General features: G+C 59.1%; 47 protein-coding genes. 13 read left to right on the top strand and 34 right to left on the bottom strand.

Going from position 1 to position 55,183, the window contains the following annotated elements; translation table 11 throughout:
• Positions 1-222 precede the first annotated feature (222 nt).
• Together AC1Q6I_RS29005 and purL are read right to left on the bottom strand one after the other, a co-directional pair.
• Entirely contained in the window at positions 223-534 is a 312-nt protein-coding gene (locus AC1Q6I_RS29005; RefSeq protein WP_102624587.1) for a YqfO family protein, read from the bottom strand.
• Between the two features lie 4 nt (positions 535-538).
• A complete protein-coding gene (purL, locus tag AC1Q6I_RS29000; RefSeq protein ID WP_024077254.1) occupies positions 539-4,435 on the bottom strand; it encodes a phosphoribosylformylglycinamidine synthase in 3,897 nt (1,298 codons plus the stop codon).
• A gap of 287 nt (positions 4,436-4,722) precedes the next feature.
• Here purL and mltF point away from each other — a divergent pair, with 287 nt between their 5' ends.
• On the top strand, positions 4,723-6,183 hold the full coding sequence (mltF, locus tag AC1Q6I_RS28995) for a membrane-bound lytic murein transglycosylase MltF (protein ID WP_069076947.1): 1,461 nt from the start codon (positions 4,723-4,725) through the stop codon (positions 6,181-6,183).
• Between the two features lie 115 nt (positions 6,184-6,298).
• Here mltF and AC1Q6I_RS28990 read toward each other — a convergent pair whose 3' ends face one another.
• The 5 genes from AC1Q6I_RS28990 to treP form a co-directional block, all read right to left on the bottom strand.
• On the bottom strand, positions 6,299-6,586 hold the full coding sequence (locus tag AC1Q6I_RS28990) for a PTS sugar transporter subunit IIB (protein ID WP_102624586.1): 288 nt from the start codon (positions 6,584-6,586) through the stop codon (positions 6,299-6,301).
• 2 nt (positions 6,587-6,588) lie between these two features.
• Positions 6,589-9,105 (bottom strand): phosphoenolpyruvate--protein phosphotransferase, encoded by a 2,517-nt coding sequence (gene ptsP / locus AC1Q6I_RS28985; RefSeq protein ID WP_102624585.1) that lies wholly within the window; start codon positions 9,103-9,105, stop codon positions 6,589-6,591.
• A gap of 147 nt (positions 9,106-9,252) precedes the next feature.
• Positions 9,253-10,473, bottom strand: a complete 1,221-nt coding sequence (locus AC1Q6I_RS28980; protein WP_102624584.1) for a maltoporin — start codon at positions 10,471-10,473, stop codon at positions 9,253-9,255.
• 70 nt (positions 10,474-10,543) lie between these two features.
• A complete protein-coding gene (gene treC / locus AC1Q6I_RS28975; RefSeq protein WP_102624583.1) occupies positions 10,544-12,190 on the bottom strand; it encodes an alpha,alpha-phosphotrehalase in 1,647 nt (548 codons plus the stop codon).
• A gap of 107 nt (positions 12,191-12,297) precedes the next feature.
• Positions 12,298-13,740 (bottom strand): PTS system trehalose-specific EIIBC component, encoded by a 1,443-nt coding sequence (treP, locus tag AC1Q6I_RS28970; protein WP_102624582.1) that lies wholly within the window; start codon positions 13,738-13,740, stop codon positions 12,298-12,300.
• A 239-nt stretch (positions 13,741-13,979) separates the two neighbouring features.
• On the opposite strand from treP, the gene treR reads away from it, so the two are divergent.
• Both treR and AC1Q6I_RS28960 read left to right on the top strand, forming a co-directional pair.
• Positions 13,980-14,684: a trehalose operon repressor gene (treR, locus tag AC1Q6I_RS28965; protein ID WP_024077261.1), complete on the top strand. Its 705-nt coding sequence runs from the start codon at positions 13,980-13,982 to the stop codon at positions 14,682-14,684.
• Positions 14,685-15,129: 445 nt separating this feature from the next.
• Complete coding sequence (locus tag AC1Q6I_RS28960) at positions 15,130-16,434, top strand: helix-turn-helix domain-containing protein (protein WP_102624581.1); 1,305 nt, start codon at positions 15,130-15,132, stop codon at positions 16,432-16,434.
• A 380-nt stretch (positions 16,435-16,814) separates the two neighbouring features.
• Here the strand turns inward: AC1Q6I_RS28960 and AC1Q6I_RS28955 are convergent, their stop codons facing one another.
• Positions 16,815-17,447, bottom strand: a complete 633-nt coding sequence (locus AC1Q6I_RS28955) for an NAD(P)H-dependent oxidoreductase (RefSeq protein WP_102624580.1) — start codon at positions 17,445-17,447, stop codon at positions 16,815-16,817.
• Between the two features lie 81 nt (positions 17,448-17,528).
• Entirely contained in the window at positions 17,529-18,509 is a 981-nt protein-coding gene (locus AC1Q6I_RS28950; RefSeq protein WP_024077264.1) for a sterol desaturase family protein, read from the bottom strand.
• A gap of 957 nt (positions 18,510-19,466) precedes the next feature.
• Here AC1Q6I_RS28950 and AC1Q6I_RS28945 point away from each other — a divergent pair.
• The 6 genes from AC1Q6I_RS28945 to AC1Q6I_RS28920 all read left to right on the top strand — a co-directional run bounded on the left by AC1Q6I_RS28945 (position 19,467) and on the right by AC1Q6I_RS28920 (position 24,649).
• On the top strand, positions 19,467-21,065 hold the full coding sequence (locus AC1Q6I_RS28945; protein WP_102624579.1) for a VPA1262 family N-terminal domain-containing protein: 1,599 nt from the start codon (positions 19,467-19,469) through the stop codon (positions 21,063-21,065).
• Positions 21,047-22,522: a hypothetical protein gene (locus AC1Q6I_RS28940; RefSeq protein ID WP_024077266.1), complete on the top strand. Its 1,476-nt coding sequence runs from the start codon at positions 21,047-21,049 to the stop codon at positions 22,520-22,522. The genes AC1Q6I_RS28945 and AC1Q6I_RS28940 overlap by 19 nt, the downstream gene beginning before the upstream one ends.
• Positions 22,523-23,064: 542 nt before the next feature.
• Entirely contained in the window at positions 23,065-23,376 is a 312-nt protein-coding gene (locus AC1Q6I_RS28935) for a hypothetical protein (protein WP_024077267.1), read from the top strand.
• Between the two features lie 40 nt (positions 23,377-23,416).
• A complete protein-coding gene (locus AC1Q6I_RS28930; RefSeq protein ID WP_024077268.1) occupies positions 23,417-23,728 on the top strand; it encodes a hypothetical protein in 312 nt (103 codons plus the stop codon).
• Between the two features lie 24 nt (positions 23,729-23,752).
• Positions 23,753-24,079, top strand: coding sequence for a hypothetical protein (locus AC1Q6I_RS28925; protein ID WP_024077269.1), 327 nt, complete (start codon positions 23,753-23,755; stop codon positions 24,077-24,079).
• Positions 24,080-24,103: 24 nt separating this feature from the next.
• Positions 24,104-24,649, top strand: coding sequence for a hypothetical protein (locus AC1Q6I_RS28920; RefSeq protein ID WP_024077270.1), 546 nt, complete (start codon positions 24,104-24,106; stop codon positions 24,647-24,649).
• A gap of 93 nt (positions 24,650-24,742) precedes the next feature.
• Here the strand turns inward: AC1Q6I_RS28920 and AC1Q6I_RS28915 are convergent, their stop codons facing one another.
• The 6 genes from AC1Q6I_RS28915 to AC1Q6I_RS28890 all read right to left on the bottom strand — a co-directional run bounded on the left by AC1Q6I_RS28915 (position 24,743) and on the right by AC1Q6I_RS28890 (position 32,265).
• Positions 24,743-25,294, bottom strand: a complete 552-nt coding sequence (locus AC1Q6I_RS28915; protein WP_041161015.1) for a hypothetical protein — start codon at positions 25,292-25,294, stop codon at positions 24,743-24,745.
• A gap of 730 nt (positions 25,295-26,024) precedes the next feature.
• Positions 26,025-27,245, bottom strand: coding sequence for a tyrosine-type recombinase/integrase (locus AC1Q6I_RS28910; RefSeq protein ID WP_102624578.1), 1,221 nt, complete (start codon positions 27,243-27,245; stop codon positions 26,025-26,027).
• A gap of 308 nt (positions 27,246-27,553) precedes the next feature.
• The gene (gene guaA / locus AC1Q6I_RS28905; protein WP_024077274.1) at positions 27,554-29,131 is read right to left on the bottom strand and encodes a glutamine-hydrolyzing GMP synthase; all 1,578 of its coding nucleotides are present in this window, start codon (positions 29,129-29,131) and stop codon (positions 27,554-27,556) included.
• Positions 29,132-29,213: 82 nt separating this feature from the next.
• Positions 29,214-30,683 (bottom strand): IMP dehydrogenase, encoded by a 1,470-nt coding sequence (gene guaB / locus AC1Q6I_RS28900; protein WP_102624577.1) that lies wholly within the window; start codon positions 30,681-30,683, stop codon positions 29,214-29,216.
• Positions 30,684-30,787: 104 nt separating this feature from the next.
• Entirely contained in the window at positions 30,788-31,336 is a 549-nt protein-coding gene (locus AC1Q6I_RS28895; protein ID WP_024077275.1) for a hypothetical protein, read from the bottom strand.
• 161 nt (positions 31,337-31,497) lie between these two features.
• Positions 31,498-32,265 (bottom strand): sulfite exporter TauE/SafE family protein, encoded by a 768-nt coding sequence (locus AC1Q6I_RS28890; RefSeq protein WP_024077276.1) that lies wholly within the window; start codon positions 32,263-32,265, stop codon positions 31,498-31,500.
• Positions 32,266-32,364: 99 nt separating this feature from the next.
• Between AC1Q6I_RS28890 and AC1Q6I_RS28885 the strand changes: the two genes are divergently transcribed.
• The 4 genes from AC1Q6I_RS28885 to leuA all read left to right on the top strand — a co-directional run bounded on the left by AC1Q6I_RS28885 (position 32,365) and on the right by leuA (position 37,474).
• Entirely contained in the window at positions 32,365-33,255 is an 891-nt protein-coding gene (locus AC1Q6I_RS28885) for a LysR family transcriptional regulator (protein WP_024077277.1), read from the top strand.
• 10 nt (positions 33,256-33,265) lie between these two features.
• Positions 33,266-34,645 carry an exodeoxyribonuclease VII large subunit gene (gene xseA, locus AC1Q6I_RS28880; protein WP_069076966.1) on the top strand — a complete coding sequence of 460 codons (1,380 nt, stop codon included), beginning with the start codon at positions 33,266-33,268 and terminating at the stop codon, positions 34,643-34,645.
• A gap of 3 nt (positions 34,646-34,648) precedes the next feature.
• Complete coding sequence (locus AC1Q6I_RS28875) at positions 34,649-35,470, top strand: M23 family metallopeptidase (RefSeq protein ID WP_069076967.1); 822 nt, start codon at positions 34,649-34,651, stop codon at positions 35,468-35,470.
• A gap of 324 nt (positions 35,471-35,794) precedes the next feature.
• Positions 35,795-37,474 (top strand): 2-isopropylmalate synthase, encoded by a 1,680-nt coding sequence (gene leuA, locus AC1Q6I_RS28870; protein WP_024077281.1) that lies wholly within the window; start codon positions 35,795-35,797, stop codon positions 37,472-37,474.
• A gap of 285 nt (positions 37,475-37,759) precedes the next feature.
• Here leuA and AC1Q6I_RS28865 read toward each other — a convergent pair whose 3' ends face one another.
• The 19 genes from AC1Q6I_RS28865 to iscR all read right to left on the bottom strand — a co-directional run bounded on the left by AC1Q6I_RS28865 (position 37,760) and on the right by iscR (position 54,869).
• Positions 37,760-38,551, bottom strand: coding sequence for an amidohydrolase (locus AC1Q6I_RS28865; protein WP_024077282.1), 792 nt, complete (start codon positions 38,549-38,551; stop codon positions 37,760-37,762).
• Entirely contained in the window at positions 38,539-39,687 is a 1,149-nt protein-coding gene (locus AC1Q6I_RS28860) for a pyridoxal phosphate-dependent aminotransferase (protein ID WP_102624576.1), read from the bottom strand. The genes AC1Q6I_RS28865 and AC1Q6I_RS28860 overlap by 13 nt, the downstream gene beginning before the upstream one ends.
• Positions 39,688-39,801: 114 nt before the next feature.
• On the bottom strand, positions 39,802-41,271 hold the full coding sequence (der, locus tag AC1Q6I_RS28855) for a ribosome biogenesis GTPase Der (RefSeq protein ID WP_041161016.1): 1,470 nt from the start codon (positions 41,269-41,271) through the stop codon (positions 39,802-39,804).
• A gap of 260 nt (positions 41,272-41,531) precedes the next feature.
• Positions 41,532-42,683: an outer membrane protein assembly factor BamB gene (gene bamB, locus AC1Q6I_RS28850; RefSeq protein ID WP_024077286.1), complete on the bottom strand. Its 1,152-nt coding sequence runs from the start codon at positions 42,681-42,683 to the stop codon at positions 41,532-41,534.
• The gene (locus AC1Q6I_RS28845) at positions 42,676-43,317 is read right to left on the bottom strand and encodes a YfgM family protein (protein WP_024077287.1); all 642 of its coding nucleotides are present in this window, start codon (positions 43,315-43,317) and stop codon (positions 42,676-42,678) included. Before AC1Q6I_RS28845 ends, bamB begins: the two co-directional genes overlap by 8 nt.
• A 41-nt stretch (positions 43,318-43,358) precedes the next feature.
• Positions 43,359-44,648 (bottom strand): histidine--tRNA ligase, encoded by a 1,290-nt coding sequence (gene hisS / locus AC1Q6I_RS28840; protein ID WP_024077288.1) that lies wholly within the window; start codon positions 44,646-44,648, stop codon positions 43,359-43,361.
• A gap of 23 nt (positions 44,649-44,671) precedes the next feature.
• Positions 44,672-45,781 (bottom strand): flavodoxin-dependent (E)-4-hydroxy-3-methylbut-2-enyl-diphosphate synthase, encoded by a 1,110-nt coding sequence (ispG, locus tag AC1Q6I_RS28835; protein WP_024077289.1) that lies wholly within the window; start codon positions 45,779-45,781, stop codon positions 44,672-44,674.
• A 2-nt stretch (positions 45,782-45,783) separates the two neighbouring features.
• Positions 45,784-46,806 carry a RodZ domain-containing protein gene (locus AC1Q6I_RS28830; RefSeq protein WP_024077290.1) on the bottom strand — a complete coding sequence of 341 codons (1,023 nt, stop codon included), beginning with the start codon at positions 46,804-46,806 and terminating at the stop codon, positions 45,784-45,786.
• Positions 46,806-47,564 (bottom strand): type IV pilus biogenesis/stability protein PilW, encoded by a 759-nt coding sequence (pilW, locus tag AC1Q6I_RS28825; RefSeq protein WP_024077291.1) that lies wholly within the window; start codon positions 47,562-47,564, stop codon positions 46,806-46,808. The genes AC1Q6I_RS28830 and pilW overlap by 1 nt, the downstream gene beginning before the upstream one ends.
• A gap of 12 nt (positions 47,565-47,576) precedes the next feature.
• Positions 47,577-48,725, bottom strand: coding sequence for a dual-specificity RNA methyltransferase RlmN (rlmN, locus tag AC1Q6I_RS28820; protein WP_102624575.1), 1,149 nt, complete (start codon positions 48,723-48,725; stop codon positions 47,577-47,579).
• A gap of 28 nt (positions 48,726-48,753) precedes the next feature.
• Positions 48,754-49,179, bottom strand: a complete 426-nt coding sequence (gene ndk, locus AC1Q6I_RS28815) for a nucleoside-diphosphate kinase (protein WP_017846179.1) — start codon at positions 49,177-49,179, stop codon at positions 48,754-48,756.
• Between the two features lie 91 nt (positions 49,180-49,270).
• Positions 49,271-49,471, bottom strand: a complete 201-nt coding sequence (iscX, locus tag AC1Q6I_RS28810; RefSeq protein WP_017846180.1) for a Fe-S cluster assembly protein IscX — start codon at positions 49,469-49,471, stop codon at positions 49,271-49,273.
• Positions 49,472-49,485: 14 nt separating this feature from the next.
• A complete protein-coding gene (fdx, locus tag AC1Q6I_RS28805) occupies positions 49,486-49,827 on the bottom strand; it encodes an ISC system 2Fe-2S type ferredoxin (RefSeq protein WP_003175958.1) in 342 nt (113 codons plus the stop codon).
• A 3-nt stretch (positions 49,828-49,830) separates the two neighbouring features.
• Positions 49,831-51,693 carry a Fe-S protein assembly chaperone HscA gene (gene hscA, locus AC1Q6I_RS28800; protein WP_024077293.1) on the bottom strand — a complete coding sequence of 621 codons (1,863 nt, stop codon included), beginning with the start codon at positions 51,691-51,693 and terminating at the stop codon, positions 49,831-49,833.
• Between the two features lie 51 nt (positions 51,694-51,744).
• Complete coding sequence (gene hscB / locus AC1Q6I_RS28795) at positions 51,745-52,266, bottom strand: co-chaperone HscB (RefSeq protein ID WP_024077294.1); 522 nt, start codon at positions 52,264-52,266, stop codon at positions 51,745-51,747.
• Positions 52,267-52,274: 8 nt separating this feature from the next.
• Positions 52,275-52,598 (bottom strand): iron-sulfur cluster assembly protein IscA, encoded by a 324-nt coding sequence (gene iscA, locus AC1Q6I_RS28790; protein ID WP_024077295.1) that lies wholly within the window; start codon positions 52,596-52,598, stop codon positions 52,275-52,277.
• 28 nt (positions 52,599-52,626) lie between these two features.
• Complete coding sequence (iscU, locus tag AC1Q6I_RS28785; RefSeq protein ID WP_003209682.1) at positions 52,627-53,013, bottom strand: Fe-S cluster assembly scaffold IscU; 387 nt, start codon at positions 53,011-53,013, stop codon at positions 52,627-52,629.
• Between the two features lie 99 nt (positions 53,014-53,112).
• Complete coding sequence (locus tag AC1Q6I_RS28780; protein WP_024077296.1) at positions 53,113-54,327, bottom strand: IscS subfamily cysteine desulfurase; 1,215 nt, start codon at positions 54,325-54,327, stop codon at positions 53,113-53,115.
• 50 nt (positions 54,328-54,377) lie between these two features.
• Positions 54,378-54,869 carry a Fe-S cluster assembly transcriptional regulator IscR gene (gene iscR / locus AC1Q6I_RS28775; protein ID WP_003238451.1) on the bottom strand — a complete coding sequence of 164 codons (492 nt, stop codon included), beginning with the start codon at positions 54,867-54,869 and terminating at the stop codon, positions 54,378-54,380.
• Positions 54,870-55,183: the final 314 nt, after the last annotated feature.

Raw genomic sequence — 55,183 nt, 5'->3', positions numbered from 1 at the left:
CCCAACGCGGGGCAAGCCCGCTCGCCACAGGGAGAGTTCTCAAGGTCTGAAAGTTGCGTAGATACCCATGCTCATCGCAGGCAAGCCAGCTCCCACAGTTTGAATGTATTCGCAGATCAACAATGTGGGAGCCGGGCTTGCCCGCGATAGGGCCTGTTCAGGCAACAAAAAACCCGCTGACCAAACTGGCCCAGCGGGTTTCTTGTTTTTACAGCCAGCGAATCAAAAATCCGCCAACTGCCACACCTCATACGCCGGTGTTTCATACGGATGGCTGAGCTTCAACGCCGCCACAGCAGCCGCAATCGACTCATCGGCCACCACCAGCTCAACTTTCCACTCTTCAACCACTTCAACCTGGCCCACCTGCCCGATAAACGGCTGGCTGCCGTCCAACGCACGGAATTGGCCCTGGCCCAGCACTTGCCAGGCGCAGCTGTCGTAGTCGCCGATGCGCCCGCCACCGGCTGCGAAGACGGCGGTCTTCACCGTCTCCACATGGCTGTCGGGCACAAAGAAGCTGAGCTTGTACACCGCCTTAGTTCACCCACACGCGAGCGTTGCGGAACATGCGCATCCAGGCGCCGTCTTCGTTCCACTCTTCCGGGCGCCACGAGTTCTGCACCGCGCGGAATACACGCTCCGGGTGCGGCATCATGATGGTGACGCGGCCGTCGCGGCTGGTGAGGCCGGTGATCCCGCGCGGCGAGCCGTTCGGGTTGGCCGGGTAGTTTTCGGTGACCTTGCCGTGGTTGTCGACGAAACGCATGGCCACGCAACCGGACAGGTCGGCTTCCAGCAGGGCTTCTTCGCTTTCGAACTCGGCATGGCCTTCACCGTGGGCGATGGCGATCGGCATGCGCGAACCAGCCATGCCTTGCAGGAAGATCGAGTTGGACTCCTGCACCTGCACCATGGCGACACGGGCTTCGAACTGCTCGGAACGGTTACGCACAAAGTGCGGCCAGAACTCGCTGCCCGGGATCAGCTCATGCAGGTTGGACATCATCTGGCAACCGTTGCACACACCCAGCGTGAAGCTGTCGTTGCGCTCGAAGAAGCCTTGGAACGCGTCGCGGGCACGGCTGTTGAACAGAGCCGACTTGGCCCAGCCTTCACCGGCACCCAGGACGTCGCCGTAGGAGAAGCCACCGCAGGCCACCAGGCCCTTGAACTCGTTGAGGTCAACGCGACCGGCGAGGATATCGCTCATGTGCACGTCGATCGCGTTGAAGCCGGCGCGGTCGAACGCGGCCGCCATTTCGACCTGGCCGTTGACGCCCTGCTCACGCAGTACGGCGACTTGTGGACGAATGCCTTTCTTGATGTACGGCGCGGCGATGTCCTGGTTGACGTCGAAGCTGAGCTTGGTGCTCAGGCCCGGATTGTCTTCTTCCAGGATCAGGTCGAACTCCTGCTCGGCGCAGTCGGCGTTGTCGCGCAGGCGCTGGATCTGGTAGCTGGTTTCCGCCCATTGGCGTTGCAGCAGACGGCGCTGGCCTTCGAAAACGGTGTCGCCATTGAAGACAATGTCGATCTGGCCGTTGTTGATCGGCTGGCCGATCACTGCCACGCAATCGCCCAGGCCGGCGGCGCTGAACTGTGCAAGTACGTCCGGGGTCGCGTCCTGGCGCACCTGGATCACGGCGCCCAGCTCTTCGTTGAACAGGATGCCGTTGATTTCAGAAGCATCCTCGGCAACGCTGTCGAGTACCAGGTTCAAGCCGCAGTGACCGGCAAACGCCATCTCTACAACGCTGGTCAGCAGGCCACCGTCGGAACGGTCGTGGTAGGCCAGCAGGTGGCCGTCGGCGTTGAGGCCCTGGATCACGGCGAAGAAGGCCTTGAGGTCTTCGGCATCATCGACGTCCGGCGCGTGCTTGCCGAGCTTGCCATGGGTTTGCGCGAGGATCGAGGCGCCCATGCGGTTCTGGCCACGGCCCAGGTCGATCAGGATCAGGTCGGTGGTGCCCTTGTCCATGCGCAGTTGCGGGGTCAGGGTCTGGCGGATGTCGGTGACCGGTGCGAAACCGGTGACGATCAGCGACAGCGGCGAAGTGACGCTCTTGTCGGTGCCGTCTTCGTTCCAACGGGTGGCCATGGACATGGAGTCCTTGCCCACCGGAATGGTGATCCCCAGTTCCGGGCACAGCTCCATGCCGACCGCCTTGACGGTGTCGTACAGGCGCGCGTCTTCACCGGGGTGGCCGGCAGCGGACATCCAGTTGGCCGACAACTTTATGTCGGACAGTTTGCCGATGCGCGACGCCGCGATGTTGGTGAGGGTTTCACCAATGGCCATGCGTCCCGACGCCGGAGCATCCAGCAGGGCCAGCGGCGTGCGCTCGCCCATGGCCATGGCTTCACCGGTGTAGACGTCGAAGCTGGTGGCGGTGACGGCAACGTCAGCCACCGGCACTTGCCACGGGCCGACCATCTGGTCACGGGCCACCAGGCCAGTGATGGTGCGGTCGCCAATGGTGATCAGGAAGCTTTTGCTCGCCACGGCCGGGTGGTGCAGCACACGTTCGATGCTGTCGGCCAGGTCCAGCGTGCTCGGGTCGAAATCATCGCCCAGCTCGGCTTCACGTACGGCCGAACGGTGCATGCGCGGGGCCTTGCCCAGCAGCACTTCGAGCGGCATGTCCACCGGGCTGTTGCCGAAGTGGCTGTCGGTGACCGTCAGTTGCGGCTCGGCAGTGGCTTCGCCGACCACGGCAAACGGGCAGCGCTCGCGTTCGCAGATGGCCTGGAAGCGCGCAAAGTCTTCAGGGCCGACGGCCAGTACGTAGCGTTCCTGGGACTCGTTGCTCCAGATTTCGTGCGGGGCCATGCCCGGCTCGTCGTTTGGAATGTTGCGCAGTTCGAAACGGCCGCCGCGGTCGCCATCGTTGACCAGTTCCGGGAAGGCGTTGGACAAGCCACCGGCGCCGACGTCGTGGATGAAGCTGATCGGGTTCTTGTCACCCAACTGCCAGCAACGGTCGATGACTTCCTGGCAGCGACGCTCCATCTCTGGGTTTTCGCGCTGTACGGAAGCGAAGTCGAGGTCCGCCGAGCTGGTGCCGGTGGCCATGGAGGAGGCAGCACCGCCCCCCAGGCCGATCAGCATCGCCGGGCCGCCGAGGACGATCAGCTTGGAGCCGACCAGGATCTCGCCTTTCTTGACATGTTCTTCACGGATGTTGCCCATGCCGCCGGCCAACATGATCGGCTTGTGGTAGCCGCGCACTTCATCGCCACGCGGGGTGGTGATGGATTGCTCGAAGGTCCGGAAGTAGCCGGTCAGTGCCGGGCGCCCGAACTCGTTGTTGAACGCGGCGCCGCCCAGCGGGCCTTCGATCATGATGTCCAGCGCGGTAACGATGCGCTCCGGCTTGCCGTATGGCACTTCCCACGGCTGTTCGAAGCCCGGGATCTGCAGGTTGGACACGGTAAAACCGGTGAGGCCGGCCTTTGGCTTGGCGCCACGGCCGGTGGCACCTTCGTCGCGGATCTCGCCGCCGGAACCGGTGGCTGCGCCCGGGAACGGGGCAATCGCGGTCGGGTGGTTGTGAGTCTCGACTTTCATCAGGATGTGCACCGGCTCCTGCACCGCGCCGTACTGGCGGGTCTCGGGGTCCGGGAAGAAACGGCCGGCGACGCTGCCGACGATGACCGAGGCGTTGTCCTTATAAGCCGACAGAACGCCTTCGCTGTGCATCACGTAGGTGTTCTTGATCATGCCGAACAGGCTTTTTTCCTGGCTTTCGCCGTCGATGTCCCAACTGGCGTTGAAGATCTTGTGACGGCAGTGCTCGGAGTTGGCCTGGGCGAACATCATCAGTTCGATGTCGTGCGGGTTGCGCTTCAAGCCGTTGAAAGCGTTGACCAGATAGTCGATCTCGTCTTCGGCCAGGGCCAGGCCCAGTTCGGTGTTGGCCTTCTCGAGGGCGGCGCGACCGCCGCCAAGCACGTCAATCGCGGTCAGCGGCTTGGGCTCGGCGTGGCTGAACAGGCCGGCAGCCTGTTCCAGCTGGCTGACGATGATCTGGGTCATGCGGTCGTGCAGGCTGCTGGCGATAAGCTCGGCTTCGGTCTCGCTGAACTGCCCGGCGACATAGAAGGCAATCCCGCGTTCCAGGCGCTGGATGCTCGTAAGGCCGCAGTTGCGGGCGATATCACTGGCCTTGCTCGACCAGGGCGAGATGGTGCCGAACCGTGGCAGAACCAGGAACAAGCGGCCGGTCGGCTCTTGAACGGGAACGCTTGGGCCGTACTTCAGAAGGCGTGCCAGCACCTGCTGTTCGTCGGCGGTCAAGACGCCGGTAACGTCGGCGAAGTGAGCAAATTCAGCATACAGGCCTGTAACAGCTGGAACCTTCTGGCTCAGTTGCTCAAGGAGTTTGCTGTGGCGAAAGGCAGAAAGGGCAGGAGCGCCGCGCAGGATCAACATCTTCGGGACAGCCTCGGGAAGGGGGTGTGCTTTGAGGCCGTGCATTCTAGCGTAAACCGCCGCCAACGGCACCCGAAACGCTACTGGTGGCTGCTGCCGAACGTCAGTTGGCACCGATTGCACGCTATCCGCGCGCTATCCGTGGCATTCCGCGCAGTTATTTTAACCGTCACAATCACTCGCCAAGCCACGTTTCTGCGGGTTGCAGCACAGTTTTGCCGGCGCTAGCAGACAAGTCCCACGCTGTCGAGATATGGCGCCGTGGGCCGTTTGCGTATACTGCGCAGATGTTCTCCCCTACTGCTTTGCGCCCGCGGTGCGCCAAATGGCTCATCGCAACCGGACTCTTCCTGATGCTCAGCGCCTGTGTTGATAAACCCAGCACGCTCGAGCGAATCAAGGAGGATGGCGTATTGCGGGTGATTACCCGAAACAGCCCGGCCACGTATTTCCAGGACCGCAACGGTGAAACCGGTTTCGAATACGAGCTGGTCAAACGCTTTGCCGACGACCTGGGGGTGAAGCTGGAAATCGAAACCGCTGACAACCTCGACGACCTGTTCGGCCAGCTGGGTAAACCCAACGGCCCGGTCCTGGCTGCCGCCGGCCTGGTCAGCAGCGAGCAGCGCCTGAAGCAGGTTCGCTTTTCCCACCCGTACCTGGAAGTGACCCCGCAGATCATCTATCGCAACGGCCAATCGCGCCCCACCAACGCGGCGGACCTGGTGGGCAAGAAGATCATGGTGCTCAAGGGCAGCACCCACGCCGAACAACTGGCGGAGTTGAAAAAACAGAATCCTGCCATCGAATACGAAGAGTCCGACGCCGTTGAAGTAGTCGACCTGCTGCGCATGGTCGACGAAGGCCAGATCGACCTGACCCTGGTGGACTCCAACGAAGTGGCGATGAACCAGGTGTACTTCCCCAACGTGCGCGTGGCGTTCGACCTCGGCGATGCCAGCCACCAGAGCTGGGCCGTGGCCGCCGGCGAAGACAACAGCCTGCTCAACGAGGTCAACAGCTACCTCGACAAGGTCGGCAAGAACGGCACCTTGCAGCGCCTGAAAGATCGCTACTACGGGCACGTCGATGTGCTCGGCTACATGGGCGCCTATACGTTTGCCCAGCACTTGCAGCAGCGCTTGCCCAAGTACGAGAAACACTTCAAGGCCTACGCCAAGGAAGAAAAGGTCGACTGGCGCCTGTTGGCGGCCATCGGCTATCAAGAGTCACTCTGGCAACCGGCGGTCACCTCCAAGACCGGCGTGCGCGGGCTGATGATGCTGACCCAGAACACCGCCCAGGCCATGGGCGTGTCCAACCGCCTGGACGCCAAGCAAAGCATCATGGGCGGCGCCAAATACCTGGCCAAGATCAAGGATGAGCTTGACGATGATATCGCCGAGCCGGACCGTACCTGGTTTGCCCTGGCCGCTTACAACGTGGGCACCGGGCATCTGGACGACGCGCGCAAGCTGGCGCAGAAGGACGGCCTGAACCCGAACAAGTGGCTGGACGTGAAGAAGATGCTGCCGCGCCTGTCGCAGAAGCAGTGGTACAGCAAGACCCGCTACGGCTATGCCCGTGGCGGCGAGCCGGTGCATTTCGTGGCGAACATCCGGCGCTACTACGACATCCTCACCTGGGTGACTCAGCCACAGCTGGAAGGTAATCAGGTGGTCGAAGGCAACCTGCATGTACCTGGGGTGAACAAGACCAAGCCGCCGGAAGAGAACCCGCAGCTGTAAACCCGATCATCCAGCCCCCCAACCCCATGTGGGAGGGAGCTTGCTCCCGATGAGGCTCGATCAGCCACAGACAAACTGACCGCCCCCTGCTACCGGCACTCCCACCGCTCGTTCGCTACTGGCCCTGGAGGCCGGTGAGCAGATGTACCGTGCCTCCCGCCAACACCATCACGCCCGGCACTCCAGCCGCCTTTAACGCCGCCACATCCACCCGCGCCGCGTCCTGCAGTTGCACGCGCACTCGCGTCAACGCCACGCGCTGTTGCGACTTGAGATTATCCGCACCACCGAGCGCATCCAGCACATCGGCCGACAACAGACTCGGTGTCGACGGCGCTACCGTCTCGGCAATCAAATCCGGGGTCAGGGCTTTCCAGAACGCCCGCTGCAATTTCTCGAACATGCTCAGTGCTCCACGACAGGTGAGGTTTCAACGGTGGCCGCGTGATACAGGCGCAAGGCCTCGCGCACTTGGGCGGCTTCTTCCAGGCCCAGTACCTGGCGGGCGATGATCTGGCAGTCCGCCAGGTCCAGCTCGCGTACGGTGGCCTTGATGGTCGGGATCAGCGGCACGCTGACAGACAACTCATCCACCCCCAGCCCGATCAATACCGGCACAGCCAAGGCTTCGGACGCCAACGCCCCGCACACGCCCACCCACTTGCCGTGGGCATGGGCGGCCTTGACGGTGGTCGCGATCAGGCGCAACACAGCCGGGTGAAAGCTGTCGGCCTGGCCGGCCAGCCGCGGGTGGTCGCGGTCCATGGCCAGGGTGTATTGGGTCAGGTCATTGGTGCCGATCGAAAAGAAATCCACATGGGGCGCAAACACATCCGCCATCAACGCCGCAGACGGCACCTCGATCATGATGCCCAGCTTCGGTAGCTCGGTGAGCCCCAGGGCCAGAGCTTCTTCTTCGAGCATCTTGCGCGCCAGGTGCAACTCGGAGAGCAGGCTGACCATCGGCAGCATGATATGCAGGCGTGCAAAACCGGCACTGGCGAGGATCGCACGGAACTGTTCGCGCAGCAGCTCGGGACGCTCCAGGCACAGGCGAATACCGCGCAACCCGAGGAACGGGTTGGTTTCGGCGTCCATCGGCACATAAGCCAAGGGTTTGTCGCCACCGACGTCCAAGGTGCGCACCACCAGGTTGCGCTCGGCGCCCAGGGCACGGGCGATGGCCGTGTAGGTGGCTGCTTGTTCGTCAGGGCCCGGCGCACGGTTGCGGTCCAGGTAGAGGAACTCCGAACGCAACAGGCCGACGCCTTCGCCGCCAAGGGTCAGGGATTGCTCCACTTCCTGCAACGAGGCCACGTTGGCGGTGACTTCGACGTGATGACCGTCTCGGGTGGTGGCGGGCAAAGACGCCTGCGCCACATCGCGTTGATGGCGAAGCACCTGCTGCTTGCGGGCGGCTTCCAATTGTTCGATTTCGGCCAGATCCGGGTCCAAGTGCAGTTCGCCTTTGTCGGCGTCGAGCAACACCTGCTTGCCGTTGGCCAACCCCAGTACCTGGGCCGAAACACCGCAAATGGCCGGCAGGCCAAGGGCGCGGGCGAGGATCGCGACGTGGCTGGTCGCGCCTCCGCCGACGGTGACAAAACCCAGCACTTTGCGTGTATCCAGGCTGGCGGTCTGCGACGGGGTCAATTGCTCAGCGATCAGGATTGCGCGCTCCGGCAAGTCCCAGGCGTTGTCCTGAATGCCCAGGATCAGTTTCAGCACGCGCCGGCCAACATCCGCCAGATCTGCCGCACGCTCGGCGATCAGCGCATTGCCCAGCCCCTGAAATAGCTTGACGGTCGCGAGCGTGGCACTGTTCCAGGCAAAGGCGGCGCTCTTGCCTTCAGCCAGCAGGCTGTGAGCGTGTTCCAGCAAGGTCGGGTCTTCGAGCAGTTCCTGATGGGCGCGGAAAATCTCTGCCTGGGCGCTGCCGGCGGCCTTATCCCGAAAAGCCTGCAATGCCTCGGTGGCAGCCAGCAGGCCACGCGCCAAAGCGGCACGTTCAGTGGCTTCACCCATACCTTGTTCAGGGATGCTCAGCTCAGGCTCAGTCACTTGAACGACCTGACCAAACGCCGAACCCGGCGATGCGCACACGCCTCGCAGCAAGGTCGCCGAGGGTGGCGTAACGACCGCTTCAGCCACGCTCGCCACCCCCTCGCCACAGCCTTCAGCCAACAAGGCCACCAGCGCAGTGATCGCCACTTCGGCATCCTCACCCGCCGCACTCACCTGCAAGGTGTCGCCGTGCACGGTTTGCAACGCCATGATCGCCACCAGCGATTTGGCGTTGGCGCTCTGGGTTTGTTTATGCAGATAGATGCTTGCGTTGAAACCCTTCGCCGCCTGGGCGAACACCGCCGCCGGGCGGGCGTGCAAACCGTTGGCATTGGGCAAGGTCAACGGCTTGGAGAACAGCGCATCGCCCTCCTCTTCGTCCACTGCGTCAATGGCTTCGCCTGGGGATAACTGCAACAGCGGTTGGCCGATCTCCACAAGATCGGTTGCCAACACGCTAAACGGCTCGCCACTGACCACCAGCATCAAGGTCAGCAGGCTACGGGCGTTGAGCGCCACGTAGTCGGCATCGAATTCGATCAGCGGTTGCCCGGCCTCCACCCGCTGGCCTTCCTCGACCAATCGGGTAAATCCCTTGCCTGCCAGGTTCACGGTGTCCAGGCCGATGTGCATCAGCACCTGGACGCCATTGTCATCGGTGATGCTGACCGCATGCCCACTGTCCTGGATATTGCTGATCACCCCGGCCAGTGGCGCGCAGAGGGTCTGCGAGGTGGGGTCGATACACAGGCCGTCGCCAATCAGGCGGCTGGAGAATACAGGGTCGGGCACCTTATCCAGCGCCAGCAGCACACCCGACACGGGCGCCAGCAATTCCAGGGGTTGAGTTGCGGTCATGACTTCACCTGCTGTTTTGTTCTGTAGATATCCGTGTGGGCGGGGGCTTGTTCCCGATGACGGTGTACCAGCCAATAAATGCCTATCTGAAACACCGCTATCGGGGGCATGCCCCCTCCCACATTTAGTCCCTGTGCACCCGAAGGCTCATTTCCACCAGTATTCGACTTGCACGCCGACGTTCGAGCCATGCCGCGCAGTGCCGTAGGCGCCGGTGTCGGACAACGCCGAACCCGCCGCCAGCTCATTCGCCGCACGCTTGGCCGCTTCGTTCCAACTGGCATAGGTGTAATACAAACGCACCTCCGGCCGCGCCCAGAAATCCGGGCCTTTGGGCGACCAGGTCGGGGCGAAGGTGAACTTGCTCAGCTTGCGCGTGCCACCACTGGCATCGACCTGATCATGGCCGAGTTCGGTGACCAGCTTGAACTGCTCGCTGATCGCATAGGCCGGGCGCACGCCGACGGACATCCAGGTCTGGTCCTGGCTGCCGGGACGGATATCTTTCTGGTACACCGCCTCGATCTGCCCGCCGAAACGCGGGGTCACCTGCCAGTCGAAAAACTCGACGGCGCGATAGCTTTTGCTGCTGTTGTCCAAGCGGGTATTGCCGGTGTAACCCAGGCCGGTGCCAGGACCTTCGCCGTACTGCAGGGCGAATTTGTTCTTGCCGCCCAGGAAAGCCTTTTGTACGTGCTGCGCCGTGATCGCCCAACCGCTGTTGGTATCGCGCCCGCCGGCCTTTTCGATGTAGCTCAAGCCCAGCTCCAGCTCGCCACCGGGGTTGGTCTTGAAGCCCGCAATGTTGAAATCGTGACGGGTGGCGTATTCCTTCTGGTACAGGTTGTCCTTGCGCGAAAGGGCGTAGCTGTATTTCAAGTCGCCAATCAGCACGTCCTCGATACCGCCGCCCGTGGCGCTCTGGTTCCAGTAGTAGAAGTCGGAGATATGGATGTCATTACGTTTGTAGTAACGCCGCCCGGCCCACAGCGACCCGCCGTTGAGACTGGGCAGGTTCGACCATTGCGCATACATCTGCGGCATGCGCGCCGAGCCGTTGTTTTCACCCTGGAATTTAAGGGCGCGGTCGTATTGGTTGTACAGGGAGGCCATGGCGTCGACGCTGAGCACCGAACCATCGTCGAGGGTCAGCAGGTCCTGGCGCAATTCCAGTTCGGCGTACTGCTCGCATTCGTTGCCCAAGCGGTATTTGGTTTGCGCGCCCGGCAGTTGGAAACACTGCTGCTTGCCACTGCCGGTTGAAGTGCCCACGCCACTGCGCAGGTAACCGGCAAATTCCAGGGCCTGCGCGCCGAATGGCAGGCTCAGGCACGATGCTACTAGGCCCAGCTTTATTGTTGTTTTCATGAAGCGCTCCGATATTTTTATTATGTTTTTAACGCGTCCCCGCGCTCCCACACGGGGTTTACAACGGGTCTCAGTCCTTGAGGTGCAGCACAAAGGATTCGTAGGGGCGCAGCACGACTGTGCGGGTACGCATCGGGCAATCGGGGTAGTTGCTGATCAGCAGGCGTTGCTCGGTGCCCCCACTGATCACGTTGCCGGGCAGTTGGATCTCGCACGGCTGGCCGTAGAAGTTGTTCAGCACCAGCAACCGCTCGCCATGACCTTCGCGCAGGTATGCCCAGACCTGAAGGTGGTCTTGCAGCAACGGGCGGTAAACGCCCTCCTGAATCAGCGATTCATGGCGACGCAAGGCGATCAGCGCGCGGTAGTGATGCAGCACCGAGTCCGGGTCATCCAGTTGCTGCTCGACATTGATCTGCGCCGCATTGGCCGGGATACCGATCCACGGCTCGCCCGTGCTGAAACCGGCATTCGCCTGGTTGTTCCACTGCATGGGCGTGCGCCCGTTATCGCGGGACTTCTGCATGATCGCCGCCATGCTCGACGCCTCGGACTCCCCCGCATCGCGCTTGAGGCGGAAGATGTTCAGGGTCTCGACATCACGGTATTGCTCGATCTTGTCGAACCCCGGGTTGGTCATGCCCAGCTCTTCGCCCTGGTACACAAAGGGCGTGCCCTGGAGGAAGTGCAACGCCGTGGCGAGCATCTTGGCCGAGACCACCCGGTGTTCGCCGTCATCGCCAAATCGCGAGACCACTCGAGGCTGGTCGTGGTTACACCAGAACAGTGCGTTCCAGCCGCCACCCGCCTGCATGCCGAGTTGCCAATCAGAGAGGATCTGCTTGAGCTGCAGGAAATCAAAGTCGGCGCGCACCCACTTCTGCAAGTTCGGGTAATCGACTTTCAGGTGATGAAAGTTGAAGGTCATCGACAGCTCTTTGGACTCCGGCCGCGAATAGCGGATGCAGTGTTCCAGGCTGGTGGACGACATCTCGCCGACGTTGATCAGGTCATGGCCCTCGAAGACTTCGCGGTGCATTTCCTGCAGGTATGCATGCACGTTCGGGCCGTCGGTGTAGAAGCGACGGCCATCGCTGTTGTCTTCGGGGAAATCGGCGGGCTTGGAGATCAGGTTGATCACGTCCAGGCGGAAACCGCCCACACCCTTGTCGCGCCAGAAGCGCATCAGCTTGAATACCTCGGCGCGCACCTTGGGGTTGTCCCAGTTGAGGTCGGCCTGGGTGTGATCGAACAGGTGCAGGAAGTACTGGCCGGTTTGCGCTTCGTATTCCCAGGCTGAGCCACCGAACTTGGATTCCCAGTTGTTCGGCTGGTCGCGCCAGATATAGAAGTCACGGTACGGGTTGTCGAGGCTGCTGCGTGCCTGCTGGAACCACTCATGCTCGATGGAGGTGTGATTGACCACGATGTCGAGCATCAGCTTGATGCCGCGCTGGGCCGCTTCGCTGATCAGCAGGTCGCAGTCGGCCATGGTCCCGTAGCTGGGATCGATGGCGTAGTAGTCGCTGATGTCGTAGCCGTTGTCGCGCTGCGGTGAACGCAGGAACGGGGTGATCCACAGGCAGTCGACCCCCAGCCACTTGAGGTAATCGAGTTTATCCACGATACCCAGCAGGTCACCGGTGGCGTTACCCGCGTGGCTGTGGAAGCTTTTGGGGTAGATCTGGTAGATCACCGAGTGTTGCCAGTCTTGCATGGTGGGTTCCTTCAGTAGAGTTTTTTGCAGGCCTCTCGGGCCTCATCGGAGGGCAAGCCCGCTCCCACATTCAAAATGCAGAGGGGCTTGCCCCCGATAGCGGTAGATCAGGCAACCCTGTATCCAGGCCGCACGATCTTCATGCTCAACGCGCAGGTCAAAACAAACGGCACGACGATCGCGATGACCATCCCGATCACAAACATCGGAATGGCGCTCGGCACGATCGAGATAAACCCAGGCAGGCCGCCGACCCCGATGGCCGAGGCCTGGACCTTGTTCAACGACAGGAAGATGCTGCCCAGCGCCGAACCCAGCAGCGCGGCATAAAACGGGAATTTGAAGCGCAGGTTCACGCCGAACATCGCGGGCTCTGTAATGCCGAAGTAGGCGGAAACCGCTGAGGTCGAGGCCATGCTTTTGTCCCGCGCATTACGGGTCATGTAGAACACCGCGAGCGCGGCGCTGCCCTGGGCCAGGTTGGACATGACGATCATCGGCCAGATAAAGGTGCCGCCCTGGGTGGAGATCAATTGCAGGTCCACGGCGAGGAACATATGGTGCATGCCGGTGATCACCAGCGGTGCATACAGCAGGCCGAAAATCGCCCCGCCCAGCATCGGCGCCAGGTCAAAGAGGGTGACCACGCCTTCGGTAATCAGGATGCCCAGGTGACGGGTGACCGGGCCAATGATTGCCAGGGCCAGCACACCGGTAACGACGATGGTGGTGATCGGTACGACGAGCAGTTGAATCGCATTCGGCACCCGCGCCCGCAGCCATTTCTCGATGACGCTCATCACATAGGCCGCCATCAGGATAGGCAGGATCTGCCCCTGGTAACCCACTTTCTCAATCTTGAACCAACCGAAAATATCGAAGTACGGCAGGCTCTGGCCATCCAGCCCGGCGACCGCCTTGCCATAGTTCCAGGCGTTGAGCAGGTCCGGGTGCACCAGCATCAGGCCGAGCACGATGCCGAGGATTTCACTGCCGCCAAAGCGCTTGGCCGCCGACCAGCCCACCAGCGCCGGCAAGAACACGAACGAGGTGTTGGCCATCAGGTTGATCAGGCTCCACAGGCCATCCAGGTTCGGATAGGCCTCCAGCAGCGTCTTGCCCTCGATGAACATGCCCTTGGCGCCCATCAGGTTGTTCACGCCCATCAACAGGCCGGCAATGATCAGCGCAGGCAGGATCGGCATGAACACATCGGAGAACACCCGCACCAGGCGCTGCATGGCATTGGTCTTGTCGGCGCCCTTTTTCTTGACGTCGGCGATGGTGGCGGCGGCGAGGCCGGTCTGTTCCCGCAGCGCGGCGTAGACTTTTTCCACTTCGCCGGGGCCGATCACCACCTGGAACAGGCCCCCGGTGAAAAACGAGCCCTTGACGAGGTCAACCTGGTTCAAGGCGCTGCTCTTGACCCGGCTCGGATCCTTGAGCGCCAGGCGCAGGCGAGTCACGCAGTGGGCAGCTTGCTCAAGGTTGCCGCTGCCCCCGAGGTTCTCGAGAATCTCGCGGGCAATGTTCGAATAGTCGTGGCTCATGCTTGGTTTCCACTTTGATTTTTTTATTTGGGGGCAGTCATTGGCAGCACGCCGAGAGCAAACGTACTCGTACAGACGAGTTAAAGCAACAACTCGTCTGTACGAGTTACATTTTGTTTGTTTTTTTTATGGGCTCTACACCGTCACGCGCCACAGATATCCAAGGGCCCAATGGACAAACACCCCCCGTGCCACTAAGGTTCCTGCCTTGAACGCAAACCCGGCACAGAGCCATCCCCATGAGCAAATACAACCAGATCTATACCGATCTGCTTGCCAACATCACCACTGAACGCCTGCAACGTGGCACCCGTCTTCCCTCCGAAACCGAATTGATGGATGCCTACCAGGCCAGCCGTGGCACCGTGCGTCGGGCCATCGAGCAGTTGCAGGAGCGTGGGTTCGCGCAAAAAATCCACGGCAAGGGCACTTTCGTGTTGTCGCCCAACCCCATCGAGTTCCAATTGGGTGGCATCGTCAGCTTCCACGAAACCCACGCCGACCTGGGCGACGACGTACGCACCGAAGTGGTCGAGTTCACCCAGTTCCCACTGGAAGGCTCATTGCAACAACACATCGAAGCCGAACCCGGCACCCTGATCACGCGGATCAAGCGCGTCCGGCGCATCGGCGGCAAACGGGTGATCCTCGACATCAACCACTTTGTCGCCGACCTGATTCCCGGCCTGGACCGCGACATCGCCGAGCAGTCGATCTACGCGTTCATCGAGCAGACGCTGCAGCTGCAGATCAGCTATGCGCAACGCACCATCGAAGCCCTGCCCCGCAGCAAAGACGACCAGGCGCACCTCGACCTAGACGGTCAGAGCCATGTGATCGTGGTGAGTAACCAGACGTTTTTGCAGGATGGGCGCCAGTTCGAGTACACCGAATCGCGGCATACGCTGGATAAGTTTTACTTTTCGGATATTGCCCGACGGTAAACAAATACCAGAAACACAAAACCCCGGACATCGCCGGGGTTTTGTTATTCAGCGCTCACCTGCTGCCGCAGTGTCACTTCCACTCCAATTATGAACCATGAAATAAAATATATAAAAATCATATAGTTATATGATCAAGTACGAATGACGCCTTGAAAAGTGCCATTTCTATCAGGAAGGCCGCTGCAAGCCACCCCACCGTTGATATGATCCTTAACAAGTCCTGAGGTGTGCCGTTGCGGATTACCCGTCGACGACAAATCGGTATGGACAGCAGGGCCTCTGGATCGGCCAAGTCGTTTCCCGAGGCTCGTGGCTACGTGCCAATTTGGGATACGGATGCGGACGACCTGCCCCTATGCTTAAGTCGAACTCATCGCCCCTGAGGACGACCATAGAGCACTCGCCTTGTCTTCAATGGCGACGAGCGCAGTAAGGATGTGAAATGGATAAGTCGCAGGAAGTTGACGAGGTAACCCGGCTCACAGCGCACGCGCACAGAGTCTTACAGAGTGGTGCGCTCGGTAAATCGCAACAGATCATTCGTCTTTTCGAGTTTCTCCTCGAACGATCACTGACGGCGACCGCAACGAAAGAAATCGAGATTGCACTAGTCGTGTTTGGTAGACCCGCCAGCGTGGATCTCGCGGCTGATGCAACGGTTCGAGTGCATATTCATCGGCTGCGAAAAAAACTCGATGCGGCGCCAGCCGATGAGCGTGGCGAGCGGCTTATCCTTCCGCGTGGCGAATATCGTCTGGTCGTCGCTGTTCCCGATGAGCAAGACAAATACTCCGGCCATGTGCACCGACGTTTCCTTGATTGGCGGTATTTTGCCGTCGCGGCGCTTTTCCTCACGCTCAACGCAATATGCTGGCTCTGGTTGGCAGGGAAATCACCCAGTGATTCGCGTATCGAGAGCATTCTCTGGAGTGGTATCACGAAGAATCTGGCTCCGCTATTAGTCGTTTCCGGTGATTTTTATGTATTCGGTGAACAGGGCGCTGACGGTTCTATCCTTCGTATGGTCGCTGATTCCACCATCGCTTCCAGCGAGGATCTGAATAACTACAAACAACAGATGCCTGTGCCCGGCCAAAGGTATATCGATATGAATGCCCATCACTTGCCGAGTGGGCTCGCATCAGCCCTGGTTTCGGTGATGCCAATCATGGTCGCAACCAGGCCTGGAAATTCAAGCCTGATCAAGGATGTGACCACATCACGTTTCACCAATGAAATGCTGAGCGATCACGATATTGTCTATGTTGGTCTACTCGACACGCTCGGCGATCTGCAGGAGCCGTTTTTTGATCTTTCCGGGTTTTCGCTGTCGGCCAGCGGCGATACCCTTGTGGATCGAGCGAGCGGGGATAAATTTCAATCTGATTGGGCCGAACCGTCCACTGAAAGAATCATGCGTCGTGACTATGCGTACCTTGCTCGCTTTCCGGGACCAGCAGGAAATCACATCGTCGTCGTTGCCGGCATCATGGATCCCGCACTGATTGAAGCAGCGAAAATTGCATCGGACAGTGCCGAGCTGAGTCGCTTGAAGACCGTGCTAGGGAATAGCGACGCCTTCGAAGCGATGTATGAGGTGCGCACATTTGGTCCGTCGAGTGTATCGGCAGAGTTGCTGATCGCACGCCCACTTGACGTCGGTCAGATGTGGCGTACGAGGCAGGCGTCGCCTCCCAGTGGCAAGGCCATGCCAAGCCCTGGCAAGCCAGACGAGGCAGCTCAATAGAAGCTGAGCGCCAGACTCTTTTACGAACCTGTCCCTATCCCGGACAGGGCTGCCAACCGCACGCGGTTAGCTCCTTCTGGAGCGAAGAGCCAGGCTAAAGGTTCCTGAGATGGGGCAAGGCAATATCGCCCGTCGTCTCGTAGCGAAGCCATTGCTCGTTCCGAGACGGGCTGGGCACCGTGCCATACGTGCGTGGCCTGACGTGGGCATCCGCTTCGCCTGGTGCCGACGTCTCCCATCAGGGTGTGCGGGAATGCTTTGCGCAAAAAGCACATGGCCTGCATGGGGTCTCGGCAACGGCGCCTGAACCGGCATGCAGGCACATTTAATCTGCCCTGTTGATTACAACCTGTGTCGCTGGAAATTTCTCAGGGGTAGACCTACGCAATCTCCACGAACATATGCGCCTTGTCGCGCCGGACCTTTTCGAGTTTCACCAGCCAATCGCTTTCAGTATCCCGGTAGCCCAGGGCCAAAAGAACGGAACTGTTCAACCCCTGTTCGGGAAGCTTCAGAAGCGCATTCACTGCCTGGTTGTCGAATCCTTCCATGGGCGTGGCATCTACGCCCAGTTCAGCTGCCGCTACCAACGCGAATCCCAAGGCGATGTAGCACTGTTTGGACGCGTGGAAATACTGCTGCTCCTTGCTCATGCTGCCGAAAGAATCGAGCAGCGATAGCCGGTAATCATCGGTGACACTGGCAGGCAGGTGACGTATTTTGTTGCTGTATTCAAAAAACCCATTGATCCGCTCAGGTGTGTATTCATCCCAGGCAGCAAAAATCAACAAGTGGGACGCTGTGGAAATTTGCTGTTGGTTGGCGCAGATCGGCTGCAATTGCGCCTTCAACTCGCGGTTAGTGATGATTAACACCTTGAAAGGCTGCAGGCCCGAACTGCTGGGGGCCAGGCGTATGGCTTCCAGGATCGGATCAATTTTTTCTTGCGCGACCTTGTCGCCGTTGTAGCTTTTGGTTGCATAGCGCCAATGAAGCGTGTCTTTCAATGCCATGATGATTCCCTTGACGGAATTGAGCCAGCGATTGCCTGGCGTGCTTTACGCTCTAGATACTTGCCCAGTGCTCCGTACCCCTCACGGATTCGGGCTCTGCCCGTCCTTCAAGTGACGCCAGAGGGTTTTGAAAGGATCGATATAGAACCCCCTCAGGGTGTTGTGCGGATTGTTGGCACCATATTCTTCGTCGTTGCATCCCCAACGCCAGCTCTCGCCCTTCTTGGGCAAGTAGAGTGTTCCGAACATCCAGTCCCAGAGCGTCAGTACGACTGCGTTGTTCTTGTCCCAGTGATGGGGCTCCATACTGTGGTGAAGGTTGTGCATGACAGGGGCCAAAACGATCCGGTTCATCCACCCGTAGGAGATCGGCAAATGGACGTGAGAAAACACATCGATAACGAAGAAGCAGATGTAGGCCGTTGTGGTGACGGCAACCACCATGCCTGGGTGGATTTGACTCCCCGTTGCATAAAGCACCACCCCCGTAAAGGCCCCGCCGACCACCGCCGGGATAATATTGAGGCCAAAGAACTCGATGGGGTGCTGGCGGAATAGCGTCCAGGGCGTCAGTGTCTCAGCGGTATGGTGAGGCTTGTGCAGATGCCACATCAGTGCATTGGTATGGCACCAACGATGTATCCAATACCCCACGAAGTCGACACTGAGGAAATAAGTCAGGAACTGAACGGAGACGATCAGCCAGGTTGACGTCATCAAGGGGGCCCGGACACCGAATTCAGCGGTGAAATAAGCGCCTACATTGTCAGCAATGGCGATGCCATTGACGGCGAAGACGCCGACCAGGGGAAAACCGAGCATCAGCAGGATGATACCGTTCCACATATCCACGCGAGATGAGGGGTTGTCATATTGCTCTTTGGGAAAGGCTGCATTGGTTAGAGAACGGAGGGTCAGGGGGCTCTGCCACTTTTGCGAGATGATGAACATCACCGCGAGGACTGAGACAAACAGAGGAAGGCCCCAGGCCCATAGACTTATTATTTCCAGTGTCGGTTCATAGAACGCGACAATTGAGTCCCAGATCTCATACATCGTCATCGTAAGTACCTCGCCATTTATTCTTTTGTTTTTGTTTTGAGGCCATGGATAGCCTCGCGCTGTCTTTCCGTGCAGGCCCGGTCGGGAGTCTTATTTCAACGGGCTATATGGATACTGCCCATGACAGACTGCCCAAGATAAGTTGGGTAACGGTTAATTAACGGTACGTAACAGGTTATTTTCAGAGAGGTTTTCTCTAAAAACATCATTTGAATCAGATAGATAGTCTTAGGGGCATGCTGGCAGAGCCGTTACCTATTCGCCGAGCGTGTCAGCCGCCCGAGGTCCGTCCAGGCACCCTCTGGTTCGAGGGGCAAGGATTGGGGGCGCCGCCTGATGGATAGAGCGGAGGCTTTCCTATTTCAACACCACCAGAACATATGACTGGAAACCACTGAAGCACACCGCGCGAGTGGTTTTTATCAAAGCCTCGGCTGGTAGCCCGTGGAGAACCTACCGGAAGGTGATATTCGCTTTGGAAAGTACCGGCATAATCATTAAAAGAAGTATCGACCGGACACTTACGCTTATTCGGCGTCAGCTTAATCACGCAAGATGCGTTCGGCGGGCAAGAGACTACAGAATCCGGCAAATGCAACAATCAAGTATTGCCACTTGAAGCGGACGCTATAAAAAAGAACATTCGGAGATTAACAGTGTGAGCGAGCGGATATTGAAATCCCGCGCCAAGGCGCGGGATTTCGGGGAACGGCATCATCAAGAGCGCGTGGGGATCACTCCCACTCTATTATCGATAATAAATAAATACCCTTATAAATCAATCGTTAATCGCTACGATTAAAATCTATGCCACATTTAATACCATGCCAAGAAAACCTGATTTTATAAGTTCTGTTTAGGGCGTAACTGGGCCAAAACCCTACTCGTCATAAAGCAAGGCGCCTGATACTCGAATTGGACATAATTAGAATTTGTGAGCCACCGGGAGCTACCTTCATGAACCGATATGAGCCAGCCGAGCCTCGCTCCCCGCTGCCAGAGCTGACCCAGCTTCTCACGCCCGGCACATTGGGGTTTTATACTCATGTCGAATGTACAGAGCTGTTCGCCAGCCGGCCCGATCATGAGGACATCATCAATATCTTCACGCTCCTGATTGCCGAGGAGCAACCTGATCTCGAGCCAGCGGCTGCCTACTTTCTGACGCCGAAACCCATTCGAATCAAATCGCTCAATGGCTGGAGTTTTGGCCTCCGCCGTTACACTGCACTGATCGACACCCTCATTCCGGCTCTCACAGCTTTGGAGGCGGGGGAGGGATGGAGACTCTCGGGCGATGAACTCGGATTTGGCGAGCTTTTGCCGATGCCCGCACAGTTTGTGCCGCCAGATAATGGTGCGCAGGTCCCATGGAACAAACTCCTCAAAAACAACTTCTGGACTGGTTCGCATCTGCTTGAATGGGCCGATCATGGCAAAGAAGCACTGAAGCCGTTCTTCGCAGATCCTCGCCGCTTGCAAGAGCTATCAGTGCAGGTCGAAAAACACATCCCACTCCAACTGGCCACAATGTCAGATCGGCTCGGCAACCTGACAGTCCAACTTCCGGTCACTGTGCTAATGGCGAAATTTCAGCAGCTCCAAGACGGGAATTTTCAGGTCGAACACGCCTGGCATCCTAAAGCCACTCCACGCTCCTTGATAGCTGTCTGCGAATTGGAGCATGACGAAATCCTCACAGGCTTTGCTTCAGCAAGGCTACAGGAAAGGGTAACCCCACTTCCTATGCGTGCTGGCAGAGGACTATATCGGGGCTTCATCTGGGCCGAACAGAGCAGCACGCTCCTCGTCGCCTCCGGACCAGGTTCTTTTATCTCAACCATCTCATTCAATATGCGCTCTCTCGATCCGGAGCCACGCACTTTTTCGGTCAAAAATCCGGATGGCAGTAGTGACCTTCGGCGAGTAGGTATGACTTCGTTCTCCACTCATAGCCTCATCGGTGATCCTCAGCCAGACGACAACGGGGGATGGACAGCGAAGCGAATGTACACCGAGCAAGCCAACAAGCTCGCTGCCGAGCGCCGTTTTGTTCAGTATCGACCAACCCAAGACGATGGAACCGCAGTCCGCCGAAAGGCACTGGATGACATTCGAGCACTGATCGTTGCTTACAGCGAAAAAGGTGCCTGGCTATGGGATCCATATCTGTCAGCCAAAGACCTACTCGAAACGCTATTTTACTGCCCCTACCATGGAGTGGACCTCCGCGGTCTGACAACTGCCAAAGCTGGCTCCACCGACGAAATCCGCCAAACACTGAATGAATGTCAAAGCAACTGGCGGGGCCTGAAACTTGAACTTCGAGTACAGAAGGGCATGACAGGATGGGACTTCCACGATAGGTTCCTGATCTTTCCATCTGGCCCAGATGGGGCAATGGCTTGGTCGCTCGGCACCTCGGTAAACTCCGTGGGCACGGCGCACCACATCCTTCAGAAGGTCGACAATGCTCAGCTTGTGGTGGATGCCTTCACCGACCTTTGGGAGCTACTCGGCGGACAGGATCACCTTGTATGGAAAAGGCCGCAATGAAGCTTTCGGATGTTATTGTCGCGGCGATGGCGAAAGCCACGCAATTTGGGCCGATTGAAGTCCCAGATGCGCTTGTTACGGTAATCGAAGCGCAATCCGATCCTCTTCAAGCTATTTCCGAGTGGGACGCCAGTAACGACATATTTGAAGCGATCCGGTCTCAATTTGCTTTCGTAGATTTGCTCCGACGTGGCGCACCCGCCAGCGGTGAGGATTTCGACAGGCTCACCGGGCTGTTCCGATGGATTATTCAAGCAGGCGCCGATTGGAGCATCAGCGCTGATCCGCGCCGTACCCGACTAGTCGCCCTATTCGTCGTAGGACAATTCACAACGATGGGGGCAAGTTTCTGGGCTATCGTACCAAATGATTTCAGGCCTAACGATGAATTGCTCTCTGCGCTCGAAAGCATGATCGCAGGTATAACAATGAGTTTCACGACTCGTGGTTTATCCGCGCCTATCTGGGAGTCAGAGGCCGTAGAACGGTTTGAAAAGGCTGATGCTGAAAGCGATTGGATCGGAATCGAACTAGGCTGGCGCATGATAGAAGGCGGATTTTTTCCGGGCACTGCCATAGTTCAAGCTGCCCAATGTCTCGACAGATTTGCCCCCCAGCGTTTGATCGTGGCCGTCTCGGGGCTAAGGCAGACGGCATCTATCATGAGTGTCGTGCTATCGCTCAACGCCAACGCGGCACTACGTCTCGGCTCTGGATCGTCCAGCCCTCATGTCCAGTTCGCGACAACTTATATATCTGTGTCAAACATGGCTAACAGGGAGCCACTTGGTGAAACTTGCGAGAAATTTTTGATCCAGATACTGGAACGTGTGTCGAAAGATGCGCCGCGTTGGGCTGCCTGGATGCGCGTGTTCAACTTGTTCCCTTCGCGATTTCCAGAATTACAGACTTGTCTCGGATGCGTTCTTGCTGGTGCGAACGACACTGCCCTTGAAGCCTATGTTGATGCGGTAAGCCTGCACTGGTCTGGTCAACAAACTCGATTTTCAGTTGCGAATTGTCTCCGAGCATTCAGGGACATGGCCGAAGTCAAGAAGCGGAAGACTATGTGGAATTTCGCTTATCAGCGTTGGACGTCTTGGGGGTTCGGTCTGCACGGGAGTACTGAGAACCTTATTAAGATTTCTCGCTGTGAGTTGGATTACGCTTTAGTAGGTTATGCCGTCGAATGCCTCGACGATGCCCAGCGACAGCACATGTTAGCCTCACTGACCACGAAACTTCAGACCGTGGAAAACAATTGGCACCCCGGGATCATAGACTGTCTCTCTGAGTGGTACGCAGTGCTATCGGAGATGCAGCCTCTTTTCTTGGCAATGAGTGTCGCAGGTACAGAAGCCGATTGGATCGATAAAGAACCCACAATGCGATTACCATTTGATCCAGATAAAGAAGCCTATGTAACCCTCAAGTACGGCAGACCTCAAATCGCCTAAGCCGCACTGATGAATGACTCAGAGCTTACGAAATTGTTAGCACAAACCAAGACCCAAAACCCCCGGCACATGGCCGGGGTTTTGTTATTCAGCACTCACCTGCTAACGCAGGCTCACTCGAACATAAACAATCATAAAAAACCAATATAAATCATAGTTTTATTTTGATCGTTTCTGCTGATACCACGAAAAACACCATAAACGAAAACCTGTTTTCACAAGCATTGCATCATTCATGCGATGTCATGATCGGCTGGGGAATTGACCCGCCTGCCAATACCGCACTGATCCTATATTGACTCAAGATCCAATACCGGAAAGTACTCGCAGACCAGGAGTTACGGTCAGCGAAATGTTGGTAAATGGACCAATACTTCATAAGCTGAAACACGCTCGCCTATGGGAATGACTGAACGTGCTGGACGGCAATCAAACATTGCATAACCGCTATGAGGATGCCGGGGCCGCTTGCAAACCCTTCTAGAGCGACTCACCCTACGGCGTCTCACACTTATCCGAGTCAACCCATAAGGAAGAACGCCATGTTCACGAGGAGCCTGTTGCTGAGTTTTTGCGCTGTGTTACTGGTTGGCTGCACGGGAAGGGGCTTTCAACCGCCGGCTCCGGATTACACAAAATGGTACAAGGAGGGCGTATCGCAGACCGGGATCGTTGCTGCGATGCGTGCGTGCGGATATACCAATGTTGATGGTGCAGGAGACAGGTCGCCAATCGATGTGAGGTTAATGAATTTCTATTGCATGAAAGACGCAGGCTACAAACGCAAAGATAACGTGGACATGTGCAAGCTCGGTCGTATTGGTGAGTCTGCGGTGTGTGACGGGCGCCGGTAATCGGGCACAGTCCGGGGCGCTCATGGACATGGAGAATGTGATGTTGCTGACTCGAAATCAGTGGTTGGGCCTGAGCCTTCTGGTAGTAGTTGGGGGCTGTACCCCTTTTCAACCGCCGCCAGGGGACTACACCCAATGGAAAAAGAAGGGCGTCTCCCAGCAGGGCGTCGATGACGCAATGCGGGCTTGCGGGTATACCAATCTTGATGGCGTTGGCGACAAGTCGCCGATTGATGTGGTGCTGACGCGCTTCTACTGCATGAAGGATGCGGGTTTTATCCGCACGGACGATCTGGACCTGTGCAAGCTAGGCCGCATTGGCGAATCGCCGGTGTGCGACGGCCGCCGTTAACCCATCACCAAAAGGACACAGGGAATGAACAATCTACGCAACGGACTGTATGGTGCCGCATTGGCCCTGGCGGCAACAGCGCTGGGCGGTTGCGCCTCCTCGGCCGCGATCACCGGCGAGCCTGGGGTAAACATGGGCGACAGCTATCAGAAGGTGCTCGAGGTGGTCAGCCGCAACAATACCGTGACCAAACAGGTCGATGGCCAAGGCTTCCGGGCGGAGGGTTACTCAGCGATGTTCAAGGATTGTCGCGTCAAATACTTCCTGTTCCAGGACGCCGATGGTTTGCAGCGCGTGAGCTATGAGCCGGCGCCACATCTGTCGGTCAACCAGAACTGCCGCCAGCCTTAACTTCCCCCTACGAGTCGATGCCTGATGAGACTGTTGCCTGTAATCCCCGCCGTGCTGCTGCTAGCGCTGGGCGGCTGCGGCCAAGTGGCGAACGTGCGTTCGCTGTCCACCGGCTACGTGCCCCCGCAGGGCGGCGAGACCGCGCGTATCCGCCTGCTCACCGACGGCCTGGTGCGCGCCGTGCCGGGGCGTGATTGCCTCGACTGGAACGTGCCCGGCGCGGGGGTGATGGCGTCGGCGAAACCCGGCTTCCCCGACCATAACGGCGAAAACCTCGGCATTCCCGGACCGATCTTTTCGTGGGCCGGTGCGGTCTCGTCGGAGCTGGTGGTGCCGGCGAACAAGCCGATCGCGTTCCATTACCTGGGGCGCCTGCAATATTCCCGGCAGTGTGCCAAGACCATGACCTTCGTGCCTCGGCCTGGCGTGGACTACATGGTGCAGGCCACCATGTCGGCGGACTGTTCGTTCCAGCTGGATGAATTGGAGGCGGGCGGCAAGCAGTGGGCAATGGTCCAACCGCAGCCAGCGGGGAAGGTGTCGATGTGCAACGCGATTGATAACTTCTAGCCGAAATCTACGCGGGTTAGCTTCACCAGATCCACCAGTTCCTGGAGCTGTGCCTGCATTTCTTCGTAGATGGCCATCGTCTTTTCAGTGGATTCAGTCGTGTTCTTTAGACCTGATCAAGGCTGCCAAATTTGGCATGACATTGGCATCAAGGTGGTCCTGCATTCGCTGGCTCAGATGGTGCTCGTTGGGAAGATCAATGTCCTCTTGACTCGCCCATTTCCGCAAAACGCCCAGCAATACCATGCTGACGGTATGACCATCTTCCATGTACTGGAGCAGGAAGGCCTTTAGCCTCCCCCGTCCTTCATCGGTATGCAGGTCAAAACCGCCGGGCACATCATGTAGCCGATGTGCGATCACGTTGCGATACTGGAGGAAGCGATCCAACTTGTCGTCGAAGGTGGGATGCAGATCAACCCGCTTCCGCAGTGCTTTAAGCAGTTGTCCCAGAGTGGCTTTTGAATGTCGCTCAAGCAGGATCTGAAGCTGTTCCACTGTTTGCAGTGGCTCGCCGTGCAAAGGAAACGTTAGGCAATTGCACAATAGGTGCTCAACACTCTGCCCCGCGATCACCGCAAGGCCCAATGTCTTCAACACATCGTCCTGTACAGGATTGTAGCCAGTTTGCGCTTTATCTTTCATGAACATGTCATTCCTTGATGTGCTGGAGGCGAAAAGTGGAATCGTTCTACAGCCAAAGCCCGCGTTGTTTATATTTCATGGTCATCAGTTCCTAGATCAAATCATCATCGGCTGAGAGGGAAACTCCACCAAGGCATCCATCGCGTGGAAAAGACATGCTCCATAGATGAAATGGAGTAGCCCAGACTCCTGTCCAGCTCTAATGACTACACCGACAAACAGGTGAGGGTCTCCAGATACGAAGACGGGAGATCCGCTCAATCCATCGATATCACGTCGAGCGTCGAATGCTCGTTTCTACCTGGGCGTGCCAGGGCGAGTTGATGTGGCCTTCGGCTTTACCGAGCCATCCCGAAGGCGCATCGAGACCGAGCAAACTTTACTGTGAGGCTCACAACCCACGGCGTAGCGATGAAGCTCGGCGCGCTTATCAGCGCGACCGGAGGTATGCACTGGAGTATGAGGATTTAATCGCAAAAATCTGGTCCCAAGGAGCTGCTGTTTTCCCGAGGTGGGATATAGAGACATGGGCTGAGGTCAGGAAAACGGCCTATAGCCAGCTCCAGATACTCAAGTCACCAACAAGCTCGGTGGATGAGTTGCTGAATCAAGGCATTACCAACCAGGCTGAAATTGCCCGCCAACTTGGCGTATCACGCCAAGCAGTATCTGCGGCCATCAGACGACGAGCTCGAAAGCAGTAATCATCATAAGATCGAAAATGTTAACTTCACTCTTTGCCGACGTTGCTTCGACGTGGCCGACTAAGTGTCCACTCGTCAATCATATCCGCCCAATCCTGCAACATCGCCCGACGCTGATCGCGGTATTCAGCCTTGTTGTAAACGGCCCTTACGCCCTTCTGCTCATGCGCAAGGCACTTCTCAATCCAATCTGAGTTGTAACCAGCCTCATGCAGCAGCGTGCTCGCTGTGCGCCTCAAATCATGCGGTCCGAACTTGCTCAGCGACTGCCCTTCTTTTTGCGCAAGCCGGTAAGTCAGCGTCAACACCTGATTGATCGTCGCGGTGCTCATTGGCAAATCAGAATCGTACCGGGAGGGAAAGACGTAGTCTGAACCGCCAGCAAACGTCTTCAATGCAATGAAGAAATCCAAAGCCTGCTGAGATAAGAACACCAAATGAGGATTGCGGCGCTTCATCCGCTCTTTCGGAATGGTCCACAGGGCTTCGCTGAAATTGATCTCGTTCCAGGTAGCGTTGGTCAACTCACTTTTGCGGACCATGGTCAGCAACAACAGCTTAGCGGCCACCCTCACGGAGGAGGCGGTACCGATGCGGTCCAGGTACTGATACATCAACGCGATTTCGTCAGGTCCTAAAGCGCGGTCACGTGGCTCGAATTTAGCGATGCTTGCAGGACGTACCAGATCAGCCGGATTCTCGACCTTCTGACCGCGTTCAATCGCCCATCGGAACACCTGCATCACAATCTCGCGGGAGTGCACGGCCGTGGCTGGAGCTCCTCGCTCCACGATTGCATCAGTCAGCGCTCGCAGATCCTCATGATTGATTTCCACCAGTTTCTGATTACCGAAGTGCGGCTTTAGCTCGCGCTCGTAAACAGATCGGCGCATGTCACGGGTCGAGTCAGCCATCTGATACCCACGCAGCCATTTCTCAGCCCACGCATCAAACGTCTCTGCCCCTTTGGTGCGTGCCTTGGCACGGGCTTTCTCTTTGGCAGGAGACTTACCCGCCGAAACCATCTTTTTAGCCTCTCCCAGGCGCTCTCTGGCTTCAGCAAGTGTGATGCCACCCACACCATAGCGACCGAAAGTGATGGTCTCCTGACGGCCGTTGATGGAGTAGTTGTAGCGAAATGAGATGGAACCGGCAGCAGTGACGGCCACGTACAGTCCGTCGCGGTCGTTCACTTTGTAAAGTTTTTCTTTCGGTTTGAGGTTACGCAGCTTGGTATCGGTCAACATGGCAGTTATGGATTCCATGGAAAAAATACCATGCTCAGAAAATCACTCATGCACCACGTTAAAACCCAATGAAACCGGGCGAATGATGAGATTTGATACCATGCCCTTCCCTAACAAGGCGACATGGTATCGTGCGCTAAGCATGGCATTTGGCTCAGTCAATGCCCCGTACCATGCCACATAAACACGGTGCTTGGCGATGCACAGAGCTGCCAGAATTTTCCAGACCCAAAAAGCCAAAAGCCCGCAATTACGCGGGCTCTAGGGCATTTCTTGCTAGTGGATGCCCGGCAATGCCGGACGTCCCATCATTCCCACTCAATCGTCGCCGGCGGCTTGCTCGACACGTCATACGTCACGCGCGAGATGCCTTCGATCTCATTGATGATACGGCCGCTGACAGTTTCCAGCAGTTCATACGGCAGGTGTGCCCAACGGGCGGTCATGAAGTCGATGGTTTCCACGGCACGCAGGGCCACGACCCATGCGTAACGACGGCCGTCGCCAACCACGCCAACCGATTTCACCGGCTGGAACACCACGAATGCCTGGCTGACCTTGTGGTACCAGTCGGCCTTGCGCAGTTCTTCGATGAAGATGTGGTCGGCGCGACGCAGCAGGTCGGCGTATTCCTTCTTCACTTCACCGAGGATCCGCACGCCCAGGCCCGGGCCTGGGAATGGGTGGCGGTAGACCATGTCGTACGGCAGGCCCAGTTCCAGGCCGAGGCGGCGGACTTCGTCCTTGAACAGTTCACGCAGCGGTTCTACCAGCTTGAGGTTCATTTCCTCAGGCAGGCCACCCACGTTGTGGTGGGACTTGATCACGTGGGCCTTGCCGCTCTTGGCGCCGGCCGATTCGATCACGTCGGGGTAGATGGTGCCCTGGGCGAGGTACTTGATGTTGTCCAGTTTGTTGGACTGGGCATCGAATACGTCGATGAAGGTGCGACCGATGATCTTGCGCTTCTTCTCCGGGTCGGACTCGCCGGCCAGGTTGTTCAAGAATTGATCTTCAGCGTTGGCGCGGATCACCTTGACGCCCATGTTCTCAGCGAACATGGCCATCACTTGCTCACCTTCGTGCAGGCGCAGCAGGCCGTTGTCGACAAACACGCAGGTCAGTTGGTCACCGATGGCCTTGTGCAGCAGCGCGGCAACCACGGAAGAGTCAACGCCGCCGGACAAGCCCAGCAGGACGTTGTCGGTGCCGACCTGGGCGCGCACCTGGGCGATGGCGTCTTCAGCGATTTTCGACGGTGTCCACAGGGCTTCACACTCGCAGATGTCGAGGATGAAGCGCGACAGGATGCGGCCGCCTTGCTTGGTGTGGGTCACTTCCGGGTGGAACTGCACGCCGTAGTAACGACGCTCGTCACTGAACATGCCAGCGATCGGGCAACTTGGGGTGCTCGCCAGGATGTGGAAGTCCTGCGGCATCTTGGTGACCTTGTCACCGTGGCTCATCCATACGTCGAGGCCGAACAGGCCGTCGGCGTCGATGTGGTCTTCAATGCCGTCCAGCAGTCGGCTCTTGCCGACCACGTCGACACGGGCGTAACCGAACTCACGCAACTCGGAACCTTCAACCTTGCCACCCAGTTGCTCGGCCATGGTCTGCATGCCATAGCAGATACCGAACACGGGCACGCCCAGGTCGAATACGGCTTGTGGGCAGCGCGGGCTGTTGGCTTCGTGCACGGACTCGGGGCCACCGGCGAGGATGACGCCTTTCGGTGCGAATTCGCGAATCGCTTCGTCATCCATGTCGAACGGATGCAGCTCACAGTACACACCGATTTCACGCACGCGGCGGGCGATCAGTTGGGTGTACTGGGAACCGAAATCGAGGATCAGGATACGGTGGGCGTGAATGTCGAGGGCCATGAGATCAGTCTCGTCTAATGAATCAGAAACAACTCGGGGCTGAATAAGACAGCCCCGGTTACTTAACTATTTGCTGGAAGCATCAACCTACGCGGTAGTTTGGCGCTTCCTTGGTGATCTGCACGTCGTGGACGTGGGATTCGGCCATGCCGGCACCGGTGATCCGCACGAACTCAGGCTTGGTGCGCATTTCTTCGATGTTGGCGCTACCGGTGTAGCCCATCGAGGAGCGCAGGCCGCCCATCAGTTGATGGATGATGGCGCTCAGGGTGCCCTTGTAGGGAACACGGCCTTCGATGCCTTCCGGTACAAGCTTCTCGGCGCCTGCCGAGGAATCCTGGAAGTAACGATCGGAAGAACCTTGCGCCTGGGACATGGCGCCCAGCGAACCCATGCCACGGTAAGCCTTGTACGAACGGCCCTGGAACAGTTCGATCTCACCTGGCGCTTCTTCGGTACCGGCGAACATCGAGCCCATCATCACGCAGGAAGCACCGGCAACGATGGCCTTGGACAGGTCACCGGAGAAACGGATGCCGCCGTCGGCGATCAATGGAACGCCAGTACCTTCAAGGGCTGCAGCGACGTTGGCGATGGCGCTGATTTGCGGCACGCCCACACCGGCGACGATACGCGTGGTGCAGATCGAGCCAGGGCCGATACCGACCTTGACGGCATCCGCGCCCGCTTCGGCCAGGGCCTTGGCGGCAGCGCCGGTGGCGATGTTGCCACCGATCACCTGCACTTCAGGGAAGTTCTGCTTGACCCAACGAACGCGGTCGATCACGCCTTTGGAGTGACCGTGGGCAGTGTCGACCACCACCACGTCAACACCGGCCGCAACCAGGGCCGCTACACGGTCGCCGGTGTCTTTACCGGTACCGACCGCAGCGCCAACGCGCAGGCGACCTTGGTCGTCCTTGCTGGCCAGCGGGTAAGCCTTGGCTTTTTCGATGTCGTTGACGGTCATCATGCCTTTGAGGGCGAATTTGTCGTCGACAATCAGCACGCGCTCGATGCGGTGCTTGTGCAGCAGTTCGCGCACATCGTTCTTGTCGGCGCCTTCCTTGACCGTGACCAGACGCTCTTTGGGCGTCATCACTTCGCGGACGGTGACTTCAAGACGGTTCTCGAAACGCACGTCACGGGAGGTGACGATGCCGACCAGGTCGCCATCATGCAGCACCGGAACGCCGGAGATGTTGTGCAGGCGGGTCAGTTCGAACAGGTCGCGCACGGTGGCGTCGGCTTCGATGGTGATTGGATCTTTCACCACACCGGCTTCGTAACGCTTGACCTTGCGCACTTCGGCAGCTTGCTGCTCGATGGTCATGTTCTTGTGGATGATGCCGATGCCGCCTTCCTGAGCCATGGCAATGGCCAGACGGGCTTCGGTGACGGTGTCCATGGCAGCGGAAACCAGGGGAATATTCAGCTCGATGCCACGGGTTAGGCGGGTCTTGAGACTGACTTCGTTAGGAAGTACCTCGGAATAACCGGGCACTAGGAGAATGTCGTCGAATGTCAGAGCTTCTTGGCTGATACGCAGCATCGCGGGGGCTCCCGAGCGGGAAAATGGAAGCGCGCCATTATACTCAGACACCCCCCAGGTCTCAATGTAAAACTCTGACATATTTGGGAATAGTGATAGAAGGGCTATAACTCGACTTTGACCCAACTCATCTTCTGATCCAACCAATCGGCGAACTCATCGATAAAGCTCTGCTTGAACCCCGCCTCCGCCCAGTTGTTGAAGATGAACCCGAGGTTGGAAAACCCACATTCCTGGAGGAATAAAAAGCCATTGATGTCATCTTCATGCCCACACAACGGACAGGTGAAGTTGTCGGTGTGGCCAGGCATCCAGTCTTCCAGGCTTTCGAAGAGCGCCTCGCCGACTTCCTTGAGGCATTCCGGGCAGCCGGCCTCTTCGAGAAACCCCTTGGCAGGGGTATAGATGCAGCGCTTATAGATGATTTCCAACCCATTGACCGGCTCGTTGAACGGCAGCGCCTCGGGGTGCAACACCACCGCGCGGGCGCCGTCGGCCAAGGCATAGGCCATGCGGTTGCCGGTGCGCCCGCAAGTGGTCAGCTCTTCCTTGACGATGTTCTTGCGCACCAGCCAGCGCACGATCGCCCGTGCGCGCGGTTCGTGGACCGGCAAGGTGGAGATTTTCGGGACAAGGATGCTTTGGGAATTCATGAGGCCTGAGAGTCCTGCGGTGTGCCGTCTGGCGCCTTCGCGAGCAAGCCCGCTCCCACATTCGACTGCATTCCTACAGGAGAAATGCGCTCGAATGTGGGAGCGGGCTTGCTCGCGAAGAGGCCCTGAAGGCTGGCAGCTTAATCCCTGCCCCACACAGGTCAAGTACTCAAATACCGTCCGATCAAAGCAATCCCACTGGCCAGCACCAGCCAGGTCACCAACCGCACAAACGCCTCGCGCGACATACGCATCGTCAGCCGACGCCCGCACCACAGCCCCAGGACCATCGCCGGCAGCAGGCACAACGCCAACATCAACAGCGGCAAGTCGGCGTACACCCCAGCAATCAGGAACAGGCTCAGGCGCACCACCGTGCTGCAACTGATCAGCGCACTCTGAGTGGCACGGGCCGCGTCCTTGGGTAAACGACTGTTCAGGTAGATCGCATATAAAAAGCCGCCACTGCCGAACAGCGCGCCAAACAGACCGCCGACCGTGCCCATGGGTATCGACCACCCCGCCGCCAGCTGCGCCGGCCGGGCTTTCACCGCCAGGCTGTAGATCGCGTAGGCGCTGATAAACAGCCCCATCAACAGCAACAACAGATCGGAATGCAGGTTGAGCAGAAACACCACGCCCAGGGTGCAGCCAATCGCCATGCACGGCAGCAGTCGCAATAACTCCGGTTTGTTCACCTCCCGTCGCGATTGCAGGAGGTTGCCGAACGCCGCGACAAAATCCAGTAGCACCAGCAACGGAATGATCTTCGACAGTGGCATAAACACAATCAGGATCGGCCCCGCCACCAGTGCCGTACCGAAGCCGGCAATGCCAAACACGATATAGGCCACCGCAGTACCCAGGCCGATCACCAGCCAATCAACGCCGCCAAACGACCACTGACTCATCAGCTCAATCGGGCCCATGGGTTATTCCTTGAAAGAGATGGCTATCACTTTAGCCATCCGCGAGGGTTGCGACTAATATCTTCAAAGCCACTCACCCATCTCGAAAAGGCATGACATGTGATTTCCACTCGCCAACTGCGCTACTTCGTCGAGATCGCCGACAGCGGCAGCTTCAGCGCCGCCGCCGAGCGCCTCTTCATCGCGCAATCGGCCCTGAGCAGGCAGATCAAGGCACTGGAAACCCAGCTGCAAACCCCACTGTTCGAACGCACTGCGCGCCAGCCCAAGCTGACGGCCGCAGGCGAAGCCTTTTACCCACGGGCACGCAACCTGCTGGGCGAACTGCACAAGGCCAGTAACCTGGCGACCCAGGTCGGTAACGGCCAGCTCGGCACCCTGCGCCTGAGCCATTCGAGCACCGTGCCGATGAACGGTGCGCTGTTGCAAGGCATCAGCACCTGGCTGGAACGCTGCCCTGGCGTGTCGATGGATATCGCCAAACTGTCCTCAGAAGCGCAGCTGGAGGACATCGCCGACGGTCGCCTGGACGTCGGCCTGTTGCGCTTGCCGGTGTTGCGCCAACGTGAAGGGGTGCGCGTCGTGCCTTTATATACCGAGCGATTGCTCCTGGCGGTACCGCCGAATCACCCATTGGCGCGCAATGACGAGGCCGTCGACCTGGCCCAGCTCAAGGATGAGGCGTTTATCTCGATCCCCCACCCCCAGCGCGGCGGCCTGAGTTATCTGTCCGCCGAGCTGTGCATGCGCGCCGGATTTTTCCCCAAGGCCGCGCGGGTGATGTCGCGCAAAACCACGCAGTTGCAGTTGATCCAGGCCGGCTTCGGGATTGCCCTGCTACCAGAGTCCATGCAAGACATCGCCCCGGCCAGTCTGCACTTTTTACCCCTGGCCGACCCGGACTGCCTGAGTACCGTGGCGCTGGCCTGCCCCCAGGCGCCGAGCGCGCTGGTGGAGCAATTCTGTCAAACCTTGCACGAATGCCTATAAACTGCCGCCCATGATTAAAGATCCCTTTGCCCGTCTGGGCCTGGACCGCGAAGTCCTGACTGTCAGCCAACTCAACGGCCGCGCGCGGGTGTTGCTGGAAGACGTGTTCACCAATATCTGGGTCGAAGGCGAAATCTCCAACCTCGCCCGTCCGGCCTCCGGCCATGTGTATTTCACCCTCAAGGACAGCGGCGCCCAGGTGCGTTGCGCATTGTTTCGCAACAATGCCGCACGGGTGCGCCAGGCGTTGAAAGACGGCTTGGCGGTCAAGGTGCGCGGCAAGGTCTCGTTGTTCGAGGGCCGTGGCGATTACCAGCTGATCCTCGACACGGTGGAGCCGGCGGGTGACGGCGCGCTGCGCCTGGCCTTCGATGCCTTGAAGGAGAAACTCAGCGCCGAGGGCCTGTTCAGTGCCGAGCGCAAGGTGCCGCTGCCGGCCCATCCACGGCGCATCGGCATTATCAGCTCGCCCACCGGCGCGGTGATCCGCGACATCATCAGCGTGTTCCGCCGCCGTGCACCGCAGGTGCAATTGACGCTGATCCCCACGGCCGTGCAGGGCCGTGAAGCCATCCCGCAAATTGTGCGGGCATTGAAGCTGGCTGACGCGCGCGGCTTCGACGCGCTGATCCTGGCCCGTGGGGGTGGTTCGCTGGAAGACCTCTGGTGCTTCAACGAAGAGGCCGTGGCGCGGGCGGTTGATGCCTGCGTGACGCCGATCGTCAGCGCCGTCGGCCACGAGACCGACGTCTCCATCAGTGATTTCGTGGCTGACGTCCGCGCGCCCACGCCTTCTGCCGCAGCCGAACTGCTCGCGCCTGACGCCAGCAACCTGGTCCGCCAGGTCGAAAGCCTGCATCGTCGCCTGGTGATGCTGATGCGCAACCGGCTGACCCACGACCGCCTGCGCCTGGAAGGCATGGCCCGTCGCCTGCGCCACCCCGGCGAGCGTCTACGCCAGCAGGCACAGCGCCTGGATGACCTGGACATGCGCCTGCGCCGCGCCTTCGAACGCAGCCTCAATACCCGTCGCGAACGTTTGATCCGCCTGGAAACCCGTCTCGCCGGCCAACACCCTGGCCGCCAATTGGCCCTGCTGCGCCAGCGCCTGGACAGCCTCGCCGAACGCCTGCCCCGCGCCATGCGCGAGGGGCTCAAGGCGCGCCGCCTGCAACTGCAAAGCCAGGTGCAGACGCTGCATGTGGTCAGCCCCCTGGCGACCCTGGGCCGCGGCTACAGCATCCTGCTGGACGAGCGCGGCCAGGCCATCCGCAACGCGGCACAAACCCAAACAGGCCAGCGCCTGACCGCACGCCTCGGTGAAGGCCAATTGCAAGTGCGGGTGGAAGACAACCACCTGACGCCCGTTACCCTTTCGCTTCTGGATTGATCGATGCCACGTCTATTTAGCCTGTTGATGCTGCTGTGCCTCACCGTTAACGCCCAAGCCGACAGCTATATCACCCGAACCCTGAACAAACCGGTGCCGGGCGGGGTTGCCGTGGTCGAGCTCGGCCCTTCAGCCACCGTGCCGAAAGCCACGTACCAGGGCAAACCGGTACTGGTCGTGAAGGAGCAGGACAACTGGCTGGCGATTGTCGGCATTCCGCTGACGGTCAAGCCGGGCAATGAACGCATCAGCAGTGGCGGGCGCAACCTGCCGTTTATCGTCGGCTACAAGCAGTACCCGGAACAGCGCATTACCTTGAAGAACAAAAGCCAGGTCAACCCCGACCCGGTGCAGCTCAAGCGCATCGAAGCCGAACTCGCCGTGCAACTCAAGGCCTACCGCAGTTTCAGCCCGACCTTGCCGAGCAACCTGGTGCTGGACAAACCGGTGAACGGCCCGCTGTCGAGTAAATTCGGGGTGCGCCGTTTCTTCAATGGTGAAGAGCGCAATCCCCATTCCGGCCTGGACTTTGCCGTACCGGCCGGCACGCCAATCAAGACACCGGCGAACGGCAAGGTGATTCTGGTCGGCAACTACTTCTTCAACGGCAACACCGTGTTCGTCGACCACGGCCAAGGCTTTATCAGCATGTTCTGCCATATGTCGAAGATCGACGTGAAGGTGGGCCAGCAACTGGTACGCGGCGCAGTGGTGGGCAAGGTGGGCTCGACGGGCCGTGCGACCGGGCCGCATATGCATTGGAATGTCAGCCTCAACGATGCCAGGGTCGATCCGGCGATCTTTATCGGCGCCTTCCAGCCCTGAATGGCTCAATTGCGCGCCCGATAAGCGGCGCGCAATTAAAAATAGGCCAAGGACAGATTCCAACCATAAAATCTCGTTTCACGCGCCAATAGAAGAACTTCTCTCAATTTTTATCGACTGCTTGCCATCTTTCACCCCTGAGGTTAGGGTTGGGCTTATGAAAACCTCTCACACCCTCATTCAGCTCCGCCAGCACCGCAGCCTGTGCCTCGTCAGCGCACGACTGCCAGGCTGAATCGATCTGCCTCGTCTTTTAGCTTTATCCCCAAAAACAGTTCTACGGCAGGCCGCCTTTTCTCGGCCCCTACAACAAAGGATTTCCCGATGAGCATGCTCAAAGACCCGTCTTCGAAGTACCGCGCGTTTCCGACCATCGATATTCCGGACCGCACCTGGCCATCGAAAACCATCACCACCGCGCCGATCTGGTGCAGTTCCGACCTGCGCGATGGCAACCAGTCGCTGATCGAACCGATGGACGCGGTGAAGAAGCTGCGCTTCTGGAAGACCCTGGTCGCTGTCGGCGTGAAGGAAATCGAAGCCTCGTTCCCGGCCGCATCGCAAACCGACTTCGACTTCGTGCGCACCCTGATCGAAGACAACCACATCCCCGAGGACACCACCATCCAGGTGCTGACCCAGGGCCGTGAAGACTTGATCGCACGCACCTTCGAATCCCTGCGCGGCGCCAAGAAAGCCATCGTGCACCTGTACAACGCCACGTCGCCGTCGTTCCGCCGCATCGTGTTCAACCAGGACAAGGACGGCATCAAGGCCATCGCCGTCAACGCAGCCAAGCTGTTCGTCAAATACGCTGCCCAGCAGCCGGAAACCCAGTGGACCTTCGAATACTCCCCGGAGACCTTCAGCGCCACTGAGCTGGAGTTCGCCAAGGAAGTCTGCGATGCCGTGATCGAGGTGTGGAACCCAACGCCCGAGCACAAGATGATCCTCAACCTGCCAGCCACTGTGGAATGCGCCACGCCGAACATCTATGCCGACCAGATCGAGTGGTTCGGTCGCCATATCAACCGTCGTGACAGCGTGATCATCAGCCTGCACACCCACAACGACCGTGGTACCGGCGTCGCCGCCACCGAGCTGGGCCTGATGGCCGGCGCCGACCGCGTCGAAGGCTGCCTGTTTGGCAACGGCGAACGTACCGGTAACGTCGACCTGGTCACCGTGGCACTGAACCTGTACACCCAGGGCGTCAATCCTGAGCTGGACTTCTCCGACATCGACGGCGTGCGCAAAGTCGTCGAAGAGTGCAACCAGATCCAGGTACACCCACGTCACCCGTATGTGGGCGACCTGGTGCATACCGCGTTCTCCGGCTCTCACCAGGATGCAATCCGCAAGGGCTTCGCCCAGCAGAAACCCGACGCATTGTGGGAAGTGCCGTACTTGCCGATCGACCCGGCCGACATCGGCCGCAGCTACGAGGCAGTGATCCGGGTGAACAGCCAGTCGGGCAAAGGCGGCATCGCCTACCTGCTGGAGCAGGAATACGACATCAGCCTGCCACGTCGCATGCAGATCGAGTTCAGCCAGGTGGTACAGGCCGAAACCGACCGCGTGGGCCTGGAAATGACCGCACCGCAGATCTACGCCTTGCTGCAGCGCGAATACCTGCAAGCCAACACCCCGTATGCGCTGGTCAGCCATCGCCTGCAGGAAGAGAACGGCAACAGCACCGTGGAAGTGGAAGTCTCGGGCAAAGGCCAGGGCGAAACCAATCTGCGTTGGCAGGGCAAGGGCTACGGCACCCTGGAAGCACTGGTCGCCGCCCTGCCGATCAAGGTGGAGATCATGGACTACAACGAACACGCGATCGGTGCAGGCACCAATGCCAAGGCAGCAGCCTACATTGAATTGCGCGTGAACGGTGAGCGTCCAGTGCATGGCGTGGGCATTGATGAAAACATCACCACCGCCAGCTTCAAGGCCGTGTTCAGCGCGCTGAACCGCTCGTTGAGCCAGCTGGAAGCGAAAGCGGCGTAAACCGTAGCGCCGTAATGCAGAAGGCCCCTGGGTGAGAATCCAGGGGCCTTTTTATTGAGTTTCAGATTGGGGTGGCCTGTCAGGGACTCATCGGGGGCAAGCCCTAATGCCGTTCAGTTAAGTGTACATCGCCTTCTGTAGGAGCGAGCTTGCTCGCGAAAAACGTCAACGATAACGCGTGTTTCCTGAGTGAACGCGGCGCCTGTGAGTTCTTCGCGAGCAAGCTCGCTCCTACAAAAAAGCCTTAACTGAACGGCATTAGGGCAAGCCCCCGATAACGGTCTATCAGACCAACTCAAAGGTATCGGCATCCAGGTTCGCCGGGAACCGCGTGCGATAAGCCGCCAGTTCAGCTGCATCGAGGCACACCTGGAACACCCCGTCCGCCTCCCCTGCGCTCAGCAAGGTCTCACCCTGGAAGTCCAGCACCTGGCTGTCGCCGGTATAAGCGAAACCCTTTCCATCCGTACCCACCCGATTCACCGCCGCCACGTAACACAGGTTCTCGATCGCCCGCGCCGGCAACAACCGGTTCCAGTGCAGACGCCGCGCTCCCGGCCAGTTGGCGGTGTACAGCAACAGGTCGGTGTCCTGGGCATCGCGGCTCCACACCGGGAAGCGCAGGTCGTAGCAAATCAACGGACGAACCCGCCACCCCTTCAGCTCGAACTGCACCTGGCGCTCGCCGGGCGTGTAGTGATGGTGTTCGCCGGCCATGCGGAACAAGTGGCGCTTGTCGTAGTGCAACACCTCGCCATCCGGCCGCGCCCATAACAGGCGGTTGCGGTGGCTGCCATCGGCGGCCTGGATGATCACGCTGCCAGTGATCACCGCACTGTATTTTGCCGCCTGGGCCTGCATCCAGTGATGGGTGGGGCCGTTTTCCGGCTCGGCGAGGGTTTGTGAGTCCATGGAGAAACCGGTGGTGAACATCTCCGGCAGCACTATCAGGTCGGCGCCCCGTGCCTGTTCCAGCAGCAGATCAAAATGCTCAAGGTTCGCCTGGCGGTCGTGCCAGGCCAGGGTGGTCTGGACCAGGGCGATATTCAGGTTCGGTAATACAGTCAGATCACGCATAGTTTTTCGGCTGCTTGCCGCAGCGTCTCCTCGCGTTTGGCAAAGCACAGGCGCACCAGGCGCTGGCCTTGGGGTGGGTTCTGGTAGAACACCGAGACAGGGATGGTTGCCACGCCGTGTTCGCGGGTCATCCACAGGGACATGGCGACGTCATCCAGGTCAGGACGAATACGGGAGTAATCCACCAGCTGGAAGTAGGTACCGGTGACGCGGGTAAAGCTGAATCGGGACGCTGCCAGCAGGTCGCAGAACAGATCGCGCTTGGCCTGGTAGAACGCTGGCAGTTCGTCGACGTGCTCCGGGTGTTCAGCCATGAAGTCGGCCAGCGCGTATTGCAACGGGGTGACGCCACAAAAATTGACGTATTGATGCACCTTGCGCAGTTCGGCCGTCAGGGCCGGGGGGGCGACCACATAGCCGGTTTTCCAGCCGGTGACGTGGTAGGTCTTGCCAAAGGAGCTGACCACGAAAGCACGCGAGTACAGCTCTTCGTGGGCCAGCACACTGATGTGGGGCACGCCATCGAACACCAGGTGCTCGTAGACCTCATCGCTGACCAGGTAGATATCGCGGTCGCGGATCAGTGCCGCCAACAGGTCCAGCTCGGCACGGCTGATCAGCGCCCCAGTGGGGTTGTGCGGTGTGTTAAGGATGATCATGCGCGTGCGGGGCGACAGCGCAGCCTGGATCTTTTCAAAGTCGAGGGTGAAGTCTTTCAGGTTCAGTTGCACATGCACGCAGCGACCACCGGCCAGCTCGACCGAAGGTTCATAGCTGTCGTAGCACGGGTCGAACACGATGACTTCGTCGCCTCTGCGAATCACCGCCTGGATCGCGCAGAAGATGGCCGCCGTGGCGCCTGGGGTGATGGTCACTTCACTGTCGGCGTTGACCGTGGCGCCATAACTGCGGGCGATTTTGGCCGCCACTTGCTGACGCAGGCCCGGCAGGCCGGTCATGGGTGCGTATTGGTTATGGCCACTGGCAACGTGTTTGCCCACAGCATCGAGCAAAGCCTGGGGGCCATTGAAATCGGGAAAGCCCTGGGACAGGTTCAGCGCGCCAGTTTCGGCAGCGAGTTGCGACATGGTGGTGAAAATGGTCGTGCCGACATTTGGCAGCTTGCTGTTGATCATCGGAGGCCCCTGCAGGTGAGCCTCAAGTTTTAAGCTGCCAGCCTCATGGGGTCAAGGCTCAAACCTGCGCGCACAAAAAAGGGCTCGTCGAGAGCCCTTTTTTCGACGACGAAATCAGCGCTTGTCGCGGCGCTTCTTGTCGGCCTTCTTGTGGTGAGTCATCAAACGACGCTTCTTGTTCACCTGACGGTCGGTCAGTGTGTTCTTGTTGCCTTCGTATGGGTTCTCGCCACCCTTGAACTCGATGCGGATCGGCGTACCGACCAGCTTCAAGACACGGCGGTAGGTGTTTTCCAGGTAACGCACGTAGGACTTCGGCACCTTCTCGATCTGGTTACCGTGGATCACGATAATCGGCGGGTTGGCACCACCCAAGTGGGCGTAACGCAATTTGATCCGGCGGTTGTTGACCATCGGCGGCGCGTGCTCGCCAACAGCATCTTCCAGGATCTGGGTCAGGCGGTTGGTTGGCCAACGGGTGACCGCGGACTTGAACGAGTTCTGTACCGAGGCGTAGAGGTTACCCACGCCTGTGCCGTGCAGGGCCGAGATAAAGTGGATATCGGCGAACTCCACGAAGAACAGCCGACGTTGCAGCTCGATCTTGACGAAATCGCGCTCGCTCGGCGTCATGCCGTCCCACTTGTTGATCGCGATCACCAGTGCCCGACCGGCTTCCAGGGCGAAGCCCAGCAGGTTGAGATCGTGATCCACCACGCCTTCGCGGGCGTCCATCACGAAGATCACCACGTTGGCGTCTTTGATCGCCTGCAGGGTTTTCACCACCGAGAACTTTTCGACTTCCTCGTGGATCTTGCCGCGCTTGCGCACACCCGCGGTGTCGATCAGGGTGTACTTCTCGTCATTACGCTCGAACGGGATGTAGATACTGTCGCGGGTGGTACCGGGCTGGTCGTAGACGATAACCCGGTCTTCACCGAGCATGCGGTTGACCAGGGTCGACTTGCCGACGTTCGGGCGGCCGATGATGGCGATCTTGATACCGTCTTTTTCACTCGGGCCAGGAATGCGCTTGGCTTCCTCACCTTCGGCGACGATCTCTTCTTCGCCCTCTTCTTCCTCGGCGTCATCCTTAGGAAAATCGCGCAGGGCGATTTCCAGCATCTGGGTGATACCGCGACCGTGGGCACCCGCGATCGGGATCGCGTCGCCCAGGCCCATTGGGCTGAATTCGGCGCGGGCCATTTCAGGATCGATGTTGTCGATCTTGTTGGCGACCACGTAGGAACGCTTGTTGCGCTTGCGCAGGTGCTCGCCAATCATCTGGTCGGCAGCGGTGTAGCCCGCACGGGCATCCACCAGGAACAGCACCACATCGGCTTCTTCAATGGCCAGCAGCGACTGCTCGGCCATCTTTTCGTCCATGCCATGCTCGTCACCGGAGATACCACCGGTGTCGACAATAATGTAGGAGCGCCCTTGCCACTTTGCCTCACCGTATTGGCGATCACGGGTCAGACCAGACAAGTCGCCGACGATGGCGTCGCGAGTCCTGGTCAGGCGGTTGAACAAGGTGGACTTGCCGACGTTAGGTCGGCCCACCAGGGCGATTACGGGAACCATGCGGCTCTCCACTTCGTTATTTCAGAAAATACAAAAGCCGCTGCAAGGCAGCGGCTGGTGCTCGGGGCGGCATTTGAAATGCCACATACCCTGCCCGACACCGATTCCTGTAGGAGCGAGCTTGCTCGCGAAAAACCTGAGGACGCCGCGTTTATCCGGAAAAACCGCGTCAGCGTTGACGTCCTTCGCGAGCAAGCTCGCTCCTACAGTAAGCAATGAAGCAGGGCCGCCTGGGGGTAACCCCAAGCATAGTCAAACCTTTACTTGATGGTCAGGGCTTCCAGCTTGCCGCTGTTGCCAAACACATAAAGCATGTTACCCACGACCAGCGGACGGGCACGCAGGCCATCGCTGTCGATACGCTCACGACCTACAAAGCGACCGTCCACCTGGCTCAGCAGGTGCAGGTAACCTTCGAAATCGCCTACCGCTACATAGCTGGAGAACACTTCCGGTGCCGACAGTTGACGGCGAGCCAGGGAGTCATTGCTCCACAGCGCAGTGGTGGAACGCTCGTCGACACTTTCAACAGTACCGGACGCCAGGCTTACGTAGACGCTGCCAAACCCTTGGGCGACACCCGCGTAGCTGGAAGCATCACGCTGCCAGTTGATGCGACCGCTCTGAAGGTCCAGCGCGGCAACGCGGCCCTGGTAAGTGGCGACGTAGAGGGTTTCACCCGACAGCAGCAAGCCGCCGTCGATGTCCACGACGCGATCCAGCTCGGAACGACCTTGCGGGATAGCCACGCGGGTTTCCCACGCAGGTACGCCATTCTGGGTGTCCAGGGCGACCACTTTACCGGTCGACAGGCCTGCAACGGCCAGATTGTTGGTCACAACCGGACCACTGGTACCGCGTAGGGTCAACACCGCAGGGGTGCTGTCATACAACCAGCGCTGTGCGCCGGTGCTGGCGTCGAGGCCAATCACACGGTCGTCCTGGGTTTGCACCACGACGATATCGCCGTTGGTAGCAGGCGGTGCGAGGACTTCACTGGTCACGCGAGCGCGCCATTTCTCTTCACCGGTGCTGGAGTCCAGCGCCACGACTTCGCCCTTGAGCGTGCCGAGCATCACCAGGCCGTAACCCACGCCTACGGCGCCGGACACAGGCAGTTCCAGGTCTTTCTTCCATTTCACGTCGCCGTTCATGCGATCCATGGAGATCACCACGCCGGTCACGTCAGCCGCCACAATGTTGTCACCGTCGATTGCCGGTACCAACATGTTGTAGGTTTCGCCCTGGCCGTCACCGATGGAGCGGCTCCATTGCTTTTGCAGGACGACTTCTTCCTTGAAGCTGGTCAGCTCGGCCGGAGGCAGTTCTTTTTTACTGTTGCTGCTGCAACCCGCGGCCAGAACGGCCAGAGCCAGCAATGCTGCATGTTTCCAACGGATCACGTCACGCATCCCCTTTGGCCAAGTCGTCGAGCTTGATTTGTAAGCCACCGACCGCCGCTTCATCAGACAGCGCCGCCTTGGCTTTTTGGTACGCAGCATTGGCTTCGTCGGTACGACCCAATTGGACCAACAGGTCCCCCTTGAGCTCTTCGCGAGTGGCTACAAATGCCTTGTCAGCATCGCCGTCGAGCAGTTTGAGTGCTTCGTCGGCCTTGTTCTGTGCCGCCAATACCTGGGCCAGGCGCTGACGTGCGATTTCACCCAGGGTCGGGTTGGTCGGCTTGTCGGCGACGGCCTTCAGTTCAGCGGCTGCATCGTCCAGCTTGCCGGTATCGACCGCGACTTTCGCGACGAACAGGCTGCCGTATTGGGCGTAGGTACTGCCGCCAAATTCGTTCTTCAGCTTGCTTGCCAGGTCAGCCACCTGTGCAGGATCGGGCTTGCCGTCCGGCGTAAGGGTGGTTTCCAGCAATTGCTGATAGAGGATCGAGGCGCCTTGGGATTGGTTGGCCTGATACTTGTGCCAGGCTTGCCAGCCGAACACCACCACTAAAGCCAGCAGGCCACCGGTAACCAGGGGCTTGCCGTTACGCTGCCACCAGTCCTTGAACTCGGCCAACTGCTCATCATCAGTACTCGACACCCCAATACTCCTTAATCGCTAAATTCGGCTGTTCGACAGCTTCAACCCTGCACGACGCAGGTGGCCAAGTGCGCGGCGAGCGCATCGAAGGCAATGTTCTGTTGCTCACCCTGGCCACGCAGGGGTTTGAAACCTATCACTTGCTGGGCCAATTCGTCATCGCCGAGGATCAGTGCATACAGCGCACCGCTCTTGTCAGCCTTCTTGAACTGGCTCTTGAAGCTGCCCGCGCCGGCATTGACCTGCAGGCGCAGGTTCGGCAGCTGGTCGCGCACTTTTTCGCTCAGGGCCAGGGCAGCCAGTTCGGCGGCCTCGCCGAAGGCGCACAGGTACACGTCCACCTGACGGGAGATTTCTTCCGGGACCTGTTCCAGGGTTTCGAGCAACAGGATCAGGCGCTCGATGCCCATGGCAAACCCCACGCCCGTGGTCGGCTTGCCGCCCATCTGCTCGACCAGGCCGTCGTAACGGCCACCGGCGCACACGGTGCCCTGGGCGCCGAGCTTGTCAGTGACCCACTCGAATACGGTCTTGCTGTAGTAATCGAGGCCGCGTACGAGTTTCGGGTTGATCACGTAGGGGATACCCACCGCGTCCAGGCGAGCCTTGAGGCCCTCGAAGTGCGTACGGGACTCGTCGTCCAGGTAGTCGGCCATTTTTGGCGCGTCGACCAGTACGGCTTGCGTGTCGGCATTCTTGGTATCGAGGACGCGCAGCGGATTGGTCTTCAGGCGGCGCTGGCTGTCTTCGTCAAGTTTGTCCAGGTGGGCGGACAGGTACTCGACCAAGGCAACCCGGTAGCGGCCGCGAGATTCGCTGGTGCCCAGGCTGTTGAGCTCAAGCTTGACCGCGTCGCGGATACCCAGCAGGCCCCATAGGCGCCAGGTCAGCACGATCAGCTCGGCGTCGATGTCCGGACCGTCGAGGTTGAACACCTCCAGGCCGATCTGGTGGAACTGGCGATAGCGGCCTTTCTGTGGGCGCTCGTGACGGAACATCGGGCCGATGTACCACAGTTTCTGCGGCTGGCCACCACCGGTAAGGCCATGCTCAAGCACGGCGCGCACGCAGGCTGCGGTCCCTTCCGGACGCAGGGTCAGGGAGTCGCCATTGCGGTCTTCGAAGGTGTACATCTCTTTTTCGACGATGTCGGTCACTTCACCGATAGAGCGCTTGAACAGCTCGGTGAATTCGACGATCGGCATGCGGATCTGCTTGTAACCGTAGTTATCCAGCAGGCGCGCGACAGTGCCTTCGAAATAGCGCCACAGCGGCGTCTGCTCCGGCAGGATGTCGTTCATGCCACGTATGGCTTGCAGAGACTTGCTCACATCAAATCCTTAAATTCGTTCAATCAGCCGCGCGCGATCAGCGCTGCGTCAGCCGCGACCTTTTCGGCCGCTTTCTGGCGGATCAGTCTTTCGAGCTCATCCACCAGATTGTCATTCGTCAACTTCTGCGACGGCTTACCGTCGATATAGATCAGGTTCGGCGTGCCGCCGGTCAAGCCGATATGGGCTTCCTTGGCTTCACCCGGGCCGTTGACCACGCAACCGATTACCGCAACATCCAACGGTACCAGCAGGTCCTCGAGGCGCCCTTCCAGTTCGTTCATGGTTTTCACCACGTCGAAGTTCTGCCGTGAGCAGCTCGGGCAGGCAATGAAGTTGATGCCACGGGAACGCAAATGCAGGGATTTGAGAATGTCGTAACCGACCTTCACTTCCTCTACCGGGTCTGCCGCCAGGGAGATGCGGATAGTATCCCCAATCCCTTCGGCGAGCAGCATACCGAGACCCACCGCAGATTTCACTGTGCCTGAGCGTAAACCGCCGGCTTCGGTGATCCCCAGGTGCAGCGGCTGCACGATTTCCTTGGCCAGCAGGCGGTAGGCTTCTACTGCCATGAAGACGTCGGACGCCTTTACGCTGACCTTGAAGTCCTGGAAATTCAGGCGCTCAAGGTGCTCAACGTGGCGCAGTGCCGACTCAACCAACGCGGCAGGAGTGGGTTCGCCGTATTTCTTTTGCAGGTCTTTTTCGAGGGAACCGGCGTTGACGCCGATACGGATCGGAATCCCGCGGTCACGGGCAGCATCCACCACGGCACGCACGCGGTCTTCACGACCGATGTTGCCCGGGTTGATGCGCAGGCAATCGACGCCGAGTTCGGCCACGCGTAGCGCGATCCTGTAGTCGAAGTGGATGTCGGCAACCAACGGCACCTTGACCAATTGCTTGATACGGCCAAAGGCTTCGGCAGCGTCCATGTCCGGCACGGAAACCCGCACGATGTCGACGCCAGCCGCTTCCAGACGATTGATCTGGGCGACGGTAGCTGCGACATCATTGGTGTCGCTGTTGGTCATGCTTTGTACTGCGATGGGGGCATCGCCACCCACCGGCACCGAGCCGACCCAGATCTTGCGCGATACGCGACGTTTGATTGGAGATTCGCCGTGCATGACTATTGTCCCAACTTCAGGCGAGCGGTCTCGCCACTGGTGAACGGCGCCACGTCCACAGGCTGGCCGTTGTAGGCCACTTGCGCGCCACGGGCAAAGCCCAGACGCAGCGTCAAAGGTGGTTTGCCGCCCTGGTCGAGCGTGTCGCCCTTACGCTTCAGACCGCTGAACAGCACTTTGCCATTGCCATCGGTGAGCTGCGTCCAGCAATCAGCAACAAAGGTGATTTGTACGTGCCCGTCACCCGCGATCAACGCAGGTGTGGTGGGCGGCGAAATCGCTGGCGCCGCCGGGGCAGCTGGGGCGGTAGTCGCAGGAGCCTGGGCGGGAACAGCCGGTGCATGGGCCTGGGCAGCAGGCGCTACCGGAGTATGAGCAGGTACGGCCGGGGTACTTGGAACGGCCGGTGTAGCCGGAGCAGGTACTACGGCGGTTGCAGTGCCTGCATCCGGTATCGGTTGCTCGGTGGCGGGCGGCACCTGGGGCGCAGCCTGGCCTTCGACAACAGCCTGGTCTTCCGGCTCGTCGAGCGGGTGAATCTGGGTGGTGCCGTCGGCGCTCTCGACTTCGACGTGCTCCATGCTGTTACTGGCCAGGTCCTTGCCGCGCTGGGAAGTCTGGTCCTGCCACCAGAGGAAGCCACCACCGATGACGGCGATCAACAGTAACAGGCTGACAATACGCAAGATCGTGTGGGAAACCCGCACCGGCTCTTCGATGCGACCCAGGCCATGGACATTGCTGCCCTGGGAGTCGGTACCGGTGAACTGGTCGAACTCCTGGACCAGGACGGCCTGGTCGATGCCCAGCAATTTGGCGTAGGCGCGGATATAGCCGCGGGCAAAGGTATGCCCAGGCAGCTTGTCGAACGCGCCGGCTTCCAGGTTGCCCAGGGACGTGGTGGTCAAATTGAGCTTGAGGGCCACTTCTGCCAGCGACCAACCATTGCTTTCGCGGGCCTGACGCAAGGTCTCGCCTGGGTTTACGCGATTAGCTGCTACAACTTCCGGGTGCGCCGCTTTCATCATTGCTCCGACAGGTATTGCTGATATTCCGGGGTACCGGGATAGAGTCGTTCGAGTTGCTGGCCAAAACGTGCGGCCGTGTCGCGTTCTTCATGAACCGTCGCCAGGCGCACGCCGAGCAATAGACTACGTGCATTTTGCCCGCTGAGCAGGCTAAAACGCTCGTAATAGTCACGTGCCGGCACATAATGCCTGTCTTCGTAGGACAACTCAGCCATTTCGAGCAAGGCTCGTGGCTGGCGACTGTTCAGGTGCAGGGCTTTTTCCAACTGCTGGCGCGCGCTGTCGCGCAGGCCGAGGCGCTTGGAGGTCACTCCCAGGTTCTCGAAAACGCGCGAGCGCTCAGGATAGAGGGTATCGGCGCTGGCTTGCTGGAAATAACGAGAAGCCTGGTCATAGCGTTTCTGCTCGAACAGAAAGCTGCCGTAGTTGTTCAGCAGCCGTGGGTCGGCAGGACGGGAGGCCAGGGCCTTGTTGAAATACTGGTCGGCCAGTTCAGGCTCGGCCTGGGCCTGGAACACCAAGGCCAGTGCAGCATTGGCGTCGGCATCGTCGCGGTCCAGCTCTATGGCCTTTCTCAACGGCACCTTGGCTTGCTCGCTCATGCCTTGGCGCAGGTAACCCAGGCCCAACTGAACATAGGCCGCTCGCGCCTCTTCACGGCCCTTGCCGGTTTGCAAAGGGCTGTCATGGCCCGATGAAACACAACCGGCCGCAAGACCGGTAACCAGCAGGAGCAGCGCAAGGCGCAAGGGCATAGAGATCCTCTCTCAGGTTCGATTCGCAGCGCTTTGCGGCATATCGTCGGCGGCACTCAGTTCGCGCACCGCGATATAACGTTCGCTGCGACGGGTGCGATCCAGCACCTGTCCTACCAATTGGCCACAAGCGGCGTCGATGTCTTCACCACGGGTGGTACGTACGGTGACATTGAAGCCCGCCTGGTGCAGTTGATCCTGGAAACGGCGGATGGCGTTGTTGCTCGGCCGCTCGTAGCCAGAATGGGGAAACGGGTTGAACGGAATCAGGTTGATCTTGCACGGGATGTTCTTGAGCAACTCGATCATCTCGACCGCGTGTTCGACCTTGTCGTTGATGTCCTTGAGCAAGGTGTACTCGATGGTCAGCACGCGCTTTTCGCCCAGGGACGACATATAGCGCTGGCAAGATTCGAGCAGCATCTTAAGCGGATACTTCTTGTTGATCGGCACCAATTGGTTACGCAATGCGTCATTCGGTGCGTGCAGCGACAACGCCAGGGAGACGTCGATGTGCTTGGACAGCTCATCGATCATCGGCACCACGCCGGAAGTCGACAGGGTCACACGGCGCTTGGAGATGCCGTAGCCCAGGTCGTCCATCATCAGGTGCATGGCCGCAACCACGTTGTCGAAGTTCAGCAGCGGCTCACCCATGCCCATCATCACCACGTTGGTGATGGCACGGTCGACGGTCGCCGGGACGCTGCCAAAGGATTTGTTGGCAATCCACACCTGGCCAATGACTTCGGCGGCGGTGAGGTTGCTATTGAAGCCTTGCTTGCCGGTGGAGCAGAAACTGCAATCCAGGGCACAGCCTGCCTGGGACGAAACGCACAAGGTGCCGCGTTTGCCCTGGGGAATGTATACGGTCTCGACGCAGCTGCCGGACGCCACGCGCACCACCCATTTACGGGTGCCGTCGCTGGAGATGTCCTCGCTGACAACTTCCGGACCACGGACCTCGGCAATGGCCTTGAGCTTGTCACGCAGGGCCTTGCTGACGTTCGTCATGGCATCGAAATCGTCGACGCCAAAGTGGTGAATCCACTTCATTACCTGACCGGCACGGAAACGCTTCTCCCCGATTGAGTCGAAGAATTTTTCCATTTCCTGTTGAGTCAGACCCAGCAGGTTGGTTTTTACAGTCGATGTAGTCATGGATTCACCTTCACTCTTAAGCCAATGCTTAGCGAGTGGTTACTTCAGTAGCTGCGAAGAAGTACGAGATTTCGCGAGCAGCAGCGGCTTCGGAGTCCGAACCGTGTACAGCGTTGGCGTCGATGGAGTCAGCGAAATCAGCACGGATGGTGCCGGCAGCTGCTTCTTTAGGGTTGGTAGCACCCATCAGTTCGCGGTTCAGAGCGATAGCGTTTTCGCCTTCCAGAACCTGAACAACGACAGGACCGGAGATCATGAAGGCAACCAGGTCGCCGAAGAAGCCACGAGCGCTGTGCTCAGCGTAGAAACCTTCAGCTTCAGCCTTGGACAGTTGCTTGAGTTTCGAAGCTACAACCTTCAGGCCGGCTTTTTCGAAACGAGTGGTGATCTCGCCGATGACGTTTTTTGCAACAGCGTCAGGCTTGATGATGGAGAAAGTACGTTGAACAGCCATGGTGTAACTCCAGAAACGGTAATTTACGAAAAATTAAACCCGCGAATTATACGCGGGTTCTTGGGTATTGCCTAACTGCGTAAGGGAGGCGTCAGTCCTGTTCTTCTTTCCAGGCTGTCTGAATAGCTTCCAAAACCTTTTCGCCACCGCGATCACGCTCATCGTCAAAACCTGGCAAGGCCATGACCATGTCACGCAAAGCAACAAAGTTCAGCGAATAGGGATCCATATCCGGGTTGCCGTCGGCCAACAGGATAGCGATTTCTTGCACATCAACCCATTTAAGACTCATGACACTTCCTTGAATCAGTGCGGCGCTTCGGCCGCATGGTTGAGGGAATATTTCGGGATTTCGACGGTGATGTCTTCCGTTCCGACCTTTGCCTGACAGCTTAGGCGAGAAGTCGCTTCCAGGCCCCAGGCCCGGTCAAGAAAGTCCTCTTCCAACTCGTCCGCTTCTTCCAGAGAGTTGAACCCCTCACGAATGATGCAGTGGCAGGTGGTGCAAGCGCACACTCCACCACAGGCACTTTCGATCTCGATGTGGTTGTCATGGGCAACTTCGAGGATGGACTTGCCGGTCTCAGCCTCAACAACCATACCGTCCGGGCAGTGCTCGGCGTGTGGCAGAAAAATGACCTGCGGCATTGATTATTCCTCGATTTCATTCAGGTTGCGCCCGGCCAGTGCGGCTTTCACCGTCTGATCCATGCGGCGGGCGGCAAAGGCGTCAGTCACCTGCGACAAGCGCTTGGTCTGTTGCTCGATGGCGTAACCATCGTTGCCTTTCATCAGTTCGGCCAGTTCCTGCATCTGCAGGTCGATGACCATGCGCTCTTCGGCATCCAGCAGGCGCTCGCCGTCGGCGTCAAGGGCGCCCTGCACCGCTTCGAGCAGGCGCTGGGCATCCACTTGTTGCTCACGCAGTACGCGCGCGACCTTATCGTCACCGGCGTACTGGAACGAGTCCTTGAGCATCTTGGCGATTTCGCCGTCAGTCAGGCCGTAGGACGGCTTGACCTGGATGCTCGCTTCGACGCCTGACGCCAATTCACGCGCAGCCACGCTGAGCAGGCCGTCGGCGTCGACCTGGAAGGTCACGCGAATCTTCGCGGCACCGGCAACCATGGCCGGGATACCGCGCAATTCGAAGCGCGCCAGCGAGCGACAGTCGCTGATCAGCTCGCGCTCACCTTGCAGCACATGAATCATCATGGCCGTCTGGCCATCTTTATAGGTCGTGAAATCCTGGGCGCGGGCAACAGGGATGGTGGTGTTGCGCGGAATCACCTTCTCCATCAAGCCGCCCATGGTTTCCAGCCCCAGGGACAACGGAATCACGTCGAGCAGCAACAGCTCGCCACCATCGCGCTTATTGCCGGCCAGGGTATCGGCCTGGATCGCCGCACCGATGGCGACCACTTGATCCGGATCGATTTCGGTCAGCGGCTGGCGGCCAAAAGCTTCGGCCACGGCTTCGCGAACACGTGGTACGCGGGTCGAACCGCCGACCATGACCACGGCGACTACGTCTTCCAGCTCGACGCCGGAATCACGCACGGCGCGCCGGCAGGCTTTCAGGCTGCGGGCGACCATCGGCTCGATCAAAGCATCGAAGGCTTCACGGGTCAGTTGGGCCGACCAGCTACCATAGGACACTTCAACCGATGCAGCATCAGTCAGCGCTTCTTTAGCAGCGCAGGCGGTTTGCAGCAGGTTGCGCTGCGCGCCCGGGTCCAGATCGGCGGACAAGCCGGCACTGGTGATGATCCAGCCCGCGATGGCGTGATCGAAGTCATCGCCGCCCAGGGCTGTATCGCCACCCGTGGCCAGTACTTCGAAGACACCGCCAGTCAGGCGCAGGATCGAAATATCAAAGGTGCCGCCGCCCAGGTCGTAAATGGCGACCAGGCCTTCGGCATGCTGGTCCAGGCCATACGCCACAGCGGCTGCCGTCGGCTCGTTGAGCAGGCGCAGCACGTTCAGGCCGGCAAGCTTCGCCGCGTCCTTGGTGGCCTGGCGCTGAGCATCATCGAAATAGGCCGGAACCGTGATCACCGCCCCGACCAGCTCGCCGCCCAAGGTGGTTTCTGCACGCTGGCGCAGCACCTTGAGGATATCGGCCGACACTTCCACCGGGCTCTTCGGGCCCTGGACGGTGTCGATGAACGGCATGTGGGACTCGCCGCCGACAAAGCGGTACGGCAGTTGGTCGCCCAGCTGCTTGACGTCGGACAGACCACGACCCATCAAGCGCTTGACCGACAGTACGGTATTCAGGGGGTCGGTAGACGCCGCCAGCTTGGCCGACTCGCCCACTTCGGTGCGATCGGCGTGATAACGCACAGCGGACGGCAGGATCACCTGGCCATCGGCGTCGGGCAGCGGCTCGGACAGGCCGCTGCGCAAGGCAGCGACCAGGGAATTGGTGGTGCCCAGGTCAATCCCCACCGCCAGGCGACGCTGGTGCGGTTGAGGGCTTTGGCCGGGTTCGGCGATTTGCAGTAGAGCCATGGTAATCAGGTCTTATCTGTCTATCAGGCGTGCATCACGGGCAGCACTGGGTTAATCGTCGAGGCGCTCTTCTAGCTGGCGCACTTCGTAGGAGAGCTTGTCGAGGAACTGCATGCGCCGCATCAGGCGTTCGGCCTGTTCACGTTGCGCCGCATCATTCCAACAGGCTGCGAAGCTTTCGTTGAGCTCATCCTGGGCGGTTTTCAAACGACGCTTGAAGACCGCGACACCCGCCAGATCGGCTTCGTCCTGCAAGTCTTCGAGCTCTTCGCGCCACTGCATCTGCTGCATCAGGAAGTCCGGGTCGTGCACCGTGACTTCCAACGGCAACTCGCCACCATTCATCGCGAGCAGGTAACGCGCGCGCTTGGGGGGACTTTTGAGCGTCTGATAGGCTTCGTTGAGGCTGGCCGATTGCTCCAGCGCCAGGCGTTGCTCACGCTCGGAAGCGTCAGCGAAGCGGTCCGGATGCACCCCACGCGCCAATTCACGGTAGCGCGTGGCAAGCTGCTCGAGGTCCAGCCGAAAGCTCGGCTGCAGCTCGAATAAAGCGAAATGACAAGGAGTGCCCACAAATAGCCTCAGATGTTGAAGCTTTCGCCGCAGCCACATTCACCGCGTACGTTGGGGTTGTTGAACTTGAAGCCTTCGTTCAACCCTTCCTTGACGAAATCGAGTTCGGTGCCGTCCAGATAGGTGAGGCTTTTAGGGTCGATAATCACTTTCTCGCCGTGACTTTCGAACACCTGGTCCTCATCAACCACCTCGTCGACAAACTCCAGCACATAGGCAAGGCCGGAACAGCCCGTGGTGCGCACACCCAGACGAATCCCCTCACCTTTACCGCGCCCATCCAGGGAGCGTCGCACGTGCCGTGCAGCCGCTTCTGTCATGCTGATAGCCATCGTTGACTCCTTACTCGTCGCCAAATGCTTAGATCAAGCCTTTCTTCTGCTTGTAGTCGCGAACGGCCGCCTTAATGGCGTCTTCTGCGAGTACGGAGCAGTGGATTTTCACTGGCGGCAGGGCCAGTTCTTCGGCCAGCTGGGTGTTGCTGATCGTCACAGCCTCATCCAGGGTCTTGCCTTTCATCCATTCGGTCGCCAGGGAGCTGGAGGCGATGGCCGAACCGCAGCCGTAGGTCTTGAACTTGGCGTCTTCGATAACGCCCGCCTCGTTGACCTTGATCTGCAGGCGCATCACATCGCCGCACGCCGGAGCGCCGACCATGCCGGTGCCGACATCTGGGTCTTCCGCGTTCATCTTGCCGACGTTACGCGGGTTTTCGTAGTGGTCGATGACCTTTTCGCTGTAAGCCATGGTACTGAATCCTCACTCATCAGGGCCGCTCTGTAACCCTGTAGAAACGCCTGCGTTTTCCGCCACGTTCCTACAGAGCTGGGGTGGCGGCTTCTATAGTTAGTGTGCCGCCCACTCGATCTTGGAAATGTCGACACCGTCTTTGTACATGTCCCACAGCGGCGACAAAGTGCGCAGCTTATTGACGGCTTCGCAGACTTTCTGCGCCGCGTAGTCGACTTGTTCTTCGGTGGTGAAGCGGCCAAACGTAAAGCGGATCGAGCTGTGCGCCAGTTCGTCGTTGCGGCCCAGGGCACGCAGCACGTAGGACGGCTCAAGGGAGGCCGAGGTGCAGGCCGAACCGGACGAAACCGCCAGGTCCTTGAGCGCCATGATCAGCGACTCGCCTTCGACGTAGTTGAAGCTCAAGTTCAGGTTGTGCGGTACACGGGCGGTCATGCTGCCGTTGATGTACAGCTCTTCAAGGTTTTCGACCTGCTTGTAGAAGCGCTCGCTCAGGGCCTTGATGCGCAGGTTCTCGGCAGCCATGTCTTCCTTGGCCACACGGAAAGCTTCGCCCATACCAACGATCTGGTGGGTCGCCAGGGTGCCCGAACGCATGCCGCGCTCGTGACCGCCGCCGTGCATGGTGGCTTCGATACGTACGCGGGGCTTACGGCTCACGTAGAGCGCGCCGATGCCTTTAGGGCCGTAGGTCTTGTGGGCCGAGAACGACATCAGGTCGACTTTCAGTTTCGACAGGTCGATGTCGACCTTGCCGGTGGACTGAGCAGCGTCGACGTGCAGCAGGACGCCTTTGGAGCGCGTCAGCTCGCCGATGGCCGCGATGTCGTTGATGGTCCCGATTTCGTTGTTCACGTGGATCACGGAAACCAGGATGGTGTCTTCACGCAGCGCGGCTTCGATCATGGCCGGGGTGACGATACCGTCGGTGGTTGGCTCGAGGTAAGTGACCTCGAAACCTTCACGCTCCAGTTGGCGCATGGTGTCGAGGACAGCCTTGTGCTCAATCTTGGTAGTGATCAGGTGCTTGCCTTTGGTCGCGTAGAAATGCGCCGCGCCCTTGATTGCCAGGTTGTCGGATTCGGTGGCGCCGGAAGTCCAGACGATTTCGCGCGGGTCTGCACCGACCAGGTCAGCGACCTGGCGACGAGCGTTCTCCACCGCTTCCTCGGCTTTCCAGCCGAAAACGTGGGAGCGGGAGGCCGGGTTGCCGAAGTTTCCGTCGACCAGCAGGCATTCGCTCATCTTTTGTGCGACACGCGGATCAACCGGCGTGGTCGCTGAGTAATCAAGGTAAATCGGCAATTTCATGGACTTTCTCCTAAATCAGGCTGGCTGGCGTGCCGTTAGCTCTTCGGCTGTCACTCGACGGCGGACGCTTCAATCTTGTCCAGACGCGGCGCCTTGGTGTTGCAACGGCGCTGGTCCTGACGCTGGGCTACTTCTTGCACCTCACGGCGAGTCACAAGATCAGCCAAGCTGATACCACTCAAAAACTCATGGATCTGCAGGCTCAAGTCACACCACAAGTGATGCGTCAGGCAAGTGTCGCCGGCGTGGCAGTCACCCAGGCCCTGGCATTTGGTCGCATCGACGGATTCGTTGACCGCGTCGATGACCTGGGCCACCTGGATGCCCTGCATCTCGCGGGACAGTTGATAGCCGCCACCTGGCCCACGCACACTGGAAACCAGATTGCTGCGGCGCAATTTGGCGAACAGTTGCTCAAGGTAGGACAGGGAAATGCCTTGGCGCTCGGAGATATCGGCCAGGGACACCGGCCCAGTTTGCGCGTGCAAGGCCAAGTCAAGCATGGCGGTTACCGCGTATCGGCCTTTTGTAGTCAGTCTCATGGACAAGTACCAAGGTGTTTCAGAATGGGAGCAAGTATGCGATTCCCGAGTATTTAAGTCAACTATAAGACCTAGTACTTTAGTCAGGATTACCCGTAAAAAGGGCGCGCGAATCATAGCAGGATGGGGTGGGGACGAACAGCGGGAACAGGACCGGATGGGAATTGCTGGATCAACGGAGATCAAATGTGGGAGGGGGCTTGCCCCGATAGCGGTCTGACAGCTGACGAATGCGTCGACTGACCCACCGTCATCGGGGTGTAGAACCGTAGACATCGTTTACATCTGAAACCGGGGACATCGTTTACACATTT

It is taken from the genome of Pseudomonas sp. MPR-R2A5 (assembly GCF_058793055.1).
This window is presented reverse-complemented; position numbering and strand designations above follow the sequence as displayed.

Coding starts and splice junctions, on each gene's coding strand:
- AC1Q6I_RS28950 (WP_024077264.1), bottom strand. CDS start 18,509: ATGACGATGTATGAGATCTGGGACTCAATTGTCGCGTTCTATGAACCG.
- AC1Q6I_RS28980 (WP_102624584.1), bottom strand. CDS start 10,473: ATGAAAACAACAATAAAGCTGGGCCTAGTAGCATCGTGCCTGAGCCTG.
- xseA (WP_069076966.1), top strand. CDS start 33,266: ATGATTAAAGATCCCTTTGCCCGTCTGGGCCTGGACCGCGAAGTCCTG.
- leuA (WP_024077281.1), top strand. CDS start 35,795: ATGAGCATGCTCAAAGACCCGTCTTCGAAGTACCGCGCGTTTCCGACC.
- AC1Q6I_RS28940 (WP_024077266.1), top strand. CDS start 21,047: ATGGAAAAGGCCGCAATGAAGCTTTCGGATGTTATTGTCGCGGCGATG.
- treP (WP_102624582.1), bottom strand. CDS start 13,740: ATGAGCCACGACTATTCGAACATTGCCCGCGAGATTCTCGAGAACCTC.
- ndk (WP_017846179.1), bottom strand. CDS start 49,179: ATGGCTGTTCAACGTACTTTCTCCATCATCAAGCCTGACGCTGTTGCA.
- guaB (WP_102624577.1), bottom strand. CDS start 30,683: ATGCTGCGTATCAGCCAAGAAGCTCTGACATTCGACGACATTCTCCTA.
- ptsP (WP_102624585.1), bottom strand. CDS start 9,105: ATGACCGCAACTCAACCCCTGGAATTGCTGGCGCCCGTGTCGGGTGTG.
- rlmN (WP_102624575.1), bottom strand. CDS start 48,725: ATGACTACATCGACTGTAAAAACCAACCTGCTGGGTCTGACTCAACAG.
- AC1Q6I_RS28960 (WP_102624581.1), top strand. CDS start 15,130: ATGGATAAGTCGCAGGAAGTTGACGAGGTAACCCGGCTCACAGCGCAC.
- AC1Q6I_RS28865 (WP_024077282.1), bottom strand. CDS start 38,551: ATGCGTGATCTGACTGTATTACCGAACCTGAATATCGCCCTGGTCCAG.
- AC1Q6I_RS28925 (WP_024077269.1), top strand. CDS start 23,753: ATGAACAATCTACGCAACGGACTGTATGGTGCCGCATTGGCCCTGGCG.
- AC1Q6I_RS28875 (WP_069076967.1), top strand. CDS start 34,649: ATGCCACGTCTATTTAGCCTGTTGATGCTGCTGTGCCTCACCGTTAAC.
- ispG (WP_024077289.1), bottom strand. CDS start 45,781: ATGCACGGCGAATCTCCAATCAAACGTCGCGTATCGCGCAAGATCTGG.
- iscA (WP_024077295.1), bottom strand. CDS start 52,598: ATGGCTATCAGCATGACAGAAGCGGCTGCACGGCACGTGCGACGCTCC.
- AC1Q6I_RS28860 (WP_102624576.1), bottom strand. CDS start 39,687: ATGATCAACAGCAAGCTGCCAAATGTCGGCACGACCATTTTCACCACC.
- AC1Q6I_RS28895 (WP_024077275.1), bottom strand. CDS start 31,336: ATGAATTCCCAAAGCATCCTTGTCCCGAAAATCTCCACCTTGCCGGTC.
- AC1Q6I_RS28945 (WP_102624579.1), top strand. CDS start 19,467: ATGAACCGATATGAGCCAGCCGAGCCTCGCTCCCCGCTGCCAGAGCTG.
- AC1Q6I_RS28780 (WP_024077296.1), bottom strand. CDS start 54,327: ATGAAATTGCCGATTTACCTTGATTACTCAGCGACCACGCCGGTTGAT.
- iscU (WP_003209682.1), bottom strand. CDS start 53,013: ATGGCTTACAGCGAAAAGGTCATCGACCACTACGAAAACCCGCGTAAC.
- hscA (WP_024077293.1), bottom strand. CDS start 51,693: ATGGCTCTACTGCAAATCGCCGAACCCGGCCAAAGCCCTCAACCGCAC.
- pilW (WP_024077291.1), bottom strand. CDS start 47,564: ATGCCCTTGCGCCTTGCGCTGCTCCTGCTGGTTACCGGTCTTGCGGCC.
- treR (WP_024077261.1), top strand. CDS start 13,980: ATGAGCAAATACAACCAGATCTATACCGATCTGCTTGCCAACATCACC.
- fdx (WP_003175958.1), bottom strand. CDS start 49,827: ATGCCGCAGGTCATTTTTCTGCCACACGCCGAGCACTGCCCGGACGGT.
- treC (WP_102624583.1), bottom strand. CDS start 12,190: ATGCAAGACTGGCAACACTCGGTGATCTACCAGATCTACCCCAAAAGC.
- AC1Q6I_RS28830 (WP_024077290.1), bottom strand. CDS start 46,806: ATGAAAGCGGCGCACCCGGAAGTTGTAGCAGCTAATCGCGTAAACCCA.
- AC1Q6I_RS28955 (WP_102624580.1), bottom strand. CDS start 17,447: ATGGCATTGAAAGACACGCTTCATTGGCGCTATGCAACCAAAAGCTAC.
- bamB (WP_024077286.1), bottom strand. CDS start 42,683: ATGCGTGACGTGATCCGTTGGAAACATGCAGCATTGCTGGCTCTGGCC.
- AC1Q6I_RS28920 (WP_024077270.1), top strand. CDS start 24,104: ATGAGACTGTTGCCTGTAATCCCCGCCGTGCTGCTGCTAGCGCTGGGC.
- AC1Q6I_RS28935 (WP_024077267.1), top strand. CDS start 23,065: ATGTTCACGAGGAGCCTGTTGCTGAGTTTTTGCGCTGTGTTACTGGTT.
- AC1Q6I_RS28890 (WP_024077276.1), bottom strand. CDS start 32,265: ATGGGCCCGATTGAGCTGATGAGTCAGTGGTCGTTTGGCGGCGTTGAT.
- iscX (WP_017846180.1), bottom strand. CDS start 49,471: ATGAGTCTTAAATGGGTTGATGTGCAAGAAATCGCTATCCTGTTGGCC.
- AC1Q6I_RS28930 (WP_024077268.1), top strand. CDS start 23,417: ATGTTGCTGACTCGAAATCAGTGGTTGGGCCTGAGCCTTCTGGTAGTA.
- AC1Q6I_RS28915 (WP_041161015.1), bottom strand. CDS start 25,294: ATGAAAGATAAAGCGCAAACTGGCTACAATCCTGTACAGGACGATGTG.
- purL (WP_024077254.1), bottom strand. CDS start 4,435: ATGTTGATCCTGCGCGGCGCTCCTGCCCTTTCTGCCTTTCGCCACAGC.
- mltF (WP_069076947.1), top strand. CDS start 4,723: ATGTTCTCCCCTACTGCTTTGCGCCCGCGGTGCGCCAAATGGCTCATC.
- iscR (WP_003238451.1), bottom strand. CDS start 54,869: ATGAGACTGACTACAAAAGGCCGATACGCGGTAACCGCCATGCTTGAC.
- der (WP_041161016.1), bottom strand. CDS start 41,271: ATGGTTCCCGTAATCGCCCTGGTGGGCCGACCTAACGTCGGCAAGTCC.
- AC1Q6I_RS28910 (WP_102624578.1), bottom strand. CDS start 27,245: ATGTTGACCGATACCAAGCTGCGTAACCTCAAACCGAAAGAAAAACTT.
- guaA (WP_024077274.1), bottom strand. CDS start 29,131: ATGGCCCTCGACATTCACGCCCACCGTATCCTGATCCTCGATTTCGGT.
- AC1Q6I_RS28990 (WP_102624586.1), bottom strand. CDS start 6,586: ATGTTCGAGAAATTGCAGCGGGCGTTCTGGAAAGCCCTGACCCCGGAT.